Origin of the sequence: Klebsiella sp. KE9456 (assembly GCF_043832615.1) — a bacterium.
GTDB lineage: Bacteria > Pseudomonadota > Gammaproteobacteria > Enterobacterales > Enterobacteriaceae > Klebsiella > Klebsiella indica.
This window is the reverse complement of the sequence record NZ_JBDYQK010000012.1, coordinates 115343-171910: the sequence shown is the minus strand read 5'-3', so window position 1 is coordinate 171910 and position 56568 is coordinate 115343. Positions and strand designations below refer to the sequence as shown.

General features: G+C 53.3%; 52 protein-coding genes and 6 pseudogenes (1 of these 58 running past the window's edge). 16 read left to right on the top strand and 42 right to left on the bottom strand.

The features are described from left to right. Nucleotides 1-11 precede the first annotated feature (11 nt). Nucleotides 12-236, top strand: a complete 225-nt coding sequence (locus ABK821_RS14415) for a YdcH family protein (protein WP_138362280.1) — start codon at nucleotides 12-14, stop codon at nucleotides 234-236. Nucleotides 237-520: 284 nt separating this feature from the next. Here the strand turns inward: ABK821_RS14415 and ABK821_RS14410 are convergent, their stop codons facing one another. From ABK821_RS14410 to ABK821_RS14400, 3 genes are read right to left on the bottom strand one after another with little or no spacing between them, the layout of a single operon-like run. Beyond that, nucleotides 521-1528: an iron ABC transporter permease gene (locus tag ABK821_RS14410; RefSeq protein ID WP_343178389.1), complete on the bottom strand. Its 1008-nt coding sequence runs from the start codon at nucleotides 1526-1528 to the stop codon at nucleotides 521-523. Next, nucleotides 1525-2481, bottom strand: a complete 957-nt coding sequence (locus ABK821_RS14405; protein ID WP_138362278.1) for an ABC transporter substrate-binding protein — start codon at nucleotides 2479-2481, stop codon at nucleotides 1525-1527. Before ABK821_RS14405 ends, ABK821_RS14410 begins: the two co-directional genes overlap by 4 nt. Nucleotides 2482-2501: 20 nt before the next feature. After that, a complete protein-coding gene (locus tag ABK821_RS14400; RefSeq protein ID WP_395033972.1) occupies nucleotides 2502-3314 on the bottom strand; it encodes an ABC transporter ATP-binding protein in 813 nt (270 codons plus the stop codon). Nucleotides 3315-3740: 426 nt separating this feature from the next. Between ABK821_RS14400 and yddG the strand changes: the two genes are divergently transcribed. Beyond that, nucleotides 3741-4619, top strand: coding sequence for an aromatic amino acid DMT transporter YddG (gene yddG, locus ABK821_RS14395; protein WP_138362276.1), 879 nt, complete (start codon nucleotides 3741-3743; stop codon nucleotides 4617-4619). On the opposite strand, the gene benD is transcribed toward yddG, so the two are convergent. The 7 genes from benD to ABK821_RS14360 all read right to left on the bottom strand — a co-directional run bounded on the left by benD (nucleotide 4616) and on the right by ABK821_RS14360 (nucleotide 10863). Further along, nucleotides 4616-5389: a benzoate diol dehydrogenase BenD gene (benD, locus tag ABK821_RS14390; RefSeq protein WP_142501932.1), complete on the bottom strand. Its 774-nt coding sequence runs from the start codon at nucleotides 5387-5389 to the stop codon at nucleotides 4616-4618. The two genes, yddG and benD, sit on opposite strands and share 4 nt — an antisense overlap. Nucleotides 5390-5398: 9 nt before the next feature. Then, complete coding sequence (benC, locus tag ABK821_RS14385; RefSeq protein ID WP_343178391.1) at nucleotides 5399-6415, bottom strand: benzoate 1,2-dioxygenase electron transfer component BenC; 1017 nt, start codon at nucleotides 6413-6415, stop codon at nucleotides 5399-5401. Between the two features lie 9 nt (nucleotides 6416-6424). Next, complete coding sequence (gene benB / locus ABK821_RS14380) at nucleotides 6425-6910, bottom strand: benzoate 1,2-dioxygenase small subunit (protein WP_142501930.1); 486 nt, start codon at nucleotides 6908-6910, stop codon at nucleotides 6425-6427. Next, nucleotides 6910-8292, bottom strand: coding sequence for a Rieske 2Fe-2S domain-containing protein (locus ABK821_RS14375; protein ID WP_138362272.1), 1383 nt, complete (start codon nucleotides 8290-8292; stop codon nucleotides 6910-6912). Before ABK821_RS14375 ends, benB begins: the two co-directional genes overlap by 1 nt. A gap of 105 nt (nucleotides 8293-8397) precedes the next feature. Further along, complete coding sequence (gene catA / locus ABK821_RS14370; RefSeq protein ID WP_138362271.1) at nucleotides 8398-9324, bottom strand: catechol 1,2-dioxygenase; 927 nt, start codon at nucleotides 9322-9324, stop codon at nucleotides 8398-8400. A 69-nt stretch (nucleotides 9325-9393) separates the two neighbouring features. Beyond that, a complete protein-coding gene (gene catC, locus ABK821_RS14365; RefSeq protein ID WP_138362270.1) occupies nucleotides 9394-9684 on the bottom strand; it encodes a muconolactone Delta-isomerase in 291 nt (96 codons plus the stop codon). Between the two features lie 12 nt (nucleotides 9685-9696). Continuing rightward, nucleotides 9697-10863, bottom strand: coding sequence for a muconate cycloisomerase family protein (locus ABK821_RS14360; RefSeq protein WP_343178410.1), 1167 nt, complete (start codon nucleotides 10861-10863; stop codon nucleotides 9697-9699). 214 nt (nucleotides 10864-11077) lie between these two features. On the opposite strand from ABK821_RS14360, the gene ABK821_RS14355 reads away from it, so the two are divergent. Further along, complete coding sequence (locus ABK821_RS14355; RefSeq protein WP_395033971.1) at nucleotides 11078-11875, top strand: IclR family transcriptional regulator C-terminal domain-containing protein; 798 nt, start codon at nucleotides 11078-11080, stop codon at nucleotides 11873-11875. A gap of 70 nt (nucleotides 11876-11945) precedes the next feature. Here ABK821_RS14355 and nhoA read toward each other — a convergent pair whose 3' ends face one another. From nhoA to ABK821_RS14335, 4 genes are all read right to left on the bottom strand, one after another. Next, nucleotides 11946-12791, bottom strand: a complete 846-nt coding sequence (gene nhoA / locus ABK821_RS14350) for an N-hydroxyarylamine O-acetyltransferase (protein ID WP_343178392.1) — start codon at nucleotides 12789-12791, stop codon at nucleotides 11946-11948. A 75-nt stretch (nucleotides 12792-12866) separates the two neighbouring features. After that, nucleotides 12867-14522, bottom strand: coding sequence for an iron ABC transporter permease (locus ABK821_RS14345; protein WP_343178393.1), 1656 nt, complete (start codon nucleotides 14520-14522; stop codon nucleotides 12867-12869). Between the two features lie 82 nt (nucleotides 14523-14604). After that, nucleotides 14605-15573: an ABC transporter substrate-binding protein gene (locus tag ABK821_RS14340; protein ID WP_138362265.1), complete on the bottom strand. Its 969-nt coding sequence runs from the start codon at nucleotides 15571-15573 to the stop codon at nucleotides 14605-14607. Next, the gene (locus ABK821_RS14335) at nucleotides 15570-16274 is read right to left on the bottom strand and encodes an ABC transporter ATP-binding protein (RefSeq protein WP_343178412.1); all 705 of its coding nucleotides are present in this window, start codon (nucleotides 16272-16274) and stop codon (nucleotides 15570-15572) included. The genes ABK821_RS14340 and ABK821_RS14335 overlap by 4 nt, the downstream gene beginning before the upstream one ends. Before the next feature lie 211 nt (nucleotides 16275-16485). Here ABK821_RS14335 and ABK821_RS14330 point away from each other — a divergent pair, with 211 nt between their 5' ends. Next, a complete protein-coding gene (locus ABK821_RS14330; protein ID WP_138362263.1) occupies nucleotides 16486-17067 on the top strand; it encodes a flavin reductase family protein in 582 nt (193 codons plus the stop codon). A 94-nt stretch (nucleotides 17068-17161) separates the two neighbouring features. Next, on the top strand, nucleotides 17162-17686 hold the full coding sequence (locus tag ABK821_RS14325) for a ClbS/DfsB family four-helix bundle protein (RefSeq protein ID WP_343178394.1): 525 nt from the start codon (nucleotides 17162-17164) through the stop codon (nucleotides 17684-17686). A 69-nt stretch (nucleotides 17687-17755) separates the two neighbouring features. Here the strand turns inward: ABK821_RS14325 and pptA are convergent, their stop codons facing one another. The 9 genes and pseudogenes from pptA to ABK821_RS14280 form a co-directional block, all read right to left on the bottom strand. After that, nucleotides 17756-17983, bottom strand: a complete 228-nt coding sequence (gene pptA / locus ABK821_RS14320; RefSeq protein WP_138362261.1) for a tautomerase PptA — start codon at nucleotides 17981-17983, stop codon at nucleotides 17756-17758. 178 nt (nucleotides 17984-18161) lie between these two features. Next, nucleotides 18162-19055: an ABC transporter substrate-binding protein gene (locus ABK821_RS14315; protein WP_138362260.1), complete on the bottom strand. Its 894-nt coding sequence runs from the start codon at nucleotides 19053-19055 to the stop codon at nucleotides 18162-18164. Continuing rightward, complete coding sequence (locus ABK821_RS14310) at nucleotides 19052-19831, bottom strand: amino acid ABC transporter ATP-binding protein (protein WP_138362259.1); 780 nt, start codon at nucleotides 19829-19831, stop codon at nucleotides 19052-19054. Before ABK821_RS14310 ends, ABK821_RS14315 begins: the two co-directional genes overlap by 4 nt. Beyond that, nucleotides 19815-20741, bottom strand: coding sequence for an amino acid ABC transporter permease (locus ABK821_RS14305; RefSeq protein WP_138362258.1), 927 nt, complete (start codon nucleotides 20739-20741; stop codon nucleotides 19815-19817). Before ABK821_RS14305 ends, ABK821_RS14310 begins: the two co-directional genes overlap by 17 nt. A gap of 9 nt (nucleotides 20742-20750) precedes the next feature. Beyond that, the gene (locus ABK821_RS14300; protein WP_138362257.1) at nucleotides 20751-21260 is read right to left on the bottom strand and encodes a GNAT family N-acetyltransferase; all 510 of its coding nucleotides are present in this window, start codon (nucleotides 21258-21260) and stop codon (nucleotides 20751-20753) included. A gap of 11 nt (nucleotides 21261-21271) precedes the next feature. Continuing rightward, nucleotides 21272-23536, bottom strand: a pseudogene (locus ABK821_RS14295) (NtaA/DmoA family FMN-dependent monooxygenase). A gap of 24 nt (nucleotides 23537-23560) precedes the next feature. Beyond that, nucleotides 23561-24682 (bottom strand): amidohydrolase, encoded by a 1122-nt coding sequence (locus ABK821_RS14290; RefSeq protein ID WP_142501922.1) that lies wholly within the window; start codon nucleotides 24680-24682, stop codon nucleotides 23561-23563. Continuing rightward, nucleotides 24679-25680: an LLM class flavin-dependent oxidoreductase gene (locus ABK821_RS14285; RefSeq protein ID WP_343178395.1), complete on the bottom strand. Its 1002-nt coding sequence runs from the start codon at nucleotides 25678-25680 to the stop codon at nucleotides 24679-24681. Before ABK821_RS14285 ends, ABK821_RS14290 begins: the two co-directional genes overlap by 4 nt. Nucleotides 25681-25838: 158 nt before the next feature. Next, the gene (locus ABK821_RS14280) at nucleotides 25839-26375 is read right to left on the bottom strand and encodes an AAA family ATPase (protein ID WP_138362252.1); all 537 of its coding nucleotides are present in this window, start codon (nucleotides 26373-26375) and stop codon (nucleotides 25839-25841) included. 277 nt (nucleotides 26376-26652) lie between these two features. Between ABK821_RS14280 and ansP the strand changes: the two genes are divergently transcribed. Further along, nucleotides 26653-28110: an L-asparagine permease gene (ansP, locus tag ABK821_RS14275; protein WP_343178396.1), complete on the top strand. Its 1458-nt coding sequence runs from the start codon at nucleotides 26653-26655 to the stop codon at nucleotides 28108-28110. A gap of 49 nt (nucleotides 28111-28159) precedes the next feature. Here ansP and ABK821_RS14270 read toward each other — a convergent pair whose 3' ends face one another. Further along, a complete protein-coding gene (locus ABK821_RS14270) occupies nucleotides 28160-28381 on the bottom strand; it encodes a YgdI/YgdR family lipoprotein (RefSeq protein ID WP_138362250.1) in 222 nt (73 codons plus the stop codon). 284 nt (nucleotides 28382-28665) lie between these two features. Continuing rightward, nucleotides 28666-29727 (bottom strand): YncE family protein, encoded by a 1062-nt coding sequence (locus tag ABK821_RS14265; RefSeq protein ID WP_343178397.1) that lies wholly within the window; start codon nucleotides 29725-29727, stop codon nucleotides 28666-28668. A gap of 262 nt (nucleotides 29728-29989) precedes the next feature. Between ABK821_RS14265 and pqqU the strand changes: the two genes are divergently transcribed. The 3 genes and pseudogenes from pqqU to ABK821_RS14250 all read left to right on the top strand — a co-directional run. Beyond that, nucleotides 29990-32101: a TonB-dependent receptor PqqU gene (gene pqqU, locus ABK821_RS14260; protein ID WP_171034914.1), complete on the top strand. Its 2112-nt coding sequence runs from the start codon at nucleotides 29990-29992 to the stop codon at nucleotides 32099-32101. Nucleotides 32102-32242: 141 nt separating this feature from the next. Then, a pseudogene (locus ABK821_RS14255) lies at nucleotides 32243-32839 on the top strand (nucleoside hydrolase); the annotation flags it as partial. Nucleotides 32840-32973: 134 nt separating this feature from the next. Next, nucleotides 32974-33072, top strand: a pseudogene (locus ABK821_RS14250) (IS1 family transposase); the annotation flags it as partial. On the opposite strand, the gene ABK821_RS14245 reads toward ABK821_RS14250, so the two are convergent. From ABK821_RS14245 to ABK821_RS14225, 5 genes and pseudogenes are all read right to left on the bottom strand, one after another. Continuing rightward, a complete protein-coding gene (locus tag ABK821_RS14245) occupies nucleotides 33047-35233 on the bottom strand; it encodes a peptidase domain-containing ABC transporter (RefSeq protein WP_138362248.1) in 2187 nt (728 codons plus the stop codon). The pseudogene ABK821_RS14250 and the gene ABK821_RS14245 sit on opposite strands and share 26 nt — an antisense overlap. Beyond that, nucleotides 35233-36486: an HlyD family secretion protein gene (locus tag ABK821_RS14240; RefSeq protein ID WP_138362247.1), complete on the bottom strand. Its 1254-nt coding sequence runs from the start codon at nucleotides 36484-36486 to the stop codon at nucleotides 35233-35235. Before ABK821_RS14240 ends, ABK821_RS14245 begins: the two co-directional genes overlap by 1 nt. Before the next feature lie 2 nt (nucleotides 36487-36488). Further along, nucleotides 36489-36794 carry a CPBP family intramembrane glutamic endopeptidase gene (locus tag ABK821_RS14235; protein WP_260607866.1) on the bottom strand — a complete coding sequence of 102 codons (306 nt, stop codon included), beginning with the start codon at nucleotides 36792-36794 and terminating at the stop codon, nucleotides 36489-36491. Nucleotides 36795-37371: 577 nt separating this feature from the next. Continuing rightward, nucleotides 37372-37890 (bottom strand): hypothetical protein, encoded by a 519-nt coding sequence (locus ABK821_RS14230; protein ID WP_260607822.1) that lies wholly within the window; start codon nucleotides 37888-37890, stop codon nucleotides 37372-37374. 327 nt (nucleotides 37891-38217) lie between these two features. Continuing rightward, nucleotides 38218-38409: pseudogene (locus ABK821_RS14225) on the bottom strand (Tn3 family transposase); the annotation flags it as partial. A gap of 55 nt (nucleotides 38410-38464) precedes the next feature. Between ABK821_RS14225 and ABK821_RS14220 the strand changes: the two are divergent. After that, nucleotides 38465-39490: an IS630 family transposase gene (locus tag ABK821_RS14220; RefSeq protein ID WP_171034923.1), complete on the top strand. Its 1026-nt coding sequence runs from the start codon at nucleotides 38465-38467 to the stop codon at nucleotides 39488-39490. A 6-nt stretch (nucleotides 39491-39496) separates the two neighbouring features. On the opposite strand, the pseudogene ABK821_RS14215 reads toward ABK821_RS14220, so the two are convergent. Next, nucleotides 39497-40335, bottom strand: a pseudogene (locus tag ABK821_RS14215) (Tn3 family transposase); the annotation flags it as partial. A gap of 1 nt (nucleotide 40336) precedes the next feature. On the opposite strand from ABK821_RS14215, the pseudogene rihA reads away from it, so the two are divergent. Beyond that, nucleotides 40337-40465: pseudogene (gene rihA, locus ABK821_RS14210) on the top strand (pyrimidine-specific ribonucleoside hydrolase RihA); the annotation flags it as partial. A gap of 58 nt (nucleotides 40466-40523) precedes the next feature. Here the strand turns inward: rihA and ABK821_RS14205 are convergent. Together ABK821_RS14205 and ABK821_RS14200 are read right to left on the bottom strand one after the other, a co-directional pair. Further along, nucleotides 40524-41561 carry an NADP-dependent oxidoreductase gene (locus ABK821_RS14205; protein ID WP_138362244.1) on the bottom strand — a complete coding sequence of 346 codons (1038 nt, stop codon included), beginning with the start codon at nucleotides 41559-41561 and terminating at the stop codon, nucleotides 40524-40526. 65 nt (nucleotides 41562-41626) lie between these two features. After that, entirely contained in the window at nucleotides 41627-42202 is a 576-nt protein-coding gene (locus ABK821_RS14200; protein WP_138362243.1) for an XRE family transcriptional regulator, read from the bottom strand. A 169-nt stretch (nucleotides 42203-42371) separates the two neighbouring features. Here ABK821_RS14200 and ABK821_RS14195 point away from each other — a divergent pair, with 169 nt between their 5' ends. Together ABK821_RS14195 and ABK821_RS14190 are read left to right on the top strand one after the other, a co-directional pair. After that, nucleotides 42372-42890, top strand: a complete 519-nt coding sequence (locus tag ABK821_RS14195; RefSeq protein ID WP_142501919.1) for a GNAT family N-acetyltransferase — start codon at nucleotides 42372-42374, stop codon at nucleotides 42888-42890. After that, entirely contained in the window at nucleotides 42887-43336 is a 450-nt protein-coding gene (locus ABK821_RS14190; protein WP_138362241.1) for a DMT family transporter, read from the top strand. Before ABK821_RS14195 ends, ABK821_RS14190 begins: the two co-directional genes overlap by 4 nt. Before the next feature lie 55 nt (nucleotides 43337-43391). On the opposite strand, the gene ABK821_RS14185 is transcribed toward ABK821_RS14190, so the two are convergent. Together ABK821_RS14185 and ABK821_RS14180 are read right to left on the bottom strand one after the other, a co-directional pair. Continuing rightward, nucleotides 43392-43625: a DUF2526 family protein gene (locus ABK821_RS14185; RefSeq protein WP_142501917.1), complete on the bottom strand. Its 234-nt coding sequence runs from the start codon at nucleotides 43623-43625 to the stop codon at nucleotides 43392-43394. Nucleotides 43626-43642: 17 nt separating this feature from the next. Further along, complete coding sequence (locus ABK821_RS14180) at nucleotides 43643-45241, bottom strand: ABC transporter substrate-binding protein (protein ID WP_138362239.1); 1599 nt, start codon at nucleotides 45239-45241, stop codon at nucleotides 43643-43645. 270 nt (nucleotides 45242-45511) lie between these two features. Here ABK821_RS14180 and ABK821_RS14175 point away from each other — a divergent pair, with 270 nt between their 5' ends. Then, entirely contained in the window at nucleotides 45512-46945 is a 1434-nt protein-coding gene (locus ABK821_RS14175) for an aldehyde dehydrogenase (protein ID WP_142501916.1), read from the top strand. 218 nt (nucleotides 46946-47163) lie between these two features. Here the strand turns inward: ABK821_RS14175 and ABK821_RS14170 are convergent, their stop codons facing one another. Beyond that, nucleotides 47164-47337, bottom strand: a complete 174-nt coding sequence (locus ABK821_RS14170) for a GhoT/OrtT family toxin (RefSeq protein ID WP_138362237.1) — start codon at nucleotides 47335-47337, stop codon at nucleotides 47164-47166. Nucleotides 47338-47644: 307 nt separating this feature from the next. After that, on the bottom strand, nucleotides 47645-47923 hold the full coding sequence (locus ABK821_RS14165) for a hypothetical protein (RefSeq protein WP_138362236.1): 279 nt from the start codon (nucleotides 47921-47923) through the stop codon (nucleotides 47645-47647). A 521-nt stretch (nucleotides 47924-48444) separates the two neighbouring features. Between ABK821_RS14165 and ABK821_RS14160 the strand changes: the two genes are divergently transcribed. Continuing rightward, on the top strand, nucleotides 48445-48567 hold the full coding sequence (locus ABK821_RS14160) for a small membrane protein (RefSeq protein WP_138362234.1): 123 nt from the start codon (nucleotides 48445-48447) through the stop codon (nucleotides 48565-48567). 274 nt (nucleotides 48568-48841) lie between these two features. Here the strand turns inward: ABK821_RS14160 and patD are convergent, their stop codons facing one another. From patD to ydcS, 5 genes are read right to left on the bottom strand one after another with little or no spacing between them, the layout of a single operon-like run. Next, nucleotides 48842-50269, bottom strand: coding sequence for an aminobutyraldehyde dehydrogenase (gene patD, locus ABK821_RS14155; protein WP_142501914.1), 1428 nt, complete (start codon nucleotides 50267-50269; stop codon nucleotides 48842-48844). 23 nt (nucleotides 50270-50292) lie between these two features. Continuing rightward, complete coding sequence (locus tag ABK821_RS14150; protein ID WP_308563385.1) at nucleotides 50293-51099, bottom strand: ABC transporter permease; 807 nt, start codon at nucleotides 51097-51099, stop codon at nucleotides 50293-50295. After that, nucleotides 51089-52018 (bottom strand): ABC transporter permease, encoded by a 930-nt coding sequence (locus ABK821_RS14145; RefSeq protein WP_138362231.1) that lies wholly within the window; start codon nucleotides 52016-52018, stop codon nucleotides 51089-51091. The genes ABK821_RS14150 and ABK821_RS14145 overlap by 11 nt, the downstream gene beginning before the upstream one ends. Nucleotide 52019: 1 nt before the next feature. Further along, nucleotides 52020-53030 (bottom strand): ABC transporter ATP-binding protein, encoded by a 1011-nt coding sequence (locus ABK821_RS14140; protein ID WP_308563382.1) that lies wholly within the window; start codon nucleotides 53028-53030, stop codon nucleotides 52020-52022. A gap of 19 nt (nucleotides 53031-53049) precedes the next feature. Further along, nucleotides 53050-54195, bottom strand: coding sequence for a putative ABC transporter substrate-binding protein YdcS (gene ydcS / locus ABK821_RS14135; protein WP_343178398.1), 1146 nt, complete (start codon nucleotides 54193-54195; stop codon nucleotides 53050-53052). 732 nt (nucleotides 54196-54927) lie between these two features. On the opposite strand from ydcS, the gene ABK821_RS14130 reads away from it, so the two are divergent. After that, nucleotides 54928-56568 carry the 5' portion of an OFA family MFS transporter gene (locus tag ABK821_RS14130; RefSeq protein WP_343178399.1) on the top strand. It continues 27 nt past the right edge of the window, so the window shows 1641 of its 1668 coding nt (coding positions 1-1641); the start codon lies at nucleotides 54928-54930; its stop codon lies off the right edge, out of view.

Sequence of the window (56568 nt, the reverse complement as noted above, 5' to 3'; positions counted from 1 at the left end):
AAGGAAGGTACATGTTTCCAGAATACAGAGAGTTGATTTCTCGATTGAAAACCACGCACCCACGCTTTCAGTCACTCTTCGCAAAGCATAACGCACTCGACCACGACATTTCCCGTATAGAAGGCGTCGATGGCAAAGGATATAGTCTCGAACTCGTACATATGAAGAAAGAAAAACTGTTGTTGAAAGATGAAATGCTCAAAATCCTTCAGCAAGAGAGCCAGAATCAGGGCTGACTCGTTGTTTAAGGCCGCCAGACGGCGGCCTTGAGGCTGATGACAAACCTGATTTAGATATTGTGCTCGCATTTCTGCCGGGTGGCGGCTATCGCCTTACCTGGCATGTAAAACCAATAATATCATCATGTTATGGGTTTTTCGTAGGCCCGCGCAAGCGAAGCGCCGCCGGGCAATTCCGGAAAAACGCACTTTGTCAGCAATCTGAAGGCCGCCAGACGGCGGCCTTTTTACCCCTTCATAACCCGATGTTCTCTTGCTATTAACAATGCCAGGAGATAGGTTTACGTCCGGTTTCTGGCAAGCAGAATAATAATAAACAAACCGCCGATTGCCGCCGTAATGATGCCGATAGGCAGTTCCTGCGGAGCCAGCAATGTTCTGCTGACAATATCACCACCGCACAAAAGCACCGCGCCCCACAGGCCGCATAGCGGAAGTAACAGCAGATGCTTAACGCCGGAAAAGTACCGGCACATATGCGGAATCATCAGTCCGACAAAGCCAATCACCCCGGTTAAAGCCACCAGAAGCGAGGTTGCCAGCGCGCAGCAGAAAAAAACCTCCATCCGCAGACGACCAACGTTAATGCCCAATGACTGCGCCGTCTGTTCACCGGCCAGTAAACCATCCAGCGAACGCCAGCGTAATAATATGAACGTGCAGAGAAATAGCAGACTCAACACGGCATAGGGTAAATTATCCCAACGCGCCAGACCGAGCCCTCCCAGCGACCAGAACAACACCGAGCTGGCAGCCCGCTGGTCGCCGGAAAAAATCAGATAGCTGGTCAGCGCGCCAAATAAAAAGGAGATTGCCAGCCCGCAAATAACTAAATGTTCGGCACTGCGCTGCTTCTTAAAATGAAACAGCAGCATCACCGCCACCGCCGAGCAGATACCGCCGACAAATACCGAAGCCGGTAGCGTCAACGCCCCGAGTCGTTCACCGAAGCGGGTCATCACCAGTACAGCCCCCGCGGATGCACCGGAGGAAAGCCCGAATAAAAACGGATCGGCCAGATCGTTTCGCGTTGTTGTCTGCAAAAGCCCACCGACGATGGCCAGTATCGCTCCGGCCAGTACTGACAGTAGCGTTCTGGGCACGCGCAAATCAATAACGATACGGCTGACCATCTCCGGCACCGGCACATCAACAAGCCTCAAGACCCCCAACACCTGCACTAACGATAACGGCACGCTGCCTTTGGCAACGCTGAGCAGCATCAATCCGGCTAACACGGGCAACGCGCCCCATATTGCCCAGTAATAGCGATATTTAGTACAACTCATTGGGTTGTTGTCGGATACATGGCGTGAGCCAGTTTTTCGACTGCGTTAATATTGGCCGGACCCGGCGTTAATTCCGCGTATTGTAGCTTCAGATAACGATGATGCTTCACTGCCGGCGTCTCTTTCATTAAGGGGTGATTTTCGAGGAAACGGCGCAACGCATCCGCACCGCTGCCGGTCTGGTAATCGAGAAGAATAATAAAGTCAGGCTCCGCCGTTGCGACGCTTTCCCAGGAAGTGGTTCCCCAACTGATGTCCAGATTGTCCATCACGTTTTTCCCTCCAGCCGCTTCAATAATGGCTGTCGGCATGGCGTATCGACCGCTGGTAAAGGGTTTATCTTCACCGGAATCGTAGACGAACACTTTCAGGGGTTTAACGCCTTTCGGCGGCTTAGGCAGCGCATTCAACGCTTTTTTCCAGCTATCGACCAGCGCCTGGGCTTCATGCTGCTTGCCGAAAATCTTGCCCAGCGTCAGCTCATCGTTATACAACAGGTTCATTGTCGCTTTATGTTTCTTATCCGTGGTAAACACGCAACTTTCGCTCAAAACAAACGTCTTGATACCATATTTTGCAAGTACGGAAGGCGTGACTTCTCCCCCAACTTTCATCCCGTAATTCCAGCCCGCGAAAAAGAAATCAGGATTCGCTGCCAGCAGTGTTTCAAGCGAGGGATATTTCGGCGCCAGCTCAGGGATCGACCCCATCTCCTTTTTAAATTCCGGCGTCATTTTGTACCAGCCCGTGATACCGGTTAATCCCACGATACGATCCTGTAACCCGAGTGCAAAAGCCATTTCCGACATGTTAAGGTCGTGAATCACCGCCCTTTTCGGCGCCTGGGTGAACGTGACTGGCGTCCCGCAGCTTTCAATGGTAACGGGATACTCAGCCGCATTCACCGCTGAAACGGCCAGAACAGCCACCATGCCTGCAAACCATTTATTCATTATTATTTACCCTCATATCGTTATTGCGCATAACCTGGAACCTCAAAAATCCGCACCGCTTTCCCCGTCCCGGGATGCGGTACAGTAAAACTGGTCAATCCAAAGACTGGATAAAGCCACTCGGAGACAAGCACCCGTTCCGGTACATCCCAGGTCACAGCACGCCCATGCGATAAAAGCAAAACGCGATCGGCAAAGGACTCAATCAGCGAAAGATCGTGCAATACCGCCACAACCGTAATGCCCTGACGTTTCACTAATGAAAGCAGTTCAACCCGGCCATGGGGATCAAGATGGTTTGTAGGTTCATCCAGTAATACCAGTTTTGGCGACTGGGCCAGCACTCGCGCCAGGGCGGCCCGCTGCCGCTCACCGCCGGATAACGCAGCGAGCGAACGTTTGCGCAATTTTTGCAATCCCGTATCATTAATCGCCCGGGTGACAATGGCTTCATGTTCGTGGCGCGACACCTCTCTCGCATGGGGAATACGCCCGAGGGCGACATAGTCTTCGAGCGCTAGCCGCATATCGGGGGTGTCGTTCTGTGCGAGTACCGCAATCTGCTGCGCGCGTTGCTGCCGCGTCAAGGTGCAAACGGAACGACCGAACAAGCGAATATCGCCATCCAGCGAGGTCAGTTCCTGATCGATCGCCCGCAATAACGAGGTTTTACCGCTGCCATTGGGCCCAATCACCGCCAGACACTCTCCCTCGGCGGCATTAAAATGAATATCGGCGAGCAGTTCGCCGCCGCCAGGACGCAGCAATGAAGCAATATTGACGCTGAGAACCGGTTCAATGGACGTACAACACGTTGTCAAACTTACCTCCATTCGCAGACTTTCGCCTCTTTCAGACGGGCTGCAACGCCCCTTTTTTTCTCATCTTTCTGCCGCATACCGAAAATATGATAATCACTATCATTTCAAAAGAAAGGCAAAAGGCACACATTTTACACTGTTTTATTTGATATGTTATAATATAACATTCGGCGGAGATTTAACACAACCGATCCCCGGATGCGTCAGCGGGTGATCGCCTTCATGAAGAATGACAAGGCATATTAATGGCCATGCCCCCTGCACCCGTCACACCCACTCAGCGCGCCTCGTAGAAAACGCCTGATTTCTTTGCCTCAAATTCATCTCCTCAATACGCTCCGTGAGCGTAGCCAGCACCTTCAGCAGCCGGGAAATATCCCCTGCAGGCAAGAAAAGTGTTATAAAAACCGACTGCATTTGAACCGTATCGGGTTAATTATGGAGAAGAAAAGAGCCACACTGATTGGATTCGCCGCTATCATCCTGTGGAGTTCGATGGTCGGGCTGATCCGTGGCGTCAGCGAAGGAATGGGCCCGGTGGGCGGCGCGGCGATGATCTACACCCTGAGCGCTGTTTTGCTGATTTTTACCGTCGGGTTCCCGCAAATACGCCAGATCCCCCGACCCTATTTGCTGACGGGCAGCCTGCTGTTCGTCAGCTATGAAATTTGCCTGGCGCTCTCGCTGGGATTCGCCGCGACCCGTCAACAGGCAATAGAAGTGGGAATGGTGAATTATCTGTGGCCAAGCCTGACGGTGCTGTTCGCCATTCTATTTAACGGGCAAAAAAGCAGTTGGCTGACCATTCCGGGTTTATTACTGGCTTTATTTGGCGTCGCATGGGTATTAGGCGGCGAGCACGGCCTGAATACCCATGAAATAATCAGCAATGTGTTCTCCAGTCCGTTGAGCTATATCCTGGCTTTTGTCGGCGCTTTTATCTGGGCTGCTTACTGTACGGTTACCGCTAAATACGCCAAAGGCAAAAACGCGATTACCCTGTTTGTTCTGCTCACTGCCCTGACTTTATGGTTAAAATTCCTCTTCAGCCAGCAGCCGCCGATGGTTTTTAGCTGGCCGGTGATGATCAAACTGATCGCCGTGTCGGTTGCCCTGGGATTCGGGTACGCCGCGTGGAACGTTGGGATCCTGTATGGCAACGTCAGCCTGCTGGCTGCCGTCTCTTATTTTACCCCGGTGCTCTCTTCCGCGCTGGCGGCGGTTTTATTGAGCGCCGCGCTTTCGTGGTCATTCTGGCAGGGCGCCGGGATGGTGTGTATCGGCTCCCTGCTCTGTTGGCAGGCGACCCGGCGCTAACCGAGGTCGCCCCCGGCTACCGGCAACGTGACCCCGGTGATATAGCTGGCTTCATCGCTGGCGAGAAACAAAATAGCATTGGCCTGTTCCACCAGGGTGCCATAGCGGTGCATCAGACTGCTGGCCACCGTTTGCGTCACGACCTGTTGATACCACTGCTGCTCCTGCACCGATGGCTGCTCATCATTACGCGGCGTCAGACGCGCGGGCGCTTCGGTTCCCCCCGGCGCTACGGCGTTGATACGGATGCCGCTCTCGCTATATTCAAGCGCAAGGCAACGGGTCAACGCGTTGACGCCGCCTTTTGCGGCTGAATAGGGTATCCGGTTCACGCCTGCCGTCGCCACCGACGAGATATTGACGATACAGCCCTTATGCTGCGCCAGCATCCACGGCAGCGCGGCACGACAGCCCCACAGCGCAGGAAACAGTGAACGGCGAATCTCTTTTTCAATCTGCGCGGGCTGATATTCGACGAATGGCCGTGCCCAGATTGTGCCGCCGACGTTGTTAATCAACACATCAAGGCGGCCAAAATGGGCCACGCCTTCCGCAAACACCCGCTCGGTGCTTTCCCATTGCTCAAGATCGGCTTCCAGCGCCAGTACTTCGCTGCCGGAATCTGTCAGTGCCGTCGCCAGCGCATGCACATGGCTTGAACGATCAATTAACAACAAACGGGCCCCTTCGCGGGCTGCCTGCTCTGCCGTCTGTCGGCCAATACCCTGCGCAGCGCCCGTGATAGCCACGACTTTATCGATAAATCGCATATTTACTCCTTATGCCACGACACGCTGACTGGCGATAAACCTTTCATACCAGAACCCGCGAGGCGCGATCCCCCGCTCGCACAACGCCGTAGATATCGCATTGACCATCGGCGGCGGCCCGCACAGATAGATATCGACGTCGCCATTATTAAGCATGGCATCATCAAGATGCGCAGTGACAAAACCACGCCGTGGACATGCGCTCTGCGCGTCGGCAACCACGGGCAGCCAGCGACAGCCTGGTAGCTGGCCGATACAGGCCTCCAGAACGTCGGTTTTCACCAGGTCGCAATCACGATTCACGCCATACAGCAACGTCACAGGCCGGGTGCTTCCCTGCGCAACCAGCGTTTGCAGCATTGATAACAGTGGAGCTAAGCCGGTTCCGCCCGCCAGCATAAGCAGCGGACGATCGCCGCCGCGCAAATAAAAACTGCCCATCGGGCCGCTCAGGGTCAGACGATCGCCAGGGCGCGCGCGCTGCGTCAGCCACTGGCTCATAAGCCCGCCTGGCACGTTGCGGATCAGAAAGCGGCCTTCCACTTCGCCCGGGCGTGAGCTGAATGAATAGGTGCGAACCTGCGAGGTCTCCGGAACCTGAATATGAACGTACTGTCCGGGCAGAAAAGCCAGGGCTTCGTCCAGTTTAACCACCAGCTCAATTGTCGTATCAGAGAGTAAACGAATCTGCCGGACTTCAGCGCCAACGGTGGTCAGCATGGTTTTGCACTGTGCCGCCGCCACCGGAACATCAATGACGCAATCACTGGTCGGCACCATCTGACAAGTCAGAACCTGACGCGCCGCCGCCTCCTCCGCACTGAGCGCGTCTTCAAGGTAATCCTCACCCATGCCATATTCACCGCTGACACAATGGCATTTACAGGTGCCGCAAACGCCATCCGAACAATCCATCGGCAGATTCACCTTCTGGCGATAGGCGGCGTCCAGTACTTTCTCTCCCGCGTGACACTGAATAAAACGGGTAATACCGTCCTCAAAATTGAGCGCTATATTGAAGGTCATAGGCACCTCTTAAATATGGTAAACATCAATCACCTGACGAATGTAATCGTTATTCAGACGCACGGTTTTACGGGTAATTAACGGTTTGCCGTCGCTTTCAGCCAGCGTGCACCAGGTGGAACCAAACCACGCATCGGTATGCTGGTATCGGTGACAATAGGTTACCCAGTTGTAGCGCACCTCAACGCCCTGCCCGCTGTGGCCAAGCAGTTCAATGTTGCTGATCATATGGGTGGTGCGCGGCTCGGGAGTACTGGCTCCGGAACGCTCGGTTTTAATCCGGTAAACCCGATCTTCAAGCCCCTCGCGGCTGGGGTAATAAATCAACGAAATTTCGCGCTGCGGATCGTCAGTCAGCTTGTCGTCATCGCCCCAGGCGGGCATCCAGTACACGACCCTGGGACTGTAGCAATTCAGCCATTCATCCCACTGCCGGTCATCCAGCAGTCGGGCTTCGTAATAAAGAAACTGGCGAACCTGTTCGATCGTCAACATCAGGCCACCTCCACGCGTTGAGTGATCGACTGCTCGTAACGCTGTTGCTCCTTTTCCACCGCCCTGAGCATCACGTTTTGCCAGTGATGGTGGTGCGCGATATACAGCGCCTCATCTTCCGATTTTACGCCGCTGAGCAGCGGACTGAATCCCGCCTGCCGCGCATGGTCGTCCGGCCCGTCGACCCAGTGCAGTGCGCCGCGACTGAGGTCGCTCCACGCCAGGTTTTCACCAAGGTAGCCGCGCTGGCAGGCGCTGAACTCTTCAAGATCATCCGGCGTTCCCATGCCGCTGACGTTAAAAAAGTCTTCATACTGACGGATACGCAGCGCCCGTGCCTGGTCTGACTCGCCTTTCGGCGCAAAGCACCAGATAGTTACCTCGGTTTTATCCACTGCGATCGGGCGGATCACGCGTATCTGCGTCGAGAATTGATCCATCAGATAAACGTTGGGATAGAGGCATAAATTGCGCGTTTCGTTGACCATCTGGTCGGCGCGGGACTCACCGAATTCAGCCTGCAAACGGTCGCGCTGCGGATAGATCGGACGGACTTCCGGATTCAGCAGCCGGGTCCACAGCAACATATGACCGTTATCAAAACCGTAACCGCCGCCGACGCTCTTCGACCAACCGTTAGCATCAACGGCATGCGTTCCTTCCGCGGCGTAGTTACGGCGCGACATGGTTGAGGCGTAGTTCCAGTGCACCACGCTCACGTGATAGCCATCAGCACCGTTTTCGGCCCCCAGTTTCCAGTTGCCCTCATAGATATAGCTGGACGACCCGTTAAGTACCTCCAGCCCTTCCGCTGCCTGATCGACAATGAGGTCGATAATCTTGCACGTTTCGCCAAGGTACTCTTCGAGCGGCTGTACTTCTGCATTCAGGCTGCCGAACAGGAATCCACGATAGGATTGAAACCGCGGCAGTTGCTTTAAATCGTGGGAACCTTCATGTTTGAAGGTATTCGGATAGCCGCCGGTGCTTTCATCTTTGGCTTTTAATAGTTTGCCATTATTGCTGAATGTCCAGCCGTGGAACGGGCAGGTAAATGAGTTTTTATTACCGGTTTTGCGTCGACATAACATCGCTCCGCGATGGGCGCAGCTATTAATTAATGCATGAAGTTGATGTTTTTTGTCGCGGGTGATAATAACCGGCTGACGGCCAAGCGTCAGGGTATAATAATCACCCGGCTCTGCAATTTGACTCTCATGGGCGAGAAATACCCAATTCCCTTCGAAAATATACTTCATTTCCAGATCAAATAACTGCCGATCGGTAAATATTGAACGATGGCAACGATATATATGCTTTTCACGGTCAACCATTAGTGCATTGCTGATTTTATCTTTTAATGTTGTGAAGAAATTTTTCATGAGCGAATCCTCCTGCGTAATCCAGGAATAAAACTGTTGTGAACCGGTAATTTCAGGAATTTCTCCGATCGCGACAGGATCGGAGAAAATAATTAGCGCCGCGCCTTACTCTTGCGCACGCTGGCGCGTTCCGCGCCGCTCTTCATCGGGGCTAAGCGCTTTGCACAGGGTAAAATCAAAGCGTACTTCGGTATGTTCCCCCTCCAGTCCGCGTTGCTGAATAAGCGCACGATCAGTCACCTTAACCGGATCGGCAATCAGACCATCACGGGTGGCGAAAGCGAAGTCATCCCACAGGTATTTATCGCCATTGAGATTTATCTGACTGGTCAGATGCTTATAGCCCGGCGCGGAAACGAAGAAGTGGATATGCGCCGGACGATTACCGTGGCGACCTAACCGATCCAGCAACGTTTGGGTCGGCCCATCCGGCGGGCAGCCATAGCCGGATGGCAGGATGCTACGTACGCTATAACGACCATCAGCCGTGGTACGAATACGGCGTCGCAGGTTGTATTCGCTCTGGCTTTGATCGAAGAAAGAATAGTTGCCGAGGGTATTGGCGTGCCAGATATCGACAATGGCATTGGCGACCGGCTGGCCCTGGGTATCTTTCACCTGACCGTACAGCCACATCACTTCCCCGGCATCTTTGCCATCATCCATGCGAGTATATCCCTCCGCCAGCGGCGCGTTAGCTACATACAGGGGCCCTTCAATCGTCCGTGGCGTCCCGGCTTCACGCTGCGCTGCGGCATCAATGGCATCCTGACGCAGATCGAGGAAGTGCTCCAGGCCAAGACCCGCGGCCAGCAGTGCCGCTTCCTGGCGGCCACCTAATTCATGCAGATAATTTACCGCGTGCCAGAACTCTTCCTCTGTCACGTTATACTCATCAATCAGCGTACAAATATTTTCCAGCAGTTGGTGAATAATGGATTTAAAACGCTCATCGCCGCCAGTGGTATTTAAACCCGCACTGTCACGTAATAATTTTTGCACGGCGTCTTGTTGGACAAATATATTATTCATAATCATGCTCACTTTTAATTGTAGGGTATGCGCCAGGTTTCCCTGGCACGAGGTCAGATAGTGTTTATTTTAGCGATCGTCCTGGCGAATTGATGAGGGGTGACGGCAAAGCGCCTCGACGCGAATTTGCATAAAGGAATATAATGGTAAAGCCATTAAAATTTGATGCAGTTCATCCACATCCTGGACGTCAAAAATACTGACGTTGGCGTACAGACCGGCGACACGCCAGATATGTCGCCACTTGCCTTCCCGCTGTAATTGCTGTGAATAGTTTTTTTCCCGCAGTTTAATCTCCTCTATTTCATCGGCTGGTAATCCCGGCGGAATATTCACGGTCATCTCGACTTTAAATAACATGATGATCCTCCATTACACTTTGCGGCTATAAAAGCGCAATTTTTCTTCATCCAGCTCAACACCGAGCCCCGGCGTTTGCGGCAGAACGACCTGCCCTTCGGCAAACGTTAGCGGGACGCTGACCACGTCATCCTTGAGCAACAGAGGGCCAAACATCTCGGTACCCCACTGAAGCGGCAGTGTTGACCAGGCATGGAGCGACGCCACGGTGCCGACGGTCCCTTCGAGCATGGTACCGCCATACAACCCGATCCCCGCCGCCTGCGCCACTCTGGCTAACGCCAGTATGCTGTTTGGCCCGCCTGCTTTAGCAATCTTCAGCGCATATGCTCCGCAGAACCCTTGCTGAGCCAACCGATAGCCGTCGTAGTGAGTCGCGACGGCTTCATCGGCCAACATGGCGGTGTCGATGTGCTGACTGAGTCGCACCAGCGCGGCGCTATCCTGGGCGCTGACCGGCTGTTCAATCAGGTCTATCCCCATCGCCGCCAGTTCACGACACCCCTTTGCCGCCACGGTGGCATCCCATGCCTGATTGACGTCAACGCGAATACTGGCCCGATCGCCCAGCGCCTCAACAATTGCCCGGGTATGTCGCAGATCGGTCGTCAGCTCGCGAGCGCCAATTTTTAACTTAAATGCCTGATGGCGACCTTCCGCCAGCATTCTTTCGCCTTCCGCAATATCTTTCTCTGTATCGCCGCTTGCCAGCGTCCACAGTACCGGTAGCGTGGTTGTCAGCGCCCCGCCCAGCAGAGCCGAAACCGGCATATTCAGCGCCTTACCCTGCGCATCCAGCACCGCGGTTTCGATGGCTGATTTGGCGAACGTGTTGCCTTTAATGGCGCGGTTCATCCGCTCGGTCAGGGCATTGAGATTATCGGCTGGCTGGCCCTTCAGCAACGGCGTCAGATAATCGTTAATCGCCGACGCGATCCCTTCCGGGCTTTCAGCGCCGTAGCTCAGACCGCCGATGGTGGTGGCTTCGCCAATCCCGCAAATGCCATCCGAGCGCGTCATGCGGATTATCACCAGCGTCTGACAGCCCATTGTGGCCATGGAGAGTTTGTGCGGGCGAATCGTCGGAACATCTACCAGCCAGTGTTCAATTCGTTCAATGGTCGCGGTCATCTTGTTTACCTGCTCATAAAATACATAACTTTTCATGCCCCTGAACATAACGTGGGGTAACGGTGCTTTTGACAATAGGTCTGCATGATGGAGACGGTCAACGGCGATAATCGAAATGTTGTGCGATTATCGACGCACATGTTAAATCGAGGTTAATAGTGTGATCGTTGTGGTAAAACCAGCACAAGGAATCGCCACGTTTTTTACCCGCGATATAGTGATGTTCCATGAGCGGTGTCTTCCATTATTAAAGAGGGGTTATATGCGAGAAAAAAAACCAGATGCTCTCATCGCCTGTCAGCTGGAGCACAACCCTAATTTTATGTTATCGCTGGCGCGGGGGCTTGAAGTCCTGAGCGCTTTCACCCCTCAGCGTCAGCGCCTGACCATCTCCCAGCTCAGCCAGAAAACGCAGATCTCCCGGGCCGCGGTGCGTCGCTGTCTTTATACCCTCGCCGCACTCGGTATGGTGCATAGCCCGGATGGACGCAGCTATGAACTGCTGCCGCGCGTACTGGCGGTTGGCCACGCCTACCTTGCCGGTACGCCGCTGGCAAAAGCGGCGCAGAGTACGCTGGATAATCTTGGTAAAACCCTCGGGGAAACCTGCTCTGCCGCCACTTTAGATGGCGATAACGTGTTGTATATTGCCCGCGCGGCGGTTAATAATCTGCTGAGCGTGGATATTGGGCGGGGGAGTCGTTTACCGGCGTGGGCCACTTCAATGGGGCGCGTCCTGCTGAGTGCCCTGCCGGAAGCGCAGCTTGAGGTGACGCTGTCACGTGCGAACCTGATTCGCTATACTCCGCATACGCTTTGCGACGCCTCAGGATTACGCGAAGAGATCGCCAGAGTGCGCATGCAGGGCTATGCCCTCGCTGACCGACAAATCGAGGTGGGGCTATGTTCCCTGGCGGTACCGCTGCTCTCCCGTAGCGGTCAGGTCATGGCGGCGCTTAACGTGGGTGTTCCGGCGGGATGTACCAACGCCAGCGCACTGAAAGAAAAGGCCCTTGCACCGCTGCGACGGGCAGCGATGGAGCTCTCTCTTCAGCTCTGAAGGGGAAAATTCAACGTCAGCGTTTCTCCCCATGCGTCCGCTGAATTGCCGCGCAAAATGCGCACCGCCATTACTTTCCCGCTTCGAGATGGGTATCAAACGCCGCCATCACCGCCGCCAGTTCTGCTTCGCTAAAACCATATTTAGCGTCATTCACGCCGAGATCAAAGTGACTGTGCAGGGCGTCATACAGCGCCGGGACATCCGGGAAATCCATCTTCTCAACCACATGGTTTTTGTCCCAGCGGGTAAAGTGGAAATTGGTTAACGTCATTTTGCCACCGTCCGGCAAATGGCGGCACATCAGCAGATGGTGGCGGAAGTGCGATTGCGGCCAGTGCGCCGACCAGAAATTGCCCATCACATAGTCAGACGCATACTGGCGACCCAAATCAAAATGGTACATCGACTGCCAGTGACCATGATGACAAAACTGCAACGTCCACTCGTCCGCTTCATAAATCAGGCGATATTCGCCGTGCGGCGTGGCTTGTTCAATATCAGCCAGCAGTTTAATCGGCGCGGTCAGGGTCTGACCACCAAAACCGACATCGGCAATCCAGCGTTCGCCGTCAACCTCCACCAGCAGCAGGCGATGGGTGCGCGGCGGCATATGCGGTGGACTGGCCAGTACCACCCGCCCCAACAAACTGCGAACATGAAAACCCATCTCTCGCAGCGCTCTCTCGAATAGGCCGTTTTGCTCAAAGCAGTAGCCGCCACGTCGGGCATGAATCAGTTTCTCTTCCAGCGTCCGATCGTCGAGATGCATCTCTCTGGGCAGTAAAACATCCAGATTCTCAAAGGGGATGGCGCAATTATGGTGGAGATGCAATTCACGCAGAGTGTGAATGGACACATCCGCCCTCGCCATCCAGCCCAGCCGGGAAAAATACGCGCTTAAAAATGGACTCATCAATCTCTCCAGCAATCGGTGTCCGATATTTATAGCTTATTTTTCCACCCGACCGTGTTTTTTGTTCAACGGCTTCTACCCCCGGGAGCCTCGCTGCATCAATGCCAGCGCGCTGAGCATTAACCCAAGACCGGTAAACAGCGTCAGTGAGGCCATCGCCATTCCTTGCCCTACCGACCCCTGTTCAAACTGACGCCAGATAAATACCGCCACAGTTTGCGTTCCGGCCGGCGCCAGCAGCAGGGAGGTCACCAGCTCGCGGGAGGCGATGGCAAACACCATCAACATCGCCGCCAGTAGTGCCGGAAATACCAACGGCAGCACGATCAAACGCAGTGCCTGCAACGGCGAAGCGCCGTGCACCCGTGCCGCAGGTTCAAGATTATTGCCCAACTGGCGCAGCGCACTGCCGACATAACGCACGGGCCAGGGCAGCAACAGGCAACAATAGGAAAGCAGCAACATAAACCCGGTGTTATAAGGTGAAACCGGCCAGAATGGCTGATTCCACAGCAGAATAAGTCCGACGCCCACCACCACTCCGGGCAGCGCCGCGGGCAATAGTGATAATGCATCGATAATCGCGCTCCCTTTCATTTTTTGTACCTGCACCAGCCAGGCGGCCAGTAAGCCAATAAGGCCGACGATCAATGCTGAGGCCAGCGCCAGAGAGAGACTGGTTCCCAGCGCTGACAGCGCGTCGCCCTGCTGAGCAAACAACGCGTCGAAATGGCGAAAGGTAAAGTTGTCACGGTGCAGACCGCCAGATAACGTTCCCGTCAGGCTGGTCAGCAGCATGGAGGCCTCGGGCAGCGCGACCGCAAGGCCGCCAACGCAGGCCATCAGCAGCACTGCCGGCGTGACCAGCCAGCCCAGATCCGCGCCGCTATTTTCTCCGGGTTTGCCAATCACGCTGGTCACCTCTGTATCGCCAACCAGCCGCTTTTGCAGCCACCATGCCAGCAGCGCCACCGCAATCAGCAATAACGACAGCAGCGAGGCGCCGGGCAGATCGATGGGCCAGTCGGCGAGTTTTTTCTCTATCCCGACAGTGAGCATCACCAGCCCCGCCCGTGACCCAAGCGCCGCCGGAACGCCGTATTCTTCAATCGCCAGGGTAAAGGCCAGCAGCATCCCCGCCGCCAGCGCGGGGGAAAGCATCGGCAACGTAATGTGCCAGAACGCCCGCCATGCGCTGGCTCCGTGGACTCTGGCCACTATCGCCAGTCGTTGGCCGCTGACCAGCAGACTGCGGGAAACCGCAAAATAGATCACCGGGAAGATATTGAGGGTCATCACCAGTACGATCCCGTAGCGGCTGAAAAGCAGATCGTTGAGATCCCAGCCGGTCAATTGTTGCAGATAGCCATTGCTTTGCAGCATTAACGTCCATGACAACGCGGCAATATAGGGCGGCGTAAGAAACGGGATCAGAAACAATACATCCCACAGACGCGGGAGTGGCAGATTGAATAATCCGCGCAGCACGCCCAGCGGCAGGCCAATCAGCATGCTCATCAGCGCCACGCCACTGGCCACCCAAAGCGTACCGCCAAGCATCGTCGGCAGTTGCGGGTCGGCGAGCAGCGCTGATATGCCGCTCAACGCCCCAGTCAGTCTACCGGCGCTGAACTGGGGAAAAATCGCCTGAAGAAGAATAAAGAAAAGCGGTAACGCTACCAGCACCAGTAGCGCCGTCAACGTGATGCCGGAAATCAGTTTCTGTTTCACGGTATATTCCTGAAAATACGCGACGCCTCCGGCAACGCTGGCCCGGATAAAAATCCCGCTCTCGGTAGCGAAGACGTAAACTTTATTGTGCGAAAAGCGTATTAAAGCGAGCAAGCACAGCGCGGCGTTCGCTGTTGCCATCGCTGACGGTTGGCAGAATTTTCAGTTCATCAAGCGGTGGGCGTTTCGCCTGAATATCACTACGGGCGGGCATCAGCCAGGCGTCGGCAACCATCGTCTGCCCCTCCGGCGACAGGACATAATCGACAAAGGCTTTGGCATCGTCAGCATGCTGTGTGGTTTTGAGGATCATCATCGGACGCGGGGCCGTCACCGTACCGCTGGCCGGGAAAATCACCTTCAATGATTCCCCCTGATGGATATTGCCATAAGAGACATAGTCCACCGCGCCGAACACCGCCGCTTTTGCCCCCTGCATCACCGGCGTGACCGCCTGGGCATTTGGCCCGCTGATCACCATGCCGTTCTTCTTCAGGTCGGCAAACAGTGTCCAGGCCTTTTCGCCCATGCCATTCTGTAAGCCGATCAGCAGATCCAGCGAGGCGCCGGAGAGTGCCGGATCGGGCGTCGTCACGTTGTCTTTGAAGGCGGGTTCGGTGAGATCCCGCCACTCCTTCGGCTCCGGGGTGCCGCTTTTGGTATTCCAGACGATCCCCAGCGCAGCAATACCTTGTGCAACATAATCGCTACTTTTCAGGTTTGCCGGAACCTTATCGGCATTGGCGCTCTCATATGGCAGCAGCCAGCCGCGGTTATGCAAATCCTCTGCGGTATCCCAGGAGGCGGAGATCAGCACATCCGCCTGTGGGTTAGCCTGTTCGGCTTCAAGTCGCGCCATCACCTTGCCGGTCGTGGCCTGAAAAATATTCACCTTCACGCCGGTTTTCTTCTCATAACCGCTGGCAAGTTTTTTCGCCAGGGAGCCCGGACCGGCGGTATATACGGTGAGCGCATGGGCGCTGGATATCATGGTGGCCGATAACATAATCGCGAACGCAACTCCTTTCTTAACGGTGATAACGGTTTTCATGCGAGTTCCCCTGAGGATGACGTAACGGTACGGACGGCGGCAATGCTGCCCGCAGAGAGATGAATAATCTTGTCGGCTAACAGTTCAGCTTCGCGGCGATCGTGGGTGACGTAAACGGCAGTGATGCCAAGCTGACGCAGCAGGCGACTCATTTCCACGCACAGCGACTCGCGCAGTTCGCTGTCGAGATTGGAAAGCGGCTCATCGAACAGCAGTACACGCGGTTCCGCAACGATGGCGCGAGCCAGAGCGATCCGCTGCTGCTGACCGCCGGAAAGCGCGGACGGTTTCCGATCCGCAAACCCGTTCAGCCCAACCATTGCCAGCGCCTCATCGACTCGCTTGTGTCGTTGGTGACGCGCAACGCCGCGCATACGCAGCGGAAAAGCCACATTCTGCGCGGCCGTCATATGCGGCCACAGGGCATAATCCTGAAAAACCATGCCGAGATCGCGCTTCTCCGGCGGCATTCCCCAGCCGCTTTTCGCCACCAGACGATCCCCGAAGTGAATCGTGCCGCTGGCCGGTACGATGAGCCCGGCTAACAGTCGCAGCAGCGTGCTTTTGCCGCAACCAGATGGCCCCAGCAACGCGACAATGCTGCCCGCATTGATATGCAGATCGAGCTGATTAAGAACGGTATTGGCGCCGAAGGCGAAAGAAATGCCGTCAAGTTTGATCGTGGTAAGCGTGCGCACAATCATCCTCCCCCCAGGAAAAATGATGTTCTACCCGCGGTCAACACCCGCAGGCCCACGCTCACCTGTGACAAATACAGGGGAGCTAACATATTGTTATCCTCTTTGGGACTTTGTGATGCCGACTATAGGGCGACTGTATGACGTATTGATTACATTTCCATTGCGGATTAACGTGTTGTCTGGCATCAGCCCAATTTATCAAGGAACGCATATGAGCCGTTTTCGCCACGTGGAACTCCAGTACGCCAGCCGCCTGCTTAACCATGGTCCGACCATTCTGATCACCAGCTATGACACGCGTTCCCAGCGCCGCAATGTGATGGCCGCCGCGTGGTCGATGCCCGTGGAGTTTGCGCCTCCGAGACTGGCGATTGTGGTGGATAAAAGTGCCTGGACGCGAGAGATTATTGAGCGCAACGGCACCTTCGGCATCGTTGTTCCTGGGGTGGAGGCCGCCAGCTGGACGTATGCCGTCGGTAGCATCAGCGGGCGTGATGAAGATAAATTTAACGCTTACGGCATTCCGGTCGTGCAGGGCCCGGAACTGGGATTACCGCTGATTGAAGAGAAGTGTCTGGCGTGGATGGAGTGTCGGCTATTGCCGTCAACGGCGGCCATGGAGCAGTACGACACATTGTTTGGCGAAGTGGTTTCCGCCGCCGCCGATGAACGCGCCTTTGTCACCGGACGCTGGCAGTTCGACGATGATAAAATCAATACATTGCATCATCTCGGTACCGGGAATTTTGTCGCCAGCGGCCGCCACGTGCGGGCCAATACCCCGGAAGCGTAGCCGCAAACAGGGCAAACGTTAACCCGGAGAGAGGCACGGCACTCTCCGCGGAACGGCTGTATAGCCAAATCATCAACTCAGAAAGGAACTCGCGATGAGCATACCGCAGACTCAGGCTCAGGCTCAGCTACTGGAAGCTATTGAGAAAAACTTTGCTAAATTAGCCGGTTATCTGGCGCATATCCCTGAAGATAAAACGGAGGAAAAGACCCTTCCCGGCCATGCGCAAGGTACCATGATGAGCGTTCGCGATCTGGTTTGTTACCTGCTGGGATGGAACGAACTGGTTCTCAAATGGCTGGCGCACGACGCTGCACAACAGCCCATCGACTTCCCGGAGACCGACTTTAAATGGAACCAGCTCGGGCTGCTGGCGCAAAAGTTCTACCTCGATTACCCTTCGCTGGACTACCCTTCGCTGCTGACCGCCCTGCATCAGGCGAAACGGCAAATTATCGCCCACATTGCAGCACGTAACGACGACGCGCTCTACGCGCATCCCTGGTATGGCAAGTGGACGCTGGGGCGGATGATTTCACTGAATACCTCATCGCCTTATACCAACGCCTGCGCCCGATTGCGTCAGTGGGCAAAGGAACAACATGTATCCTTAAAATAATGCCGGTTTTTAACACGAACGCGGTAGACAATACGCCCATGTTGAGCGCCATAACCGGGAAGCCCGCGATTACATGCTGTAGCCGGGCTTCTTAATCAATTGCGCCATCTGTGGGGCGATGTCGCTGTCCCAGACCTGCTGCCAGTCGCTCGGTTCAATCTGTTTCAGGGCCACGCTCACCGAACTTTCTTTGCTGTTCAGATGGCGAATCAACACCTCGGTAATCTCGGCGGCCAGCGCCGTTTTTTGTTCATCATTCAGATCGCGGGGAAAACATTTAATATCCACATGCGGCATAGCAGGCTCCTTTATTATCAGAATAATAAAACTATCATAGCAGGCAACGTTTGATTCTCTTTTTATATTTTAAATTCGTTCCGTGCGGCATTTCGTTGCCCCTGCCGGAGACGTTGATTATATGCTTTGCGTGGTAGATCCGTTGCTTCGCATCCAGCGCCTGCGAAGCAGCGAGCTTTTAGTAGGTGATCCCTGGTGGATTGACCTGCGACTGTGTCACCTCTTCGCCCTTCTCGCCCCAGCGGGCCAGTATCTTCTGGTACTCTCCACGAGCAATAGCGCCATTTAACGCCGCCTGAAGGGCATACACCAGCCCGTTTCCCTTTTTAGTGGTGGTCGCAACATAGGCTTTCTTCGGTCCCAGCCCAACGACTTTCGTTTTGCCGCTTAACGCGGTTTTATAAGCCGCCGTCGACTGAGGCCCAAAGAAAACATCAGCCCGCCCGGACTGAATATAGAGGTTGCCTGAAGCATCATCGGTTAAATAAACCGGTAGCGCAGGTTGACGCCCGGCGGCTTTGTTTTCGGCATTCCAGCCAAGCAAAATCCGCTCCTGATTCGTTCCTGAACCGACAATCACTTTTTTACCGGCGAGATCCGCCGGACCGCTGATGTGGCTAATATCGCTGGTTGATTTAACAGAAAAAGCCAATGAATCGACGCGATAAGTCGCAAAATCAAATTTCTCTTTGCGCTGCTCGGTCACGGCGATATTGACTAACGCCACGTCATAACGCCCGGCAGCGATCCCCAGCGGCCAGTCTTCCCAGGCGGTGGGCACCAGTTTCAGTTTGAGTCCAAGGCTCCCGGCCAGCAGCCGGGCAATATCGGGATCGCTGCCAATACGCGTGCGATTATCGCTGGCCAGAAGCGCCAGCGGCGGTGAATTAAGCGCCGAAATAGCCACCGTCAGCGTACCCGGCTCAACAAATTTATAGTTTGCCGGGATCTTCGCGATCGCCTGCTCATCGCGGATGACCGGTAGCGGCTGTTCATTGGCGCGCAGATCGATGGCTGCCTGCACGCCAGCAGACAGGGTGAAGAGCGCGAGCGCTAAAAGTCCTTTTTTCATGCCGGTAGCACCCTCGATAAAAATTGCCGTGTACGCTGCTGCTGAGGATGGTTCAGCACTTCATCGCTGCTGCCCTGCTCAACAATTTTTCCGTCAACCATAAACACCACCTGATCCGCCACCTCTTTAGCAAAACCAATTTCATGCGTCACCACGACAAGAGTAGTACCGGAGCGCGCCAGCTTTTTAATAACATCCAGCACTTCGCCCACCAGCTCTGGATCAAGCGCGGAAGTCGGTTCATCGAACAGAATAACCCGAGGGTTGAGCGCCAGCGCTCTGGCAATTGCGATACGCTGCTGCTGGCCGCCGGAAAGGTGCCGCGACCAGGCATCGGCTTTATCGCGCAACCCCACCACATCCAGCAGTTTATACGCCTGCTCGACCGCCTCTTTACGGGTCGCCTTTTTATGGGCGACAGGCGCTTCAATCAGGTTTTCCAGCACCGTCAGGTGCGGAAACAAATTGAAATTTTGAAACACATAGCCGACGTTGATCCTTTGCCGAAGAATATCTTTCTCCTTTAACTCATATAGCTTGTCGCCTTTACGTCGGTAGCCGATATAGTCGCCATCAATCTGGATAAAGCCTTCATCAACGCGCTCCAGATGATTAATCGTCCGTAGCAACGTCGATTTTCCCGAACCCGATGGTCCAAGGATCACCGTAACCGTGCCGGGTTTGATTTCCAACGACACATCGTCCAGCGCTTTATGGCGGCCAAAATATTTACTGACGCCGGTAATGGAGATATGACCATTAAGAGAGTTGGACATGAGCAGGCTCCTGCGGTTGTGAGCGACGAATGGATTCAATACGACGGCTACCACGGGCGCTATTGACAGCAGAACGACGCTCACTGCGCGCCAGACCGCGTTCGACCAGATACTGAATTAGCGACAGCACACTGGTGATAGCCAGATACCAGGCAGCACCGACCATCAGCAGCGGAATAACTTCCTGCGTGCGGTTGTAGATCATCTGGATGGTATAAAACAGTTCCGGCATCGCCAGCACGTAGACCATCGCCGTCCCTTTGGCGAGGCTGATAATTTCATTAAAACCCGCAGGTAAAATGGTGCGCAGCGCCTGCGGAAGGATGATGCGCAGAGTGCGGCGGCTGGCCGAAAGCCCCAGTGCCGCAGCGGCTTCATACTGGCCGTGATCGACGCCAAGGAAGCCCCCGCGAATAATTTCAGCGGTATAGGCGCTTTGCACCAGCGTTAGCCCAACAACGGCGGTAGAAAACTGCCCCAGCACGTTAATAGTGTCGTAGCTGGCCCAGCTTATACTGGTAAACGGGATGCCTATTGATAACTTGTCGTAAAGATAAGAGAAGTTGTAGAGAATAATCAGCACCACAATCAGTGGCAGTGAACGGAACAGCCAGATATAGCCCCAGGCGAGGCTGCTTAACAACCACGAACTGGAGAGACGGGCCAGCGCCAGCAGCCCGCCTAAAATTACGCTGAGTATCGTAGCCACAAGAGTCAGCAGTAGAGTCTGCCCCAGCCCCTCAAGGATCACCGGGTCAAAGAACCAGTGGGCGAAGACGCCCCACTCCCAGCGAGAGTTAAAGGCTACGGACTGAATCACGACCGCCAGCACCAGTAAAGCCAGCGCCGCTCCCACTGCCCGCAACGGATAGCGCGCGGGAACAACTTTAATTGTTTCATGAGTATACATATTGGCTCCTTAAGCGCTTTGGCTCAGTGCGCTGACCGCCAGCGCTTTAGTGAAGCGTAGTCGGCCATCGAACGGCGGCTGGCTGTACTCTTCCGGGTCCCGGCTGAGATCAAACTGCGCCTTATACCCCTGACTCAGATAGAGCCGTACCGCTTCCGGCTGACGAAAACCGGTTGTCAGGTAGATATGACTGTAGCCCGCAAGCTGTGCCCGACGCTCCAGTTCCTGCACGACTTTCGCCGCCAGCCCCTGCTGGCGCAGGCGACGATGAGTCCAGATCCGTTTGATTTCAGCCGTATGGTGGTCTTTCGGCTTATACGCGCCGGTCGCGATAATTTCTCCCTCCCGCTCCAGTACAATAAACAGCCCCTGCGGCGCCAGATACCATTCGGTTAGCTCGATTTCCGCATGACGGGAGAAATAGTCGCCGTAGCGTGATGCATACTCGGCAAACAGGCCCTCAATAATCGGCTGCAGTTCCGGCGCTTCCGGAGACACATCGCGGAAAATATCTGTCATACCGCCTCCCGTTAGTCGCCAAGACCGGCAGGGTTAATTTCCGAGTGCGGAATGCTTTCCACGCTTTCCCCCCAGCGATGCAGTACTTTCGCGTAGTCTCCGTTCTGGATCACACCATTCAGTGCGGTTTGCACCGGCTTAACCAGACCGTTGCCTTTTTTCAACACCACACCGATATGCGCCGCTTTAGGCCAGCCGCCATCAACGCTGCCGACCAGTTTGGTTTTCCCTGTCAGCGCTGCTTTCCACGCGCCAATCACATTGGGGCCAAAATAGGCGTCGGCCCGCCCGGACTGCAACGCCAGGGTTTGCGCAGCGTCATCTTTGGTATAAACCGGCGTAAAAGGCTTCAGTCCTTTCTTAATATTTTCGCTATTCCACGCCAGCAGGATTGCTTCCTGATTAGTGCCAGAGCCGACGATGATCCGCAGCCCGGCGATATCCTCCGCTTTATCTATTTTGTTCAACGGGCTGTTGCTCTTAACGTAAAAGCCCAGTGAATCTTTGCGGTAAGTGGCAAAATCAAATTTCTCCTTGCGCGCTTTAGTGACGGTAATATTGCTGATCGCTGCATCATATTTACCGGACGCCACGCCGAGCGGCCAGTCTTCCCACGAGGTGGGAACGACATTTAACTTCAGCCCAAGGCTGTCGGCCACCAGGCGGGCGATATCCACCTCGCTGCCAAGCAGGGTTTTGTTATCGTCTGAAAAGACGGTCAGAGGCGGCGAATTAAGCGCAGCCACCGCGACGGTCAACTCACCCGGCACTGCGAGATGCAATCCTTTCGGCAATTGAGCAATAGCCTGTGGGTTTTTCGCCGTATGAATCGGTGTTTTGTTGGCTTCCAGACTCACGCTGGTGCCGTTGATATCGACGCTCTGGGCCCATGATGAGGCGCTAGCGACCAGCGCAAATGCCAGTAACAATGATTTTTTCTGCATAGCGAGTGTTCTCTGTTATTGTTTTTCGAATTGATTGACGGGCTCAGCCAGCCCCAAACTGTCGCGTAACGTAGTGCCGGGATACGCCTCGCGGAATAATCCTCGCTGCTGAAGAATCGGCACCACCTGATCCACAAATCGCGGGAAAGTATCCGGTGTCCCGCCCTGGATAATGAATCCGTCCGCCGCGCGCTGTTCAAACCATAGCTGTAAACCGTCAGCGACCTCTTCGGCAGTACCGGCAAAGCGCGGGCGAGGGCTGGCGGCTTCCAGCGCCGCCTGGCGCAGCGTGAGCCCACGCTCGCGCGCATGGCGTTTAATCTCGTCGGTGGTGCTGCGGAAGCTGTTTTGTCCAAGATCGCCAATATCCGGGAAAGCTTCATCCAGCGGGTATTGGGAAAAATCATGATGCTCAAAATAACGGCCAAGATAATTCAGCGCGTCGTCAATTGACACCAGTGCGGCGGTTGTCTGATATTGCTGCTCCACATCCTCGGCGCTATCGCCAACGATTACGCTGACGCCCTGGAAAATATGCAGTTCATTTTCCCGACGACCATGTGCTGCAAGCTGGCTTTTGACATCACGATAAAAATCCTGCGCTTCCGCCAGCGATGCCTGATGCGTAAAAATAGCGTCGGCGTGACTGGCTGCCAGTTTTTTACCATCGCTGGAAGCGCCAGCCTGAAAAATAATGGGCCGTCCTTGCGGTGTGCGGGCAATATTTAGCGGACCCGCGACTTTAAAGAAATCGCCATGATGATTAAGCGTGTGTAGTTTATTTTTATCAAAAAACTGCCCGCTCTCTTTATTACGCACAAAAGCATCCTGCTCCCATGAATCCCATAGCCCTTTCACCACCTGCAAATATTCATCGGCGATCCGATAGCGCAACGCATGATCGGGATGCTGTGTGCGGGAAAAGTTTTTCGCCGAACCTTCCAGCGGCGATGTTACCACGTTCCAGCCAGCGCGACCGGCGCTCAGATGGTCGAGGCTGGCAAACTGTCGGGCGGTTGTAAAGGGTTCGCTGTAAGAGGTCGACAGGGTGCCGACCAGCCCTAAATGCGAGGTTACAGACGCCAGCGCGGATAATACGGTTAATGGTTCGAAGCGATTAAGGAAATGCGGAATTGATTTCTCATTAATATATAGACCGTCGGCAACAAAAATAAAATCAAACTTCCCCTCTTCCGCTTTTATCGCCGTCTGTTTAACAAAATCAAAATTAATGCTGGCATCCACCAGCGCGGCTGGATGACGCCAGGCTGACATATTTCCCGATGCGCCATGCAATATGGTGCCAAGACGCAGTTGCCGTTGTTCAGACATACTTATTCCTGCCTTTATTTAAAATTATAATTGTTGAAGCGCCTGTTCCGCCAGTTCAGCGAAATAATGCGCAGCGGGTGCAATTAAACGCTCATCCGGGTTAAATGCCGGATGGTGGAGACCAAATTCGCTGGCGCTACCGATACTGACGAACGCCCCGGGAATGTGCTGGAGATAAACGGCGAAATCTTCGCCGCCGAGATGTAAATCCGCCTGACGCGTGCGGTAATCGGACTTATCCGCCACTTCTCTGGCGAAAGTCGCCCAACGTTCGTCATTAACCAGCGCCGTCGGGCCGGCATACCAAAACACGTTGATCTGCGCCCCGAAGGCGCTGGCGAATCCTGCGGCAATTTCGCTGACCCGCGCCTTAACTCGTTGCTGTACTTCGCTATTGTGGGTACGTAGCGTCCCTTCCAGCTCAACGCTTTCTGGCAGTACGTTCCAGGTATTTCCCCCCTGGAACCGCGTTACGCTAAGCACCACCGAATCAAGCGTGTTCACTTCGCGGCTGGCGACGCTTTGCAGCAGCGTCACCAGTTGGCTTGCCAGCAGAATGGCATCTTTACCCTCATGTGGACGCGCGGCATGCGAGCCTTTGCCCGTCACTTTGAAAATAAAGCGATCGACGTTCGCGTAAAAAGGACCGCCGCGGGTGGCAAATTCGCCCACCGCCAGCTCCGGTTCATTATGCATGCCAAAAATAGCGGCAACATCCTCCAGCACCCCGGCACGAATCAGGATTTTCGCACCGCCAAAATTCTCTTCAGCAGGTTGAAATAAAATACGTACTCGTCCTGCAAGCTGTGATTCGCGCTGCTTTAGCAGCAAGGCGGCACCAAGAATCACGCTGGTATGAATATCATGCCCACAGGCGTGCATTACCCCGGTATTTTGCGAGCGGAACGGCACGCTGGTCGCCTCTTCAATAGGTAGTGCGTCAATATCGGCACGCAGGGCAATCACTTTATCGCCGGAGCCGACTTCCGCGACCACGCCGGTTTTCAGGTCGTACGGCAACAGGGTCAGCCCCCCGCTCTGTAGCCAGTCGCGAATACGCGCGGTGGTATCAACTTCCTGCAACGAGAGTTCCGGGTACTGGTGCAGTTCGCGCCGCCAGCGAATTAACTGTTCAGCAAAGCTCATTGCCGCACCTCCGTATTGAGGTGCGCCTGGGCCAGAAGACGTAAGGAATTCAGACGCGCGGTGCCTTCGGTAATGGGCGTGTCGATAATAAACTCGTCAATACGCAAGGCAGACTGTAATGCATCCAACTGCGCCTTAACCTCCTCAGCTGTACCGAACAGTACGGCCGATTTGCGACGGGCTATCCGTGTTGGCTTGCTGCCAGCCTGACGAGCAAACGCTGCGGCCTGGGCCTCGCTACCGACGGTAACACGCTGTCCATTTTCCAGTTCAACGCCCCACAGCTCCACGGCTTTCGCCAGCTCCGTCGCCGTAGCGGCATCTTCCGCCACGACCACCTGAACGGCAATAATCGCTGCGCGGTGGCTAAGCTCGCGCCAGCGAGTCAGCACCTGGTTCAGCAGTTTTTTATCGCCGTTGAGATGGGCTGCGAAGACAAAGTTCCAGTCAAGCTGCGCCGCCAGTTCTGCGCTCTCGATGCTGGATCCAAGAAGAAAACCTTCGGCGCGACACGGCGGGATCGGCGTTGCGCGCACGCTCTCATCGCTCTCGGCATAGGTTAGTGACAACCAGTTATCCAGTTGTGCCAGTTGGTCAGAGAACATGCCCTTTTCCTGCGGGTTGAGCCCCTGCTGTAGCGCGCGGGTGGAGAGCGGCAGGCCGCCTGGCGCTTTGCCGACGCCAAGATCGACACGGCCCGGAGCCAGAGTGGAGAGCATATTGAAGTTTTCCGCAACCTTGTACGGGCTGTAGTGTTGCAGCATTACTCCGCCGGAGCCGACGCGAATTTTGCGAGTCTGCCCGAGTATCCAGGCGATTGCCAGTTCCGGCGACGGACTCGCGAGCTGGTCGGTATTGTGATGTTCGGCAATCCAGAAACGGTGATATCCCCAGGCTTCCGCTTGTTGCGCGAGCGTTAATGTACGCGCCAGCGCCTGGGCAGCCGTCTCCCCGGCCGCTAGCGGACTTTTATCCAGTATACTGATTCGATAAGACATTTTGCAGGCTCATATCAATTAACATGCCTGCATTATGAGAAGCGCACGGAGTCTGTGAGAAACAATTTATTTACATGTGCTCTGCTAAAAATTAGATATGCGAAATCCGCAGCGGTATCAAAGACTCGGGAGACGAGGGCGTTGGGCCTGTTCCGCGCTCAGCTCAGGTGCTGCAGCTCGCGCACCAACGCCTCGGCCTGCTGTTGGTTGCGTAAACGCACAAAGCGGATATGTTGATACTGCGGATCGAACATATCCGCCTGATAGCGCTGGCGATTCTTACGCCAGGTTTTCAGCGTCCAGAGAATAATGGATTCGCGACTAAAGAAAGAACGACGGAACGTTTCGCGATTGCCGGTACCTGGCCACAGTTCTTGCTGGTGAAAAGCACGGGAAACCGCTCGCGATACCGCCTGGCGGAGGGTGCGCCAGAAACCGTAATCCACCCACACAACGAGATCCACATCGCGCCATTTTACCGGACGACTGCGGTTGTAGTTGCCGTCAAGGACCCAGCCAGGTCCGGCGGTAGCCGCGGCGAGTTTAGCGAAAAACAGATCATCTGGCGTGCCTTGCCACTGAGGTAACCAGTAGAGTACATCCATTTCGATATAGGGTAATGACAGTTCCTGAGCCAGCCGACGCGCGAGAGTAGATTTGCCGACGCCGCTGGTCCCTACTACATTGATTTTCATCGTTGTCTCTCGGGCAAATGCGGGCCGAGCATCATAGCGTAATTACCACAAAACGATGAGCAAAATTTTTCCGGCGTCCTCCCGGCGCGCCTTCTGCGCTGAGCGATCCGATCTCCTTGATCTATAAGCAAGTGCTGTCTCGTCATGTTTTACGTGCGTCTGTTTTGCGATGCGTGTAGGATTCTCCGCCATGCTGGCTTATCTCATTCATCAGAATGATGAGAAAGCCGGCATCACAACCTACTTCATCGACACTGACAGGAAAATAGCGACACCAATGAAGACAAAACATTCTGGCGTGGCGGAGCAGCACGCCGCGAAACGCCACTGGCTAAACGCGCAGGATTCCGGCTATCACAAGGCGATGGGCAACCGTCAGGTACAGATGATCGCCATCGGCGGCGCTATCGGTACCGGCCTGTTTCTCGGCGCGGGCGCACGCTTACAGATGGCAGGTCCCGCCCTGGCGCTGGTCTATCTGGTTTGCGGTATCTTTTCGTTTTTTATTTTACGTGCATTGGGCGAACTGGTTCTTCATCGCCCTTCCAGCGGTAGCTTCGTCTCCTACGCCCGTGAGTTTCTCGGTGAGAAAGCGGCCTACGTCGCGGGCTGGATGTACTTTATTAACTGGGCGATGACCGGGATTGTCGATATCACCGCCGTCGCATTGTATATGCACTATTGGGGCGCATTCGGCGATGTTCCCCAGTGGGTTTTCGCCCTCGGCGCGCTGGCGATTGTCGGCACCATGAATATGATTGGCGTCAAATGGTTCGCCGAGATGGAGTTCTGGTTTGCGCTGGTGAAAGTGCTGGCGATTGTTATCTTTCTGGTGGTGGGGACTGTCTTTCTCGGCAGCGGTAAGCCGCTGGACGGCAATGCCACCGGTTTTCACCTGATCACCGATAACGGCGGCCTCTTTCCGCACGGCCTGCTGCCAGCGCTGGTGCTGGTACAGGGTGTGGTCTTCGCCTTCGCTTCCATTGAGCTGGTGGGCACCGCCGCAGGCGAGTGTAAAGATCCGCAGACCATGGTGCCGCGCGCCATTAATAGCGTGATCTGGCGTATCGGTCTGTTCTACGTTGGTTCGGTACTGCTGCTGGTGCTGCTCCTGCCGTGGAACGCCTACCAGGCCGGACAGAGTCCGTTTGTCACCTTCTTCTCAAAGCTCGGCGTACCCTATGTTGGCAGCATCATGAATATCGTGGTGTTAACCGCCGCCCTCTCCAGCCTTAACTCCGGCCTCTATTCCACCGGGCGTATCCTGCGATCCATGTCGATGGGGGGATCCGCACCGAAGTTTATGTCGAAAATGAGCCGTCATCACGTCCCCTATGCCGGCATTCTGGCGACGCTGGCGGTCTATGTGGTCGGGGTGTTCCTCAACTATCTGGTGCCTTCACAGGTATTTGAAATTGTCCTTAACGTCGCCTCGTTGGGCATTATCGCGTCGTGGGGATTTATTGTGATTTGCCAGATGCGTCTGCGTCAGGCCATAAAGGAAGGAAAAGCGGCGGATGTCAGCTTCAGGATGCCAGGGGCGCCTTTTACTTCCTGGCTGACTCTGTTGTTTTTACTTAGCGTACTGGTGCTGATGGCGTTCGATTACCCGAATGGCACTTATACTATTGGCTCAATTCCGCTGATTGCCGTATTGCTGGTGGTCGGGTGGTTTGGCGTGCGTAAACGCGTGCATGCTATTCACAGCACCGCGCCAGGTATTGAAAAGCAGTAATCAATCACGTTTACGGTTTGCCCCGGTGGGCAAACCGCTACTTCAGGACTTAATTATCTTCCACCAGTTGCGCAACGTCGCTGCTGTTAATCTGGCGTTTATTGCCTGATTCATCGGTATAGCTGGTCATGCCGGTATCTTTATCCAGCTTTGGTTTGCCTTGCGTTACAATCGTCTGCCCGCTTTTCGTCGTCATCACATAGTTTGAGCTACAGCCAGCCAGAAGAGCCAGCAGCGTGCCAGCGCAGACAACCATTAATGATTTTTTCATCTTTTCTCCAGAATGAATATCCCTTTCCCGCGAAGGCAGGAAAGTCTTAAGTGTATAACCATTATATTTACCCGGCTAATAAGTGTTTGTAACAGAAGGTGATTCAGGAAAAAAGCAAGGATGACCTCTTCGCGCAGCATAGTCGCAAGTGCTGTTTGCAGCAGTCACCCGGCGGCGCTTCGCTGACGGGAAATGATGGATTTTACAGGCCGGATAAGGCAAAACCGTCATCCGGCAAAAATGCGAGTACAACTCACAGGAGGGAATTTTCCCTCCTGTCCAGATCACAGTGCAATGCGGATAACATCATCCGGTTGGGTGGCTTCTTTCTGGCGCGTTGATTCCTGCTTCACGCTGACGTACAACGTTTTACCATCAGGTGAGAGCGTCAGGCTGTTCGGATGCGTCGGGGTTTTGAAGGTTTTAACCACTTTGTAAGTCTTACCATCAATCACGCTCACTTCACCGGCTTTGCGATGGGTCACGTAGGCCTCATTGCGGGCCGGGTTAAACAGCACCGCCAGCGATTCTGGCGCGGCGATTTTCTCCAGCACGTTACCATTGCGCGTATCGACCACCAGCACGTCAGGCTGCTTACTGTCGGTGATAAAGGCACGATGCCCGGCAGTATCCAGGCTCAGGTTCAGGTAGAAGTGCTCTTTCCCATCATCCAGCAGCTTCTTACGCGACAGGATCTTGTTGGTTGTGCTGTCGATTGTCACCAGTTCGCCATCGGCGTTCGTGGTGTAGATACGGTTCGCCTCCGGGTCCACCGCCAGGCCTGTCGCCATCGCGCCGGTATTGGCGATGGTATCTTTTAGCGTCAGCTTATCGCCATCAACCACCCAGATCACGCTCTCTTTGCCCAGACCGGTGATATAGATCGTGTTCGTTTTCTCATTAACCGCCAGTTCACGTGGAGCCAGAGGACGCACGGTTTCGCTACGCCCGCGCGGATCCAGCACCAGACGCCCTTTCACTTTGCCGGTTTTGGCATCGATAGCTGTTACCGTGCTGTCAAGGGTATTGCCAAACCACAGCGTCTGGGTGGCGTTGTTGATGGTCGCGCCAAACGGTTTAAGATCGTTATGAATAATTTGCGTCACGTCGAGCGTCGTTGGATCGAGACGATAAACAATTCCGCCTTTATCCAACGAACGGCTTTGCGAAGTGGCGACCCACAACGCGTTCTCCTGCTGGCTATAGGCCATTTCGTATGCCCCCTTGCCGACGGCCTTACGCAGCATTTCTTCCGCCGCATGGGCGCTGAAGCTTCCTGCCAGCAGTAACGAAGTTAACAAGAGTGAACGGCGCAGACGTGGCGCGGACAGATGACGTAATGACATGAGAACTCCCTTTGATAAAACAAATATATGCCTGGTCGATGGTGCTTCCGTGGCGCAAAATCATTGCCTTGCGCTACTCTTCGGAATGCGAATAGTAATCATTATTTATCTTAATGTGGAGCGTTAATTCTGTTTTATGCCCGGGATATCACCAACCCCTCGTCATTCGTTAACTTAAATGCCGCTAGTTCTTTTCAAAATATTTACAAACAAGTTAACATATAGCGTTATGTTCCGTTTGGTTCGTTTGCGAGTCACTTTAATGAAAATCCTTTCCGTGCGCGCCACCGCGCTGCCCTCTCTGCTTTTACCGTTTTTTGCCACGCAGCCAACGGCCAGCGCCGCTGAACAAACCCTGCTGGTCACCGCCACGCCGTCCACGGTTTCTGAACTCGATACCCCCGCCGCCGTTAGCGTGGTTAATGGCGATGAAATGCGCCAGGCCGCACCACGGGTAAACCTTTCTGAGTCGCTGGGCGCGGTTCCGGGGTTACAGATACAAAACCGACAAAACTATGCCCAGGATCTGCAGCTTTCTGTTCGCGGTTTTGGTTCCCGTTCGACCTACGGCGTACGCGGGCTGCGTATTTACGTCGATGGCATTCCGGCTACCATGCCTGATGGTCAGGGACAGACGTCAAATATTGATATTGCCAGTCTCGATTCAATTGAAATCCTGCGCGGGCCTTTTTCAGCATTATATGGCAACTCTTCCGGCGGAGTGATTAATGCCACCAGCCAGACCGGCAGTCAGCCGCCAACCATTGAGGCCAGCAGCTATTATGGCAGCTTCGGCACCTGGCATTACGGTCTGAAAGCGACCGGGGCGGTCGGCGATGGAAGCCATGCGGGGGATGTCGACTATGTCGTTTCCACCAACCGTTTCACCACCCACGGTTCCCGCGACCATAGCGGTGCGCGTAAAAATCTCGCGAACGCCAAACTGGGCGTGCGGATTGATGATGCCAGCAAACTGACGCTGCTGTTTAACAGCGTGGATATCAAAGCTAATGACGCAGGCGGCCTGAGCTATGACGAATGGCAGAACAATCCGCGCCAGTCTCCTCGTGGCGATCAGTACAACACCCGTAAAACCATCAAGCAGACCCAGGCAGGCCTGCGCTACGCGCGCCAGTTGAGCGAGCAGGATGACCTGAGCGTAATGATGTACGCCGGAGAGCGCGAAACCACGCAGTATCAGTCCATTCCCCGCGATCCACAGCTCAATGCCAGCCACGCTGGCGGCGTGATTGAACTGACGCGACACTATCAGGGAATTGATACCCGCTGGACCCACCGGGGCGAACTGCTGGTACCGGTCACCTTTACCACCGGCCTTGATTACGAAACCATGACTGAGCGGCGTAAAGGTTTCGAAAACTTCGTGATCAGCAACGGTGCAGTGCAGTACGGAGAAAAAGGCAATTTGCGCCGTAACGAACGTAACCTGATGTGGAATCTCGATCCTTACCTGCAAACCCGATGGCAGCTTAGCGAAAAACTTTCGCTGGATGCGGGCGTTCGTTACAGCTCGGTATGGTTCGATTCCAATGATGACTATATTACCTCCGGCAATGGCGATGACAGCGGCGACGCCAGTTATCATAAGTGGCTGCCAGCGGGATCGCTGAAATATGCCGTCACCGACGCGTGGAATCTGTATGTGTCCGCTGGTCGCGGCTTTGAAACCCCAACGATTAACGAACTTTCTTACCGTTCCGGCAACCAAAGCGGGCTTAATTTTGCCCTGAAACCGTCGACCAATAAAACCGTGGAAATTGGCAGCAAGACGCGTATCGGCAATGGTTTGTTAACGGCGGCGCTATTCCAGACCGATACCGATAATGAGATTGTTGTCGACGCCAGCAGCGGCGGGCGCACCAGCTACAAGAACGCGGGTAAGACCCGTCGACAAGGTATGGAACTGGGGCTGGATCAGCAGTTCGGCGACAGTTGGCGTTTAAAAGCGGCCTGGACCTGGCTGGATGCGACCTATCGCACAAATGTCTGCAACGATGCCAATTGCAAAGGCAATCGTATTCCGGGGATCGCCCGTAATATGGGCTATGCCTCCTTCGGCTATCAGCCCGAGCACGGCTGGTACGCGGGCAGCGATATTCGCTATTTGAGCGATATGATGGCCAATGACAAAAATACCGCGAAAGCGCCTTCATGGACGGTGGTCGGCCTGACGACCGGCTATAAATGGCACTACAGCAAGCTGGATATCGACCTGTTTGGCCGCGTCGATAACCTGTTCGACCGCCGCTATGCGGGCTCGGTTATCGTTAATGAATCCAACGGCCGCTACTTTGAACCAGCGCCGGGACGTAACTACGGTATCGGTTTGGATCTTGCATGGCGATTTGAGTAAGACGCCTTTAGCGCAGCCCTATTCCAGGGCTGCGCGCTTCATGCTTAATCCACTCTCCATCACGCTTCGCAACTCCGCCTATCGTCCACTTTCTTTCAAGGCGTGATCCTTGTCACAAAACAATGCCAATAAGGAACCACCATGACACTCCCCGTTATTATTGATTGCGATCCCGGTCATAATGACGCGATTGCCCTCGCGTCGCCTGAACTTGATGTGAAAGCCGTCACGTCATCTGCCGGAAACCAGACGCCGGACAAAACATTGCGCAATGTGCTGCGGATGCTGACTCTGCTTAAACGTCCGGATATTCCGGTTGCTGGTGGCGCGCTCAAGCCGTTGATGCGGGAATTGATTATCGCTGATAATGTGCATGGCGAAAGCGGGCTTGATGGCCCGGCGCTGCCGGAGCCAGGCTTTGCCCCACACGCCTGTACCGCCGTAGAGTTAATGGCCAAAACCCTGCGTGAAAGCATTGAGCCGGTAACTATCGTCGCCACCGGGCCGCAAACCAACGTCGCCCTCTTGCTCAACAGCTACCCTAACCTGCATGCCAAAATCGCCCGCATTGTGATTATGGGCGGCGCGATGGCGCTGGGTAACTGGCAACCTGCGGTCGAATTTAATATCTATGTCGACCCGGAAGCCGCCGAGATCGTTTTCCAGTCAGGAATTCCGGTGGTGATGGCCGGACTGGATGTGACCCACAAAGCGCAAATTCACGTTGATAGCCGTCAATACGGCGCTTACTTAACGCTTACACAATACCGATGAGTGCTGAATGATTAATTGGTAAAACAACAAAACCGCGTCAGTTCAGCATGCCATTTTGTGGTTAAGTTTTGTCCATTTTGGGGTTTTAAATCCTATCAATCAAGCGTCTGGCTCGCCGGACTATCTGTTTCTCACATTCTGTTGAACTGCATGAAAAACTCATCGGTTCCTTCATTGAGAAATACATGTTCTACTAATTGGAGGCATTACCCGCTGATGTTTCAATTCAGTAAAATATCCGTCAGCCAGAGACAGAACCCTGTCTGCAGAGGCAATGGTTCCGGGACGATGGGCAATCAGTAGGACAGGTAGTTCCAGTTCGCGCAGCGTCTGGCTTATCTGGATTTCACTCTCAACATCAAGGTGGCTGGTTGCTTCATCTAGTAACAAAAAACCCGGTTTTTTGTACAACGCTCTTGCCAGCAAAATACGTTGCTTTTGCCCTCCGGAAAGCCCACCACCGGTTTCACCGATTAATGTCTGATATCCCATCGGCATTGCCATGATGTCGATGTCAATGAGCGCCAGACGGGCACAATGGACCATTCTTTCCTGATTGCGGTCTTCACTGAAGAAAATGATGTTATCTGCAATAGATCCCCTGAAAAGGTGATCATCCTGCAGTACGGTACCAATCCGCTGGCGTACCTGAAAATAATCGGGGTTTGTTTGCGGTATGCCAAATGTTCTGACCGTTCCTTCATCAGGGACATGAATTCCAAGAATAAGTTTCACCAGCGTCGATTTTCCGCATCCTGATTTACCGGTAATGGCGACCACTTCACCTGGATGGAGTGTTAGCGACACCCCACGGAGTAACGGTTTATTCCCTCCCTTGTGACTGAAGGTAATGTGATCAAGGGATAAAGGGGGGTGGGCATCATCTGTCACATATCCCCGTAATGGGGACGGGAAGACAGAAGTATAATTGTCTTCCTGAGGTGGTTGTCGCTGATGGTCTTCTGTCGGAGTCAGCACAATATCAGCTAGGCGTTCGTTGTAGACATCAAGCATCCGCCAGGAAAAAAACTTATCGGTCAGGCTGCTGATACTGGATGAAAAACGCATCTGATAGGACAAATAAGCAACCAACATGCCGACAGTAAACGTACCATTCAATACTTCCCCGGCACCTTTCCATAAAATTACCGCCGATACTATGCTACCGGTCAGGGTATGCGCAATGTCATACCACATCAGCAGACGGCTCTGCCGCAGCTGTGTATTTCTGCGAACGACGTTAAGATTCAGCCAGGCGGCCTCACGATGCGCTGTCACACCATTAATTCTCAGGCTCAGAATACCATTGAGGGTTTCAAGAAAATACCCGGACTCCCTGGCTCCTGCGTCCCAGGCATCTTCTGCTGACTGTCGAAGGGACGGATACCATAGAGCTCTCAGCAAACCGTAGAGAATCGCGGCCAGTGCGGCTATCAACGTCATTTCCGGACTGTATAGCAGCATCATGCAGAGCGCAGTTATCACGAGCAATACATCCAAAATACCTTCCAGTACCTGCGTGGTCAGCGCCTGCTGGATGGTGTTCACTGCATCAAAACGGGCATTGATACTCCCCTTACTGCGCGCATCAAACCAGGCGAGTGGAAGACGCACCAGATGATGGAAAACCCGGGCTGTCCACTGCATGTTGAAATTGACGGACAGGGTAATACTGGCCCACTGAAGTGCCAGTGAGAGAAGCATCTGTGTCAGAGACAGCAGTAGCAACGCAATAATAATGACGGTCAACAGACTCCTGTCGGCAGCCACCAGTACTTCGTCAATTACTAACTGGTTGAGAAGCGGACTTGCGAGTGCCAGGATTTCCAGCGCCAGAGCAAAAACGATAATTCGTACCATTGATGGCAACAGGCCCGAAGTCTTACCTGACAGTTGGCGCAAATGGATTTTTTTTCTTTCATCACGTGCGGTAAAATCGCTGGCTGGTGTCAGTTCCAGCGCGACGCCGGTGAAATGTTTTCCTGCATCCTGTAGAAATAGAGCTACCTTTCCCTTGTCCGGATCATGAATGACCAGCCTGCTCCCACGAACTTTATAGAGCACAACGAAATGGTTCATGTTCCAGTGGAGAATACAGGGGAGAGAAAGGGACTTCAGGTCCTCCGGCTCCAGCCTTACGGCGCGGGAAGACAACCGGATACCGGCCGCACACTCAATCAGTCTTTGCAGGGTCATTCCCTGAGTGCTAATACTGAAACGTTCACGGAGTGTGGGTAGATCCGTCTGCAGACCATGCCAGCTGGCCACCATTGCCAGACATGCCAGACCACATTCCGCTGATTCTGTCTGACGGATGAGGGGAAGCTGTTTTCTCGCTGCCCATTTAAGTGTATTCATTACAGTTTTCCTTTCAGACTCCAGAGCGGTTCTGTCAGCCACTCCCACAAATGGCGGGTATCCAGACTGACATCACCCTCAAGGGCCATGCCGGGGCGCAGGGGTTCTTTTTTTCCATAAGCCAGAATAAAGGTATTCTCAGGTTCGACGATGACGCGATAGTGCCCTTCGTTCTCTTTCCAGGTTACGGGGGATACAGAGAGTAAATCTGAAGGAGTCAACGTTGTACGGCTTATCTCACGGATAGTCCCGTACTGAACGCCAAACTTTTGATAAGGGAAGGCGGCGAACCGAAGTGCTACACGCTGCCCCGGCTGGATGAACCCTGCATTCTGACTGGTGGCATAGAGCTCTATCTGCAGGCTGGCGTCATCCGGCACTACTGTCATCACTGGCTCCGACGCTCTGACGGATTGTCCCTGCCTGACCAGCACCGCCGCAACGGTACCGGATACCGGTGCCGTCAACGTAAAGTTCTCCTGTCCGGCCACTTCGTCCTGCTGTTGCCTGATCCCCTGTAACTGCCTGTCTATCTCAGCCTTACGGCTTTCTCCCTGAACGATAAGATGGTTAAGGTCATCTTCAGCAGCCGCCATTGCAGTACGTAGTTGCAGAAGCCCCTGGCGCTGATCCTCAATGTTTTGCTGTGCCGCAGAAACTTCAATTTGCTTCTGCTGATATTCGATATCTGATACGTAATGTGTACCAGAAAGTTTTTTATAACGCCCCATAATGGACACAGCCAGCACAGCCTGGTGCCCGGCAAGCGCCAGACGCTGCTCTGCACTTTTAACCTGTTGTTTCAGGGACGCTATTCGCTGATGCATGGCTTGCTGCTGTTGACTGTTGTCATGCAATTCCAGAGCCTGCTGAGAAGTCAGCATAGTATACTGAGTTCTCAGGGACATACTCATGGCAGCCAGCATACCTGTGCCCTGTCCGTTATAATGTTCGCCGCTGACATGGTAAACGGGTTCACCAGCGACGACATGATGGCCTTCTGAAACAGTCTGTCGGGTGACATATCCGGCGTATTTCGGTGTTATTTTCACCAGTCCTGATGAAGGCATAACGATACCGGTAAGATGAGCCTTGCGGGTATAACTTCCATACCAAATAAATAATGCAGCGCCCAGAGCCAGAAATATCGTAGCAATGGCGCACACAGACATTCCAAATGATACAGGTAAGATAATCTTTCCGTATTCGGCATCACTGTGATGCTTTAATGCTTCCTCCCTGAATATACTCATAATTATAATATATTTTGAATGTTTAACAAAATAACAAATAAGTTCATGCCTGAGTGTACAAGCATAGGATAAAAAAGTGATCTACTTTTTATTCTAACTAAAAATAATAGCATCGATATAATAAAAAGGATCATCTGATCTAATAAGTTATAATACTGCCCATGCATTAGACAAAAAAACACAGACGTTACCACACAAGGAATGAACAGATTCTTTCTGTAGATTGAACATATAACCCCGAAAGCACAACCTCTGTACACAATTTCTTCATAGTAAGGTACTACCAGTGTCATTACTAAAAATGTCATCCAGTTTATCTGCGTCGGTTCGTAATTATACAAATAGTCTCTATAGCAGTAAACAGCAAACTGTATAACAATGATTATAAGAAGCGAAGCGACTGAGTATTTAACTGAAACTAAGCTCGCCTGTATTTCTATACTGGATTCAAAAAGTTTTCTTAGATAAAACAAATAAACAAAAGTTGAAATCAAAATTTCTGTAACAAACACAATGTAAAAAGCAGTATCCAGTTCAACATAATGTAGCGTCACGGCTGGCGATAGCGTCACAATCGTAGATATAGCAACTACTATAAAAAAAATAATAGTATTGTGTTTGCTATATATAAATTGGCTCATACGATCATTCATTACCAGGCATCACTTTATGATTTTCCTCATTTTCGCTAAAACTATATCTGTAAATCTAGCGGTGGAAAATAAGGTGATCAATGTAATTACTATTTTTGAAAAGCTCTCAGGAAATGAAAACCAGGATAGGTTGATTATGGAGGAACCACTTAACAGCGCAAAACCCAGTAATAAACTTAATATAAAAGACAATATTTTAAAAACCACCATAGTATCCTCCATTGATACTTACTTATCGACTACAGGTACCACCGACGTTACTTCCTGAGCAATTACTGGAACCAGCTTTACTTCCGTTTCCGTTACCATTTCCCCCGCCGGAAAGACACTGACCGGTAATGGCTCCACCAATAGTTCCCCTGGCCATTCCAACAACACCACCTTTAATTGCGCCTCCGATCATCCCACCAAAGACAGCATCAGCGCATTTGACTGTACTCGGATCACTGTAAATATAAGTGGGTCCGTTGTATGGACGAGCCTGAATAAGAGAATTGCGAGCATTTCTTGCGTCCCGCTTGTCACGATTAACTTCCGATCCATGCCCTTCACCACCACTGACTATGGCTATTTCATCAAAACTCAACTCTCTGATATTTGTCATAAAAAACCTTAATATAAAGTGTTCTTTTAATATCACACAACCAAAATGTATGCATAAAGTGAATTTATGTAAGAAATTGTAAATTACATTCGATTCCGTTTTTTGGTAGAGCTGCAAGTCAAAAGTCTGTAGCGTTTGTGGCTTCAAAGCCACCGAACAGTGGGTGTCGCAGCAGAGTCAGGGATCTGACGCTCAACGGAAATAAAACTCACGCTAGGCGAGAAAAGTCGTCTGAAAAATCGATTAATGGACAGCGGTGTCCGTTAAGTGCCATTTACCGATTAAAAAGACACCGTTTTAGGCGCATTTTTCACTGTCCACAATGTTTTGATTTATCGGATTAAATAGGTTTAACGTGTGAAATCGTTCCATTGAGCGTCAAACCCCTAAGAATGCCGAGCAGCGCGCAGGCATTCCAGGAATGCGCCAAAGGCGCATAGAGGGGTCAGTTTGGATATCGAAAATTATTGTACGTTAAGGTTGTTTTTTGACCTTTCTACTTTAGCGGGCCTCAGCCGACGAAACTTACCGGAAGCCGGTATCCGAGATATAATCGCCTGTCAGATTGATGTGTTCCCAGCCTAACGGCGACAAATGCGACAGCAGTTGTTCGCTGATCTTTAGTCCCTTACGCTTCAGGGCTTCGATCGCCCTTTCCATATATACCCGTGATCATTGAAGATGCTTGATTTTTCAGTAACAGGAGAGCATGCTGTCCCCCATGAAAATCTTCATCACCGACCAACAAAAAAATGACCTTGAACGTCTTCATGACTCCAGTCGTGACGGGCGGGTCAGAGATCGTATTAAAGCCATTCTTCTGGCTTCCGAAGGTTGGAGTTCCGCTATGATCGCTCAGGCTTTGCGCCTGCATCAGACAACCGTTGACCACCATATCAGCGAGTTTCTGAACAAAGGGAAACTGAAACCCGAAAATGGCGGTTCAGACAGTAAACTTAATGCCGAGCAAACGAGCTTTTTAATCAGCCAGTTGACCGATAATCTGTTTCACCATACCCATGAAGTTATCGAGTTTGTTGCCCGGACATGGAATATCGTTTTCAGCGTTCCGGGAATGAACAAGTGGCTGCATCGTAACGGCTTTACTTACAAAAAACCGTCAGGCGTCCCGCATAAATTCAGTGAAGAGAAACAAAAGCAATTCATTGAATATTATGAAGAACTCAAAGCCACCGCGGGTGATGAACCGGTTCTTTTTATTGATGCAGTCCATCCGACTCAGGCCACTAAAATCAGTTATGGCTGGATACGCAAAGGCCAGAGAAAAGCGGTAAAAACAACAGGCAGTCGTACACGGCTGAATATTATGGGGGCGCTGAATCTGAAGGCTCCGGGACACCCGATAATCTGCGAATATAAAACGATTAATGAATACAACGTATCTCGTTTTTTCAATGAGATACGTAAAATTTATCCGGATTATCACCAGAAAGTTCATGTTATTCTGGATGGTGCGGGTTATCACCGTTCACTTTTAGTGAAAGACTGGGCGGAAGTGGTAAATATAAAACTCCACTATCTCCCGCCGTACAGTCCAGACCTGAATCCGATAGAACGAATGTGGAAATTAATGAACGAACATGCCCGGAATAATCGCTACTTCGGTAGTAGCAGGGAGTTCAGGGATACAATATCTGAATTTTTCGATCATACGCTACCGGGAATAGCGGGTTCTCTGACGTCCAGAATTAACGATCACTTTCAGGTACTCAAACCCGCGTCTTGAAGTTTATTGGGTATACACAGTATTCCACAGCGAGATCGCAGCCGTCAGAAGCGTCAGACCACTGGCGCGATAGCTCTGATTTTCCGGCTTCCTGTCCCTGATTTCTCCCAGGCGGTGCATAAATACCGCCCGCGCCAGTGCGTTACGTGCCTCACCTTTATTCAGCCCCGCCTGTACCCGCCGACGCAGTGCAGGATCGCGGAACCAGTCGAGCATAAACAGCGTTCGCTCAATGCGGCCAATTTCTCTCAGTACTTTGGCAAGTCCGTTTTGCTTGGGGTAGCTGGCTAGCTTTTTCAGCATCAGAGATGCTGTCACGGTTCCCTGCTTTATCGAGGTCGCCAGACGCAGCACTTCACGCCAGTGAATTTCGATCTCTTTCAGATTCAGGCTGGTCGTTGATATAAGTGACTGAAGCGCCGGGTACTGGCCCGCTTTCCCTTTGATAAACAGCTTCTTGTCGTGGAGATCCCTGATTCGCGGACAGAACGCAAACCCCTGCAGATGCATCAGGGCAAAGACATGATCGGTGAAACCCGCGGTATCGGTGTAATGCTCCCTGATTTCCAGGTCACTTTCGCGGTACAGCAAGCCATCAGCACATGGGTTGAATCCCTGACTCGACTGATTATACAGGTGTAAAACGGGCTGTATTGATCCGATATATGGGTATAAAACTGTCGTCCGGGCTCCTGCCCATATTTCGGGTTAACCTGCCCTCCGTAGCGGCCTGAGCTGCCTGTTCTGAAATTCTGTCCATCTGATGATGACGTTGTCCCGTCTCCCCAGAATGCCGCCAGTGGTCTTTTCCCTTGTGCGTTTACCAGCTCTGCGAGGGCGGCTGACACGCAGGGAATGACGGTAGTCGATTTTTATAACCTGACCGGCAGGAAGCCGAAGACCACAGTAATGCTGAATGTTGACCGCCAGGCGTTTGTTGACCTGCTGGCCGAACGGCTGAAGTTTTATGCATAATCTGTTGTTATTTCGCGATTATCCGGCGCACCGGCGGCCTGCGCCGCCGGGAAATGCGTTAATCATCAGGAGAAACGCGGATCACCACCTTACCGAAATTCTCGCCTCTCAGCAGACCAATCAGGGTTTGCGGCGCGTTCTCAAGCCCTTCGACCACCTGCTCGCGGTATTTGATTTTCCCTTCCTGCACCCAGCGCCCCATTTCCTGCTGGAATTCCTGAATGCGGTGGCCGTAGTCCTGGCCAATAATAAACCCTTGCATACGAATGCGTTTTTTCAGGATCGTCGCCATCAGCAACGGCAGACGATCCGGCCCATCGGGCAGCGCGGTGGCATTGTAGCCGCTGATCAGACCACACACCGGTACCCGGGCCGAGGTATTTAACAGCGGTAGCACTTCGTCGAACACTTTACCGCCGACGTTTTCATAATAAATATCGATCCCCTGCGGGCAGGCTTCGAGCAATTTAACCGCAAAATCAGGCGCACGATGGTCGATACATACGTCAAAACCAAGGGTTTCTACTGCATAGCGACACTTCTCACTTCCACCGGCAATTCCCACTGTGCGGCAACCTTTCAGCTTCGCGATCTGCCCGACGGTGGCGCCAACCGGGCCGGTGGCGGCTGCGACCACCAGCGTTTCGCCCGCCTTCGGCTGACCAATATCCAGCAATCCCATATAAGCGGTAAAACCAGGCATTCCAAGAATACCCAGCGCCCAGGAAGGATGTTCAGGGTTCTTGCCTAACTTCACCAGCCCGCTGCCATCGGAGAGTTGATAATCCTGCCAGCCGCTATAGGCCAGAACCCAGTCACCGGGGTGAAAATCAGCGTGATTTGATTCCACCACGCGACTCACGGTGCCGCCCACCATCACCTCGCCAATCGCCACCGGCGGCGAGTAGGACGGCGCGTCGCTCATTCGGCCACGCATATAGGGGTCTAATGATAAAAACACGCTACGCAGCAGCAGTTGTCCGGGCCCCGGAGAAGCGACGTCTCCCTCTTCCAGATGGAAGTTGTCTCTGGTTGGTTCGCCATGCGGACGAGAGGCCAGCAGCCAGCGGCGATGGCGTTGTGGATTGAAAGCCATAACAAACTCCTTTTTTGACATGCCTGTACTGAGGCTAGCCTCTTTTCGGGCATAGCGCATTGACATTATGAGGCAGATTGGTTCAGGCGAACCACCAGGTAGGTGCAGGGCTGCGTGGATTCATTAATAAAGCGACAATCAGCAGGCGGGCCCAACTCCAGACAATCTCCCGCCAGCATCTCGTGGCGGGTGTTGCCTTCGATAAAGACCAGTTCACCCTGCTGTAACCAGATTAGCTGCCGGGCCTGCGCATAAGAGGCCGCGGGCATCGGAATATCGCTGCCGGGCGGTAGCGCCACCTGCACCAGATCAATCGGCAAATCGCTGCGCGGCGAAACGTGACGGCGCAGATAGTGGCTCTGGGGATCGTGCCACACTGGTTGGTTAGCAAAACGCAGGAGTTTGCCTTCAGGCATCTCTGCCCTGGCAATTAGCGTCGACATGCTCATGCCGAAAGCGCCGGAAAGTCGCCCAAGCATCGACGCAGTGGGGCTGCTTTCGCCGCGTTCGATCTTGTGGATCATCGCCCGCGAAGCCCCCGCTCGCTCCGCCAGCTCGCTCAGCGACCAGCCCCGGGACTCCCGCTCGATTCGGATTCGTGCGCTGATGCGCTGGTTAAGGTTATCTTCTAAGATAGTCATATTGTGACAATATAGTGTATGAAATTATCGGCAACAAGCCGATAGCGACAGGCATCTCAGCCCTTATTCCTGAACATTATCAAATAAAATGGCCGAAACGGATGACAACGTTAATTCCATTATTGTAATAATATCGTACTACTATAGTGTACAACCATTGAGGTTCGCCATGACCATTCGCCATGCCAGCAGAGATGATTGCGCGGCAATCGCTGAAATCTACAACCATGCGGTGATGCATACCGCCGCTATCTGGAATGATAAAACCGTGGATACCGATAACCGTATCGCCTGGTTTGAGGCCCGACAACTAGCCGGTTATCCGGTACTGGTCAGCGAACAAAACGGCATTATTACCGGATATGCCTCGTTTGGGGAGTGGCGTGCCTTTGACGGGTTTCGTCATACCGTTGAACACTCTGTTTATGTTCATCCGGAACACCAGGGAAAAGGCGTAGGCCGCAGTCTGCTGGTTGCCTTAATTAGCGAAGCGAGGCGCCAGAACAAACACGTGATGGTCGCGGGCATTGAAGCGCAGAATCAGGCTTCTTTGCATCTGCATAAGGCCCTCGGCTTTATCACGACCGGACAAATGCCGCAGGTAGGCACAAAATTTGGTCGCTGGCTGGATCTGACCTTTATGCAACTCCAGCTCGACGATCGCCGCGATCCGGACGGCAGCGCATGAATCAGTCGCTGACCCTGGCCTGCCTGATTGCCGCTGGCGTCGGGCTGGTCTTGCAGAATACGCTGATGGTGCGAATCACCCAGTCCGCTTCCACGATTTTGATTGCGATGCTGCTCAACTCGCTGGTGGGAATTGTGATATTCGTAACGATACTGGCGCTACGTCATGGCGTTGCCGGGTTTCAGGAACTGGCGTACAGCGTAAAGTGGTGGACGCTCATTCCTGGCCTGCTGGGATCGTTTTTTGTCTTTGCCAGCATCAACGGCTACCAGCACGTCGGGGCGACGACGACGATTGCGCTGTTGATTGCCAGCCAGTTGGTCGGCGGGTTGGTGATTGATCTGCTTCGTGCGCACAACGTCCCAATTCGCGCGCTCATCGGCCCGCTCTGTGGCGCGGTGATGCTGGTGGCTGGCGCCTGGCTGGTGGCCAGACGCCAGTTTTAGCGGCGGAATTTACGCCTGTAATCATCTCGCGATTAAAACAGGCAATGAGGCGTATTTAGTGAATCTCGCCGCCGCGGGTCAGGTGCTCCCGGCGCGCGTCCTGCGCCTCTTGCTGTTGGCGCCCATGTTGAGCAATAGCCGTACGTAAACGCTGCTGTTGGCTATACCGCTCTTCACGTCCCAGCCCGGCGTCATCGCTCAGGGCAATCAGCAGTTCATTCATATGGCTAATGACGCCTTCCGCAATTGCGGCATCCACGCGGGCGATGACCTCATCCAGATGCGACATGCATATCTCCTTGCAGCTTAATTAAGTTTTACTTTGGAAAAATCGCTGCCCATCAGGCTCACGCTATAGCCACTGACGTTACTGCGCGTGGCGTAGAAGGTTTTACCAGTTGCCAGCGTGATCCAGGGGGCCTGCTGGTAAAAAATGTCCTGCGCCTGACCATATAGTCTGGCGCGTTCCTGCGGGTCACTGACCAGGATAGCCTTTTTCACCAGCGCATCATATGACTTATCGCACCAGCGGGCGACGTTAGAGCCGGTCTTAATATTGTCGCAACTTAACAGCGTACCGGCGAAATTATCCGGATCGCCATTATCGGACATCCAGCCAAACAGCGCGCTGTCGTGCTCACCTTTACGCATCCCCGCAAGGTATTCACCCCATTCATAAGTGACGATTTTAGCTTTAACCCCTACCTTGCTCCAGTCGCTCTGGATCATCTCCGCGATACGCCGCGAATTTGGGTTATACGGGCGCTGCACCGGCATGGACCACAGGGTCACTTCAGCGCCGTTTTGCAGCCCGGCCTGCTTAAGCAGCGCTTTCGCTTTTTGCGGATCATAGCTGTAATCCGGCAGATCCTGCTTATAACCGAGCATATTGGCCGGGATCGGCGATTTCGCTACCCTGCCGGAATCCAGAAAGACCGCTTTTACGATCGCCTGTTTGTCAGTGGCGTAGTTAAGCGCCTGACGTACCAGCACATTATCAAACGGTTTTTTCTCGGTGTTAAACGCCAGATAGCCAACGTTCAGCGCTTCCACCGAATGGAGCGCCAGGTCTTTATTGCCTTTAATTAGCGGGAACTGTACCGGCGACGGTGCCGGAATAATCTGGCATTCGTTGGTTTGCAGCTTCGCCAGACGCGTCTCGACGTTTGGCGTGATCGAGAAAATCAGATGTTTGGTCGGGACGGGGCCTTCCCAGTAGTGCGGGTTGGCGATATAACGAATCAGTGAATCCGCTTTATATTGCTGCAGCGCGTAAGGGCCTGTGCCGACAGGCCAGGTATCAACATATTCCGGCGTGCCTTTTTTCAGCATCGCATCGGCATATTCGGCAGAAAGGATCGAGGCAAAATCCATCCCCCAGTCGGCAAGAAAGGCCGCGTTCGGCTCGTTGAGGACAAACTGCACGTGGTAATCATCGATCTTTTTGACCTCTTTAATCAGCTTATCCAGGCCGACATCGTGGAAATACTCATAATGCCCTTGCGAAACATTGTGGTACGGGTGTTTATCATCTTTCTGGCGCAGAACTGAGAACAGGACATCATCGGCGTTGAAATCACGGGTCGGCTTAAAATATTTATTACTGTTGAATTTCACGCCCTTACGCAAAGTGAAAGTCCAGGTTTTGCCGTCCGGAGAGACGGTCCATGCAGTTGCCAGCGAAGGTATTGGCGTATTCTTTACCGGGTCGAAGTTAATCAGGCGGTTATACAGCACCTGTGAACTGGCGACAAAAGAAGGCCCTGAGCTGGCAATTTGTGGGTTAAAAGATTCCGGCGACGCTTCGGAGCAATAGACCAACGTGTCATTCCCCGCCGCCAGCACGCTGGCCGTTGGCAATAGTGCGCTCAACGCCAGCGCAAGAACGGTTTTCCTTGTAGACATGGTTATAAGCCTTATCAATTTATTATAAGTGCTCTAATCACAGCACAAGTGAATTCAACCGGCAAATAATCAATCGGTATCAGGTTATGCTAAAAACTGCCAGGTTGCCGATTAATTCAACATCCGTCTGTTTTTTTACCTTTGCTTCACTAATAAATGTGATGTTTGCAGAAGGTTATTAAAAAAGGGGGCGATAACCGCCCCGTTAGCACTATGCCGCGTAGCAACCCGCTACACTCGGCAAAATCGCCACCTCAGGAGAGGCTAACAATGACAATAACCTGCAATCTGTACACCAACGGCCAGTGGCACGATGCCGACACTCACGCCACCTTTACCCGTCACAACCCATTAACGGCAGAGATTGCCTCTATTGCCAGCGCCGCTGGCCTGGAGGATGCCCGTCGCTGCGCTGATACCGCTGACGGCGCATTTTTGCGATGGCGCGACACACTGCCGGCTGAACGTCGCCGCCTTCTGCTGGAGGCCGCAGAGCAAATCCTGTTACGCGAGGCGCGTTTTATTGCCGCCATGGCGGCGGAAACCGGGGCAACGGCACACTGGGCCGCCTTTAATGTTCATCTGTCGGCTGATATTCTGCGCGAAGCCGCCGCGCTGACGACCCAGATTGAGGGCCAGGTCATCCCTTCAAATGTGCCGGGCAACCTGGCGATGGGCATCCGTCAGGGGGCGGGTGTAGTGCTCAGCATCGCGCCCTGGAATGCCCCGTTGATCCTCGCGACGCGTGCCATTGCCACACCGCTGGCCTGCGGCAATGCGGTTATTCTTAAAGGCGCAGAGTTGTCTCCTGCGACCCAGGGGCTGATTATTGATGCCCTTGCGGCCGCGGGTTTTCCCGGCGGCGTGGTCAACTATCTGACCTGCACCCCCGACGACGCGCCAGACCTGGTGGCATCATTGATCGCCCATCCTGCCGTGCGCCGTGTCACTTTTACCGGTTCCACTGCGGTGGGCAGGATAATCGCCCGCACCTGTGGCGAACACCTGAAGCCCGCAGTGCTCGAACTGGGTGGCAAAGCGCCGCTGCTGGTACTGGATGACGCCGACCTCGAACAGGCTGCGGCAGGCGCAATTTTTGGTGCATTCGCCAATGCCGGGCAAATTTGTATGTCGACAGAACGGATCATCGTTGATGAGGCCGTCGCAGAAGAGTTTGTAGCCCTGCTTGCCCACCGGGCTGCCGCCCTGCCCGCCAGCCTTCTCGGTCCGGTCGTTGATATGAAAACCGTGGCTCACTGCAACGCATTGATCGAAGATGCGCTGGCGAAAGGGGCACGCCTGTTAGCCGGGGGCACGGCCAGTTCGACGCAGATGCCCGCTACGTTGCTGGATGGCGTAACCCGGGAAATGCGCATCTGGCGTGAAGAGTCGTTTGGCCCCGTGAAATCCATTATTCGCGTACAAAATGAATCGGAAGCACTGGCCGTCGCCAACGACAGTGAATATGGCCTCTCGTCAGCGATCTACAGCGCAGACAGCGCCCGGGCCTGGAATCTGGCGCAAAATCTGCAAACCGGCATTTGTCATATTAATGGCCCCACCGTGCATGATGAGGCACAAATGCCGTTCGGCGGCTGTAAAGCCTCGGGCTATGGCCGCTTTGGCGGACGCGCAGGAATTGCGGAATTTACTGAGTTACGTTGGATCACGCTGCAAACTCGCCCGCGTGAACTGCCGTTTTAAGTTTCCTGGCCGCCAGCGGTAATTAAATTCTCACAGGAGATTGAAAACGCTATCGGTAAGTTGACGTTCTGCAGAAGGCGCGTCGGGGGAACGGATGCACGGTGGCCCGTGACCGTTCCCCTGGATAAAGAAAGCGAAAAGAAAGCCTTCGTCGAATAACTGCCGTTAAACATGACTCTTTTTTACCCGACTATCCTGAGATTAACTGCCGGTCTCCATCAGAACAATGAGATCAGCAGCGCCATCGGAAAGCTAAACGGCCAGGTCGCGCCGATCAGCAACGCCGCCAGCAGGCGAACCCAGAGTTTATCCTTAGTTAAAAACCAGCTGATTATGGCGCAAATACACCCCATAACAGCATAAAAAATTAGCATTTTCTGGTATAAAGTCATTTTTTCTTCCTTCCCTGACAAGTCATAGCGTGCTGCGCAATACCCTTTCACATCCCGGAATAGGTCAGAGCCTGCCACGTGATAAAGCGGGTGGCAGGTTTCACGCTAAAAGCGGTTTTATCCGCCAGTGTAATCTGTGAGCGGGTATTATACCTGTCGAGGAATATTTATATGGATGATGTTGCGAACGTCTTTAGCAAAAAATCATTCTGAGTATGCTGGCGCAACGCATGTGCTTATCAGCCGGATATTGTTAGTTTTAATTTCGTATATGCGCTCTCAAAAAATAGCCATCAAAAGCTGCATGTTATGATTTGAAAGGACCGGCAGCGGACTCGTTCTTTTGTATGGCCAGCATCTTCAGGTTTTCAGGATCCCAGGCCGGTAACAGATCGACCTTCTCACTATCCCACTCCGCTGCAACACAGATAGATTCCGTAACACCCTGCTTTTCACATCCAATGATTCGCCTGGCTGGAAAATTTCCGTAGACAATCGCGGTGGCACAAGCGACAAAAAGAATACACGCTATTTTATTCAAAATAATATCAACGACCAAGTCACATATTGCGCCGAATGTTCGCATGAGCCGCGACAGGAAGTCAAACGCCCCGCCCCGTTAAATTATCATCTGGCTGATTCAGCGCACGGTAGGCCCAGCGTAGCTGCACCAATACCTCTGTTAGGCCATACACTGAATAGGGCTGGCGCCGACGGATAATAACAGCATTATTATTATGGTTTATTTCCACTATCGATAGCTGCCGCTGAATAAAGAAGGTTACTTTAGTATTGCGAATGATAAATTGAAAATAAGCGAACCATCCGCAATATTCATTAAATTTTATACATTTGCGTTCCCATGGCGATATCACGATCACCATTTTTGGCAGGGACCGGGCGATAGCCGTATGCGGGAAAACGCACAACCACCATAAAAAAACGATAAATATCAATTAATTATAATTAAATTACTCTGTCTGCGTATAACGGATACAGGTTTAAATGACAAAAAATATCATTTGCAATGTTTTGCACAAAATTATAAATTCATAAGCGAAAATTATACAAAGATCATTTTTTGCTCATTTGATTTTGAGGTGGTACATGACCGAAATCGCCGTGCTTATTGTGGCGTTAATTTTACTGGTGACTGCGATTTATAATCTTATTTCTTATCTTCGCGATCGCCGACAAACAAGTTTGCCGAGGAAAAAAACAAAACATTAGCCTGATAATCATTTTAATCAATAATAAATCCGTTGCTGCATAACGATTAATTGCAGGTATTCCGCGATCTTTTTTTGTCTCAACCTCCTGTACCCTGACTTCGCCATCCTGTGAACGACATCGCTGTTGAGGACCAGACTCACTGTTTCACTGAAGAATACCTGAAAGGCAGTCAGACTTTCACCTGAACACAGCCTTTGACTTTCGCATTATACCGCGTCATGTCATGACGCGGCCTGGCGTCCTCATGAAACAGGCGATACCCCTGATTGTCCTACCCGTGCTTGATCATCACATGCCTGATGGTGGTGTAGTCTTCCAGACCGTACATCGACATATCCTTGCCGTAGCCGGAGCTTTTTTGTCCGCCATGCGGCATTTCACTGACCAGCATAAAATGCGTATTCACCCAGGTGCAGCCATACTGTAAACGCGCGCTCAGGCGATGCGCCCGGCCAACATCCCTGGTCCATACCGACGATGCCAGGCCATACTGTGAATCATTAGCCCAGTCGAGCACCTGCTCTTCATCGGCAAATGAAGTAACGCTGACTACCGGGCCAAATACCTCACGCTGTACGATGGCGTCCTCCTGTCTTGCCCCCGCCAGCAGCGTGGGCTGATAGTAGTAACCTTCTCCTGGCGCTTTGCTTCCCCCAGTAACGACCTGTATATGCGGCAACGCGCGAGCGGCATCCACAGCGGCACTGACTCTCTCCAGATGCGCAAGGGAACTGAGCGGCCCCAGTTCCGTCGTTTCATCGTCCGGTGACCCCATTTTCAGACTGGCGACCGCTGCGCCGAGTTTCTCCACCAGCTGTTGATAAATACCGGCCTGGGCATAAATACGGCACGCGGCGGTACAATCCTGACCGGCGTTATAAAAACCGAAGGTTCTTACGCCCTCAACCACTGCGTCAATATCCGCATCGTCAAAGACAATCACCGGCGCTTTGCCACCCAGTTCCATATGGGTACGTTTAATCGACGACGCCGTATGGCTGATAATATGCGCCCCGGTGGCAATCGAACCGGTCAATGACACCATTCTGACTTTTGCGTGTGCGGTCAGGGGATCACCCACGCTGGCCCCTCGGCCAGACAGCACGTTCAGCACCCCAGCGGGAAAAATATCTTTTGCCAGTTCAGCCAGTTTCAGCGCGGTTAATGGCGTAATTTCTGAAGGTTTGATCACCACACAGTTACCCGCCGCCAGTGCGGGGGCCAGCTTCCAGGCCGCCATCATCAGCGGATAGTTCCACGGTGCAATAGAGGCAACAACGCCAACCGGGTCACGGCGGATCATGGATGTATGTCCTTCGAGATACTCGCCTGCGGCCATACCGGGCAGACAGCGTGCTGCCCCGGCAAAAAAACGGAACACATCGGCTATCGCCGGTAGTTCATCATTGACCACACAGTGCAGCGGTTTACCGCAGTTGAGGGACTCCAGCTCGGCCAACGCCTGCGCATTTTCGGTAATCGCCTCCGCCAGCTTAAGCAGGCACTCCGCGCGGGTTTTCGGCGTAGTCTGGCTCCAGCTGGCAAACGCCCGATCGGCGGCCTCAACCGCCGCATCGACCTGTGCCGCACTGGCTTCCGCGATCGACAAAATCTCCTCACCGGTGGCAGGATTAAATACCGGCACCTTCTCGCCTTCTCCAGCCACTAACTTACCGTTAATCAAAAGGTTATTTTGCATAGCATGCATCCTGTATCGGTATATTATTTTCCGTTTTCAGCGCTGGTGTCGCCGTCACGGGTGAGCCACCAGGCCCCCAAAATTGGTATCATCGTCACCACCATCACCAGCAACGCGACCACGTTGGTGACTGGCACATCCCGCGGACGCCCCAGTTGGTTAAGCAGCCAGAGCGGCAGCGTACGTTCATGGCCAGCGGTAAATGTGGTCACGATAATTTCATCGAACGACAAGGCAAACGCCAGCATTCCCCCCGCCAGCAACGCCGACCCTAAATTGGGGAGCACCACGTAACGGAAGGTTTGCCAGGCCGTTGCACCTAAATCCATTGATGCTTCCACCAGGCTCCACGACGTCCGGCGAAAGCGGGCAATAACATTGTTAAACACCACCACCACGCAAAACGTCGCATGACCCACAACGATGGTCAGCAGCCCAGGCTCCAGATTCACTGCCTTAAAAGCCGTCAGCAGCGCGAGGCCGGTAATAATGCCCGGCAACGCAATCGGCAACAGCAGCAGCAGCGACACGGCGTTTTTGCCAAAAAAACGGCTGCGCCACAGAGCACCTGCAGCCAGCGTGCCAAGTATCAGCGCAATGGCTGTCGACAGCGCGGCCACTTTTAGTGACAACGTCACAGATTCAATGATATCGCTGCGCCCCGCCGCTTCATGAAACCAACGCAAAGTCAGGCCCTGGGGTGGGAAGCTGAAAGCGGCATCTTCGGTATTAAACGCATAGAGCGCGATAATCAGCAGCGGGAAATGCAGAAACAGTACGCCCCCCCAGGTTGCGGCTTTGAGTAACAGCGGTGCGCGTTCAGAGTGCATCGAATGCCCCCAGACGTTTCACCAACGCCAGATAGAGAGCAATCAGGACAATGGGCACCAGGGTAAACGCTGCCGCCATCGGCATATTGCCGATCGCCCCCTGCTGGGAATAAACCATATTGCCAATGAAAAAACCCGGCGGCCCCACCAGTTGCGGGACGATAAAGTCGCCCAGCGTCAGGGAGAAGGTAAAAATCGACCCGGCGGCAATGCCGGGAATCGCCAGCGGCAGCACCACGTAGCGGAAGGTCTGGCGAGGATATGCGCCAAGATCGGCGGAGGCCTGGAGCAACGATGGCGGCAATCGTTCCAGCGCCGCCTGAACCGGCAGGATCATAAACGGCAGCCAGATATAGACAAACACCAGAAAACGTCCCAACCCGGAAGTCGACAGCGTACTGCCCCCCACCGCCGGAATAGTCAGCACCATGCTCAGCACGCTTTCCAGCCCGAGATGCCGCAAAAACCACTGCGTCACGCCATCTTTCGCCAGCAACAATGTCCAGGCATAGGCTTTAACGATATAGCTCGCCCACATCGGCAGCATCACCGCGATATAAAAAAACGCCTTCATTTTGCCGCGGGTGTAACGCGCCATATACCAGGCCATCGGCAACGCCAGAATGGCGCTGGCGAGAGTGACGGCAAGCGCCATCACCAGCGTGCGCACAATAATATCGTAATTTGCCGGGCTAAATAACGCCCACAGATTGGCCAGCGTCAGTTCGCTGGTGACCGACATGGTAAAATCATCGAAGGTGTAAAAGCTTTGCCATAAAAGGGTCAGGAGCGAGCCCAGATAGACAATGCCAAACCACATTAGCGGCCCCAACAGCAGTAAAAACAATGCCAGCGAAGGCCTGCGCCAGAAGAATCCGGACAGACGTCCACCGGAAGTCGACGGAATAGCCAGGGTCATCTCAGTCTCCACTCTCTAACGGCACCATTGATTCCCGAGACCATGAGGCCAGCACCGTTTGCCCTACCGGCGGCGCGTTCAACGCCGAGCCGCCATCACTATTCGCCTGACTCACCAGCAGCTTTTCGCCTCCCGGCAGTTTCAGTTCGACGCGTGTCGCAGCGCCCTGATATTGTACCGCCTGCACCACCCCCTCAATCTGAACCTCTCCGGCAACATTCAAACGAATGTGTTCCGGGCGCAGCGACCACATCCCCGGCATCGCGCACAATTTTTGTGAAAACGCAGGGTTAAAGACATTGGCGGTGCCGACAAATCCGGCAACGAACGCCGTTTTAGGCCGCAGGTAGAGTGTCTGAGGCGCATCAACCTGTTCAATGCGTCCATGATTAAACACCGCGACGCGATCGGACATCGAGAGCGCCTCGCCCTGATCGTGGGTAACAAAAATAAAGGTGATCCCCAGATCCTGTTGCAGTTTTTTCAGTTCAACCTGCATCTGCTCGCGCAGTTTTAAATCCAGCGCACCCAGCGGTTCATCCAGCAGCAAAACGCGCGGCTGATTGACCAGTGCCCTGGCTATCGCGACCCGCTGACGCTGACCGCCGGAAAGGTGCGCGGGTTTGCGCGCGTGGACAAAACCGAGCGCGACCTTCTCCAGCGCTTCATGAGCGCGGGCATGGCGTTCTTTTTTACCGATTCCTTTGACCATCAGCCCATAGGCGACGTTATCAAGCACCGACATATGCGGAAACAGCGCGTAATCCTGAAAAACGGTATTCACATCGCGCTGCCAGGGAGACAGTTCGCTGGCCGATTGACCAAAGATACGAATCGTCCCACCGGAAAGCTGCTCAAACCCGGCAATCAGACGCAGACAGGTCGTTTTGCCGGAGCCTGACGGCCCCAGCATCGAGAAAAATTCACCGTCGCGAATGGCGATACTGACGCCATCCACGGCCCGCACATCACCGTATTGCCGCGAAACGTTATCAAATTCAACCGCGTGCATTCTCTTCGCCCCTGGCTGCTCAACGACCGCCCATAATCGCGATGTAATCCTGAGTCCAGCGGCTGTAGGGAACAAATTTGCCACCTTCAGACACCGGCGTTTTCCAGAACGCAATTTTCGAGAACGCATTGTAGCCATTGGTCTCGCAGCCTTTATCGCCCAGCAACGTGCTGGCTTTACAGCCCTGCGGGACCACCGGCAGTGAACCAAACCAGGCGGCGACATCGCCCTGAACTTTCGGCGTCAGCGACCAGTTCATCCATTTATAGGCGCACACCGGATGTTTGGCGTCGCTATGCAGCATGGTGGTGTCCGCCCAGCCGGTTACCCCTTCTTTCGGGAAGACGGTGGCGATCGGTTGACCTTCTGCTTTCAGGGCGTTGGCCTGATACGGCCAGGCGCCGGATGCCACCACGCCTTCGTTTTTAAAATCGCTCATCTGTACGGTGGTATCGTGCCAATAGCGATGAATCAGCGGGTGCTGAGCGCGCAGCACTTTCAGTACCGCCTGGTACTGCGCCTCGGTAAGCTGGTAGGGATCGGTGATGCCCAGTTGCGGCTGCGTGGCTTTGACAAACAGCGCGGCGTCGGCAATATAAATCGGCCCGTCATAGGCCTGCACGCGGCCCTGATTGGTTTTGCCGTCCGGCAGCGTTTGTTTCACAAAGACCACGCTCCAGCTATCGGGCGGGGTCGGGAACGTTTTGCTGTTATACATCAGCAGGTTAGGCCCCCATTGATACGGCGTGCCGTAAACCTTACCGCCGACGTTAAACCATGCGCCGTTTGCGACACGCGGATCGAGGGTCTTCCAGTTGGCGATCAGCGCGGTGTTAATCGGCTGCACGCGCTTACCCATAATCAGGCGCAGAGACGCATCGCCGGATGCGGTCACCAGATCGTAGCCGCCTTTAGCCATCAGGCTGACCATTTCGTCAGACGTTGCGGCGGTTTTAACATTTACCTGGCAGCCGGACTCTTTTTCAAACTGGGTGACCCAGTCGTAGCTTTTATCCGTCTGTCCCCGTTCGATATATCCCGGCCAGGCGATAATATCGAGACGGCCTTCGCCTTTATCGAGAGACACCGGCGGCTCTGCGGCCTGCGCCGTCAGAAAAGCCATACCCAGCACACAAAGGCTACCACGGGCAATTTTTTTGCTCATCGGGTCTTACTCCTGTCACAAGAAAATTAGCGGCAGCCATGCCGTAAAAATATCTCCCTTAATAACAGTAGACGGCACGTTATGGCCCCAGGAGAAATTTATTCAGGTTGTGACAAGGGGCGCATTACGCAAAAAACGAGATACTCTGGATAACTTTATGGATTATAGACAAGGAGTTAGCCGGAGAAAACGACTATGCATATTTCCTATGACTAATGGCGGAGTAATAATATCAAAAATGATAGCCGATATATTGGTATCACTTTGATAGCCCTTTATGTCAATTTAGTAAAAAACACATTCACCATTAATTGCCCAATATGATTAAATATCAGGGAAATTACTATATTGGCGATTATCAATAAGCTTCTATTATAAAATTAAACGGTCATATTTACCCCCAAAATCATTCGAATGAGCAGAAAAAAGATGAACCGTTTTGAATCGTACTGGCCTCGTTGCGAAGCGGCAAAACCGGGGGACGGATAACGCAAAAAGTACGCCAGACACGGACTTTCACCCTGCAATACAGCAGCCTGCTGGCGGTTCTTATGGATGAGGCGAGTTATGCCGCAATCCATTCGCCAACAGCCTGAAATAGATCGTCGATATAACCCCCATTAGTTTTGGTATGGAAAATGCTTTAAAAGAAAGGTCTGTTAATAAAGACCTGCAAGACGAGCATAGATGCCTTCAAATAGCAGTTTAAGGCCCAGACAGAATGGAGGATATATGAATAATGACACTCTGGATGTCGCACCACCGACACCAGCTAATAACGCACCGCCGCCATTTTTTTCAAAAGCACGTATTATCGCCAGGCCGGGATTTAACCGCTGGCTTGTCCCGCCTGCAGCATTAGCTATCCATTTATGTATTGGTATGGCCTATGGCTTCTCTGTTTTCTGGTTACCGCTTTCAAAAGCAATTGGTATTACGGCACCTGTAACCTGTCCAGCAAACATGCGTTTTTTTCAGCAGGTGATTTCAACCACCTGTGACTGGAAAATCTCTATGCTCGGCTGGACATATACGTTGTTTTTTATTTTTCTTGGTTGTTCTGCCGCAATCTGGGGCACCTGGCTGGAGAAGGCCGGGCCACGCAAAGTTGGATTGGTATCCACGCTATGCTGGTGCGGTGGCCTGCTCATCTCAACCGTTGGCGTCTATCTGCATCAGATATGGATGCTATGGCTCGGCTCTGGCGTTATCGGCGGGATAGGTCTGGGACTGGGATATATTTCGCCTGTTTCAACCCTGATTCGCTGGTTCCCCGACAAGCGTGGTATGGCAACAGGCATGGCAATTATGGGGTTTGGCGGGGGGGCGATGGTTGGCGCGCCTCTGGCAAATAAGCTGATGACCTATTTTGCCAGCGCGGATGGTTTAGGGGTGTGGCAGAGCTTCCTGGTCATGTCGGTTATCTACACCCTCTTTATGGTTTCAGGCGCTATTGCTTACCGTATTCCGCCAATTGGCTGGAAACCGGCTGGCTGGACGCCTCCGGAACCTAAGGCTAACAAGATGAAAATAACAGAACGGCATGTGCACGTCAGCGTGGCCTGTAAAACACCGCAGTTCTGGCTGTGCTGGGCCGTACTCTGCCTGAATGTTTCCGCTGGTATCGGTATTATCGGCATGGCTTCGCCGCTTCTGCAGGAAGTCTTTGCCGGCAAACTGCTGGGCAATACGCTCACCTACAATCAACTTAATGCTTCGCAGCTGACCAGTATCGCCGCTATTGCAGCAGGCTTTACCGGTTTGTTGAGCCTGTTCAATATTGGCGGTCGTTTTTTCTGGGCGTCCTGCTCTGACTGGTTTGGGCGCAAAACGACTTTTGCCCTGTTCTTCTCCATCGGTATTGCGCTGTACGCCTCCGTCCCCTGGCTGGGGCAAATGGGTAATGTGGTACTGTTTGTGATTGCATTCTGCATCATCATCTCAATGTACGGCGGCGGTTTCGCCACGATCCCCGCCTATCTGGCCGACCTGTTCGGGACGCAAATGGTGGGCGCAATTCATGGCCGGCTGTTAACCGCCTGGGCCGCTGCGGGTGTACTGGGGCCCGTGCTGGTGAACTACCTGCGCGAATATCAGCTAAACGCCGGTGTACCTCAGGCTGATGTATACAACATAACCCTCTATATTCTGGCCGCGATGCTGGGGCTGGGACTATTGTGTAACCTGATGATTCGCCCGGTCGCAGATAAATACTATATGACAGAGGCAGAGCTGGCGGCTGCTCGCTCAATGTATAACGTGAATCCCAATGCTGCACTCGAATGGAATGCGTCTCCTGGCAGTAAGCCTGTTGTAGCGTTGGCATGGCTGATTGTTGGCGTACCGTTGCTATGGGGGGTATGGGTCACGCTG

What these genes read in the sequence shown, in the direction of transcription:
- ABK821_RS14415 (WP_138362280.1), top strand. Translation starts at nt 12, where the DNA reads ATGTTTCCAGAATACAGAGAGTTGATTTCTCGATTGAAAACCACGCAC.
- ABK821_RS14410 (WP_343178389.1), bottom strand. Translation starts at nt 1,528, where the DNA reads ATGAGTTGTACTAAATATCGCTATTACTGGGCAATATGGGGCGCGTTG.
- ABK821_RS14405 (WP_138362278.1), bottom strand. Translation starts at nt 2,481, where the DNA reads ATGAATAAATGGTTTGCAGGCATGGTGGCTGTTCTGGCCGTTTCAGCG.
- ABK821_RS14400 (WP_395033972.1), bottom strand. Translation starts at nt 3,314, where the DNA reads ATGGAGGTAAGTTTGACAACGTGTTGTACGTCCATTGAACCGGTTCTC.
- yddG (WP_138362276.1), top strand. Translation starts at nt 3,741, where the DNA reads ATGGAGAAGAAAAGAGCCACACTGATTGGATTCGCCGCTATCATCCTG.
- benD (WP_142501932.1), bottom strand. Translation starts at nt 5,389, where the DNA reads ATGCGATTTATCGATAAAGTCGTGGCTATCACGGGCGCTGCGCAGGGT.
- benC (WP_343178391.1), bottom strand. Translation starts at nt 6,415, where the DNA reads ATGACCTTCAATATAGCGCTCAATTTTGAGGACGGTATTACCCGTTTT.
- benB (WP_142501930.1), bottom strand. Translation starts at nt 6,910, where the DNA reads ATGTTGACGATCGAACAGGTTCGCCAGTTTCTTTATTACGAAGCCCGA.
- ABK821_RS14375 (WP_138362272.1), bottom strand. Translation starts at nt 8,292, where the DNA reads ATGAAAAATTTCTTCACAACATTAAAAGATAAAATCAGCAATGCACTA.
- catA (WP_138362271.1), bottom strand. Translation starts at nt 9,324, where the DNA reads ATGAATAATATATTTGTCCAACAAGACGCCGTGCAAAAATTATTACGT.
- catC (WP_138362270.1), bottom strand. Translation starts at nt 9,684, where the DNA reads ATGTTATTTAAAGTCGAGATGACCGTGAATATTCCGCCGGGATTACCA.
- ABK821_RS14360 (WP_343178410.1), bottom strand. Translation starts at nt 10,863, where the DNA reads ATGTTCAGGGGCATGAAAAGTTATGTATTTTATGAGCAGGTAAACAAG.
- ABK821_RS14355 (WP_395033971.1), top strand. Translation starts at nt 11,078, where the DNA reads ATGCGAGAAAAAAAACCAGATGCTCTCATCGCCTGTCAGCTGGAGCAC.
- nhoA (WP_343178392.1), bottom strand. Translation starts at nt 12,791, where the DNA reads ATGAGTCCATTTTTAAGCGCGTATTTTTCCCGGCTGGGCTGGATGGCG.
- ABK821_RS14340 (WP_138362265.1), bottom strand. Translation starts at nt 15,573, where the DNA reads ATGAAAACCGTTATCACCGTTAAGAAAGGAGTTGCGTTCGCGATTATG.
- ABK821_RS14330 (WP_138362263.1), top strand. Translation starts at nt 16,486, where the DNA reads ATGAGCCGTTTTCGCCACGTGGAACTCCAGTACGCCAGCCGCCTGCTT.
- ABK821_RS14325 (WP_343178394.1), top strand. Translation starts at nt 17,162, where the DNA reads ATGAGCATACCGCAGACTCAGGCTCAGGCTCAGCTACTGGAAGCTATT.
- pptA (WP_138362261.1), bottom strand. Translation starts at nt 17,983, where the DNA reads ATGCCGCATGTGGATATTAAATGTTTTCCCCGCGATCTGAATGATGAA.
- ABK821_RS14315 (WP_138362260.1), bottom strand. Translation starts at nt 19,055, where the DNA reads ATGAAAAAAGGACTTTTAGCGCTCGCGCTCTTCACCCTGTCTGCTGGC.
- ABK821_RS14310 (WP_138362259.1), bottom strand. Translation starts at nt 19,831, where the DNA reads ATGTCCAACTCTCTTAATGGTCATATCTCCATTACCGGCGTCAGTAAA.
- ABK821_RS14305 (WP_138362258.1), bottom strand. Translation starts at nt 20,741, where the DNA reads ATGTATACTCATGAAACAATTAAAGTTGTTCCCGCGCGCTATCCGTTG.
- ABK821_RS14300 (WP_138362257.1), bottom strand. Translation starts at nt 21,260, where the DNA reads ATGACAGATATTTTCCGCGATGTGTCTCCGGAAGCGCCGGAACTGCAG.
- ABK821_RS14290 (WP_142501922.1), bottom strand. Translation starts at nt 24,682, where the DNA reads ATGAGCTTTGCTGAACAGTTAATTCGCTGGCGGCGCGAACTGCACCAG.
- ABK821_RS14285 (WP_343178395.1), bottom strand. Translation starts at nt 25,680, where the DNA reads ATGTCTTATCGAATCAGTATACTGGATAAAAGTCCGCTAGCGGCCGGG.
- ABK821_RS14280 (WP_138362252.1), bottom strand. Translation starts at nt 26,375, where the DNA reads ATGAAAATCAATGTAGTAGGGACCAGCGGCGTCGGCAAATCTACTCTC.
- ansP (WP_343178396.1), top strand. Translation starts at nt 26,653, where the DNA reads ATGAAGACAAAACATTCTGGCGTGGCGGAGCAGCACGCCGCGAAACGC.
- ABK821_RS14270 (WP_138362250.1), bottom strand. Translation starts at nt 28,381, where the DNA reads ATGAAAAAATCATTAATGGTTGTCTGCGCTGGCACGCTGCTGGCTCTT.
- ABK821_RS14265 (WP_343178397.1), bottom strand. Translation starts at nt 29,727, where the DNA reads ATGTCATTACGTCATCTGTCCGCGCCACGTCTGCGCCGTTCACTCTTG.
- pqqU (WP_171034914.1), top strand. Translation starts at nt 29,990, where the DNA reads ATGAAAATCCTTTCCGTGCGCGCCACCGCGCTGCCCTCTCTGCTTTTA.
- ABK821_RS14245 (WP_138362248.1), bottom strand. Translation starts at nt 35,233, where the DNA reads ATGAATACACTTAAATGGGCAGCGAGAAAACAGCTTCCCCTCATCCGT.
- ABK821_RS14240 (WP_138362247.1), bottom strand. Translation starts at nt 36,486, where the DNA reads ATGAGTATATTCAGGGAGGAAGCATTAAAGCATCACAGTGATGCCGAA.
- ABK821_RS14235 (WP_260607866.1), bottom strand. Translation starts at nt 36,794, where the DNA reads ATGACATTTTTAGTAATGACACTGGTAGTACCTTACTATGAAGAAATT.
- ABK821_RS14220 (WP_171034923.1), top strand. Translation starts at nt 38,465, where the DNA reads ATGAAAATCTTCATCACCGACCAACAAAAAAATGACCTTGAACGTCTT.
- ABK821_RS14205 (WP_138362244.1), bottom strand. Translation starts at nt 41,561, where the DNA reads ATGGCTTTCAATCCACAACGCCATCGCCGCTGGCTGCTGGCCTCTCGT.
- ABK821_RS14200 (WP_138362243.1), bottom strand. Translation starts at nt 42,202, where the DNA reads ATGACTATCTTAGAAGATAACCTTAACCAGCGCATCAGCGCACGAATC.
- ABK821_RS14195 (WP_142501919.1), top strand. Translation starts at nt 42,372, where the DNA reads ATGACCATTCGCCATGCCAGCAGAGATGATTGCGCGGCAATCGCTGAA.
- ABK821_RS14190 (WP_138362241.1), top strand. Translation starts at nt 42,887, where the DNA reads ATGAATCAGTCGCTGACCCTGGCCTGCCTGATTGCCGCTGGCGTCGGG.
- ABK821_RS14185 (WP_142501917.1), bottom strand. Translation starts at nt 43,625, where the DNA reads ATGTCGCATCTGGATGAGGTCATCGCCCGCGTGGATGCCGCAATTGCG.
- ABK821_RS14180 (WP_138362239.1), bottom strand. Translation starts at nt 45,241, where the DNA reads ATGTCTACAAGGAAAACCGTTCTTGCGCTGGCGTTGAGCGCACTATTG.
- ABK821_RS14175 (WP_142501916.1), top strand. Translation starts at nt 45,512, where the DNA reads ATGACAATAACCTGCAATCTGTACACCAACGGCCAGTGGCACGATGCC.
- ABK821_RS14170 (WP_138362237.1), bottom strand. Translation starts at nt 47,337, where the DNA reads ATGACTTTATACCAGAAAATGCTAATTTTTTATGCTGTTATGGGGTGT.
- ABK821_RS14165 (WP_138362236.1), bottom strand. Translation starts at nt 47,923, where the DNA reads ATGCGAACATTCGGCGCAATATGTGACTTGGTCGTTGATATTATTTTG.
- ABK821_RS14160 (WP_138362234.1), top strand. Translation starts at nt 48,445, where the DNA reads ATGACCGAAATCGCCGTGCTTATTGTGGCGTTAATTTTACTGGTGACT.
- patD (WP_142501914.1), bottom strand. Translation starts at nt 50,269, where the DNA reads ATGCAAAATAACCTTTTGATTAACGGTAAGTTAGTGGCTGGAGAAGGC.
- ABK821_RS14150 (WP_308563385.1), bottom strand. Translation starts at nt 51,099, where the DNA reads ATGCACTCTGAACGCGCACCGCTGTTACTCAAAGCCGCAACCTGGGGG.
- ABK821_RS14145 (WP_138362231.1), bottom strand. Translation starts at nt 52,018, where the DNA reads ATGACCCTGGCTATTCCGTCGACTTCCGGTGGACGTCTGTCCGGATTC.
- ABK821_RS14140 (WP_308563382.1), bottom strand. Translation starts at nt 53,030, where the DNA reads ATGCACGCGGTTGAATTTGATAACGTTTCGCGGCAATACGGTGATGTG.
- ydcS (WP_343178398.1), bottom strand. Translation starts at nt 54,195, where the DNA reads ATGAGCAAAAAAATTGCCCGTGGTAGCCTTTGTGTGCTGGGTATGGCT.